The sequence below is a fragment of the Gordonia sp. VNK1 genome (assembly GCF_040049135.1).
Lineage (GTDB): Bacteria > Actinomycetota > Actinomycetes > Mycobacteriales > Mycobacteriaceae > Gordonia > Gordonia oleivorans.
Genome location: NZ_JBDZDJ010000024.1, coordinates 1 through 57,671, shown reverse-complemented (window position 1 = coordinate 57,671; position 57,671 = coordinate 1). Strand labels below are relative to the sequence as shown.

General features: G+C 65.3%; 45 protein-coding genes and 2 pseudogenes (1 of these 47 running past the window's edge). 26 read left to right on the top strand and 21 right to left on the bottom strand.

The genetic code is table 11. The features are described 5' to 3' along the window. Together ABLE94_RS22330 and ABLE94_RS22325 are read right to left on the bottom strand one after the other, a co-directional pair. Positions 1-245, bottom strand: partial view of a helix-turn-helix domain-containing protein gene (locus ABLE94_RS22330; protein ID WP_348809915.1) — the 5' portion only. 442 nt of this gene lie to the left of the window's left edge; the window shows 245 of its 687 coding nt (coding positions 1-245); it begins with the start codon at positions 243-245; its stop codon lies off the left edge, out of view. Then, positions 242-1,750 (bottom strand): APC family permease, encoded by a 1,509-nt coding sequence (locus tag ABLE94_RS22325; protein WP_348809914.1) that lies wholly within the window; start codon positions 1,748-1,750, stop codon positions 242-244. Before ABLE94_RS22325 ends, ABLE94_RS22330 begins: the two co-directional genes overlap by 4 nt. Before the next feature lie 238 nt (positions 1,751-1,988). On the opposite strand from ABLE94_RS22325, the gene ABLE94_RS22320 reads away from it, so the two are divergent. Then, on the top strand, positions 1,989-3,470 hold the full coding sequence (locus ABLE94_RS22320; RefSeq protein ID WP_348809912.1) for an APC family permease: 1,482 nt from the start codon (positions 1,989-1,991) through the stop codon (positions 3,468-3,470). A gap of 51 nt (positions 3,471-3,521) precedes the next feature. Beyond that, the gene (locus ABLE94_RS22315; protein WP_348809911.1) at positions 3,522-5,435 is read left to right on the top strand and encodes a primary-amine oxidase; all 1,914 of its coding nucleotides are present in this window, start codon (positions 3,522-3,524) and stop codon (positions 5,433-5,435) included. 154 nt (positions 5,436-5,589) lie between these two features. Here ABLE94_RS22315 and ABLE94_RS22310 read toward each other — a convergent pair whose 3' ends face one another. Further along, positions 5,590-6,741, bottom strand: a complete 1,152-nt coding sequence (locus ABLE94_RS22310) for an acyl-CoA dehydrogenase family protein (RefSeq protein ID WP_348809910.1) — start codon at positions 6,739-6,741, stop codon at positions 5,590-5,592. A gap of 3 nt (positions 6,742-6,744) precedes the next feature. Next, complete coding sequence (locus tag ABLE94_RS22305; protein ID WP_348809909.1) at positions 6,745-7,938, bottom strand: thiolase family protein; 1,194 nt, start codon at positions 7,936-7,938, stop codon at positions 6,745-6,747. 172 nt (positions 7,939-8,110) lie between these two features. Between ABLE94_RS22305 and ABLE94_RS22300 the strand changes: the two genes are divergently transcribed. Both ABLE94_RS22300 and ABLE94_RS22295 read left to right on the top strand, forming a co-directional pair. Beyond that, positions 8,111-8,719, top strand: a complete 609-nt coding sequence (locus ABLE94_RS22300; RefSeq protein ID WP_348809908.1) for a TetR/AcrR family transcriptional regulator — start codon at positions 8,111-8,113, stop codon at positions 8,717-8,719. A gap of 95 nt (positions 8,720-8,814) precedes the next feature. Beyond that, the gene (locus ABLE94_RS22295) at positions 8,815-9,699 is read left to right on the top strand and encodes an oxygenase MpaB family protein (RefSeq protein WP_348809907.1); all 885 of its coding nucleotides are present in this window, start codon (positions 8,815-8,817) and stop codon (positions 9,697-9,699) included. 270 nt (positions 9,700-9,969) lie between these two features. On the opposite strand, the gene ABLE94_RS22290 is transcribed toward ABLE94_RS22295, so the two are convergent. The 3 genes from ABLE94_RS22290 to ABLE94_RS22280 form a co-directional block, all read right to left on the bottom strand. Further along, positions 9,970-10,602 carry a TetR/AcrR family transcriptional regulator gene (locus ABLE94_RS22290; RefSeq protein WP_348809906.1) on the bottom strand — a complete coding sequence of 211 codons (633 nt, stop codon included), beginning with the start codon at positions 10,600-10,602 and terminating at the stop codon, positions 9,970-9,972. A 104-nt stretch (positions 10,603-10,706) separates the two neighbouring features. Then, positions 10,707-12,323: an MFS transporter gene (locus ABLE94_RS22285; protein WP_348809950.1), complete on the bottom strand. Its 1,617-nt coding sequence runs from the start codon at positions 12,321-12,323 to the stop codon at positions 10,707-10,709. Between the two features lie 275 nt (positions 12,324-12,598). Then, positions 12,599-12,985, bottom strand: a complete 387-nt coding sequence (locus ABLE94_RS22280; protein WP_348809949.1) for a MarR family winged helix-turn-helix transcriptional regulator — start codon at positions 12,983-12,985, stop codon at positions 12,599-12,601. 393 nt (positions 12,986-13,378) lie between these two features. Here ABLE94_RS22280 and ABLE94_RS22275 point away from each other — a divergent pair, with 393 nt between their 5' ends. The 3 genes and pseudogenes from ABLE94_RS22275 to ABLE94_RS22265 all read left to right on the top strand — a co-directional run bounded on the left by ABLE94_RS22275 (position 13,379) and on the right by ABLE94_RS22265 (position 15,835). Beyond that, the gene (locus ABLE94_RS22275; RefSeq protein ID WP_348809905.1) at positions 13,379-14,110 is read left to right on the top strand and encodes a hypothetical protein; all 732 of its coding nucleotides are present in this window, start codon (positions 13,379-13,381) and stop codon (positions 14,108-14,110) included. After that, positions 14,007-15,225: pseudogene (locus ABLE94_RS22270) on the top strand (IS256 family transposase). The gene ABLE94_RS22275 and the pseudogene ABLE94_RS22270 overlap by 104 nt, the downstream one beginning before the upstream one ends. A gap of 34 nt (positions 15,226-15,259) precedes the next feature. After that, positions 15,260-15,835 carry a GGDEF domain-containing protein gene (locus tag ABLE94_RS22265; RefSeq protein ID WP_348809904.1) on the top strand — a complete coding sequence of 192 codons (576 nt, stop codon included), beginning with the start codon at positions 15,260-15,262 and terminating at the stop codon, positions 15,833-15,835. A 257-nt stretch (positions 15,836-16,092) separates the two neighbouring features. Here ABLE94_RS22265 and ABLE94_RS22260 read toward each other — a convergent pair whose 3' ends face one another. From ABLE94_RS22260 to ABLE94_RS22250, 3 genes are read right to left on the bottom strand one after another with little or no spacing between them, the layout of a single operon-like run. Next, on the bottom strand, positions 16,093-16,707 hold the full coding sequence (locus ABLE94_RS22260) for a TetR/AcrR family transcriptional regulator (RefSeq protein ID WP_425476260.1): 615 nt from the start codon (positions 16,705-16,707) through the stop codon (positions 16,093-16,095). Between the two features lie 4 nt (positions 16,708-16,711). Next, positions 16,712-17,932: a hypothetical protein gene (locus ABLE94_RS22255; RefSeq protein WP_348809902.1), complete on the bottom strand. Its 1,221-nt coding sequence runs from the start codon at positions 17,930-17,932 to the stop codon at positions 16,712-16,714. Between the two features lie 51 nt (positions 17,933-17,983). Next, on the bottom strand, positions 17,984-19,561 hold the full coding sequence (locus tag ABLE94_RS22250) for an FAD-dependent oxidoreductase (protein ID WP_348809900.1): 1,578 nt from the start codon (positions 19,559-19,561) through the stop codon (positions 17,984-17,986). Between the two features lie 150 nt (positions 19,562-19,711). Between ABLE94_RS22250 and ABLE94_RS22245 the strand changes: the two genes are divergently transcribed. The 10 genes from ABLE94_RS22245 (at position 19,712) to ABLE94_RS22205 (ending at position 32,015) form a co-directional block, all read left to right on the top strand. Continuing rightward, the gene (locus tag ABLE94_RS22245; RefSeq protein ID WP_348809948.1) at positions 19,712-20,761 is read left to right on the top strand and encodes an ABC transporter permease; all 1,050 of its coding nucleotides are present in this window, start codon (positions 19,712-19,714) and stop codon (positions 20,759-20,761) included. Further along, positions 20,758-21,591 (top strand): ABC transporter ATP-binding protein, encoded by an 834-nt coding sequence (locus ABLE94_RS22240; RefSeq protein WP_348809899.1) that lies wholly within the window; start codon positions 20,758-20,760, stop codon positions 21,589-21,591. The genes ABLE94_RS22245 and ABLE94_RS22240 overlap by 4 nt, the downstream gene beginning before the upstream one ends. Beyond that, positions 21,588-22,451, top strand: a complete 864-nt coding sequence (locus tag ABLE94_RS22235; RefSeq protein ID WP_348809898.1) for an ABC transporter ATP-binding protein — start codon at positions 21,588-21,590, stop codon at positions 22,449-22,451. The genes ABLE94_RS22240 and ABLE94_RS22235 overlap by 4 nt, the downstream gene beginning before the upstream one ends. Continuing rightward, positions 22,451-23,050 (top strand): TetR/AcrR family transcriptional regulator, encoded by a 600-nt coding sequence (locus tag ABLE94_RS22230; RefSeq protein ID WP_348809897.1) that lies wholly within the window; start codon positions 22,451-22,453, stop codon positions 23,048-23,050. The genes ABLE94_RS22235 and ABLE94_RS22230 overlap by 1 nt, the downstream gene beginning before the upstream one ends. Before the next feature lie 160 nt (positions 23,051-23,210). Beyond that, positions 23,211-23,399 (top strand): helix-turn-helix domain-containing protein, encoded by a 189-nt coding sequence (locus tag ABLE94_RS26490; protein WP_425476259.1) that lies wholly within the window; start codon positions 23,211-23,213, stop codon positions 23,397-23,399. Positions 23,400-23,666: 267 nt separating this feature from the next. After that, on the top strand, positions 23,667-26,945 hold the full coding sequence (locus ABLE94_RS22225) for a carboxyl transferase domain-containing protein (protein WP_348809896.1): 3,279 nt from the start codon (positions 23,667-23,669) through the stop codon (positions 26,943-26,945). 55 nt (positions 26,946-27,000) lie between these two features. Beyond that, positions 27,001-28,776, top strand: a complete 1,776-nt coding sequence (locus ABLE94_RS22220) for an AMP-binding protein (protein ID WP_348809895.1) — start codon at positions 27,001-27,003, stop codon at positions 28,774-28,776. Further along, positions 28,773-29,399, top strand: coding sequence for a TetR/AcrR family transcriptional regulator (locus tag ABLE94_RS22215; protein WP_348809893.1), 627 nt, complete (start codon positions 28,773-28,775; stop codon positions 29,397-29,399). The genes ABLE94_RS22220 and ABLE94_RS22215 overlap by 4 nt, the downstream gene beginning before the upstream one ends. A gap of 262 nt (positions 29,400-29,661) precedes the next feature. Continuing rightward, a complete protein-coding gene (locus tag ABLE94_RS22210; RefSeq protein ID WP_348809892.1) occupies positions 29,662-30,339 on the top strand; it encodes a TetR/AcrR family transcriptional regulator C-terminal domain-containing protein in 678 nt (225 codons plus the stop codon). Then, positions 30,336-32,015, top strand: coding sequence for an acyl-CoA dehydrogenase family protein (locus ABLE94_RS22205; protein WP_348809890.1), 1,680 nt, complete (start codon positions 30,336-30,338; stop codon positions 32,013-32,015). Before ABLE94_RS22210 ends, ABLE94_RS22205 begins: the two co-directional genes overlap by 4 nt. Before the next feature lie 42 nt (positions 32,016-32,057). Here the strand turns inward: ABLE94_RS22205 and ABLE94_RS22200 are convergent, their stop codons facing one another. Beyond that, positions 32,058-32,954 carry a LysR family transcriptional regulator gene (locus ABLE94_RS22200; protein WP_348809889.1) on the bottom strand — a complete coding sequence of 299 codons (897 nt, stop codon included), beginning with the start codon at positions 32,952-32,954 and terminating at the stop codon, positions 32,058-32,060. 922 nt (positions 32,955-33,876) lie between these two features. Between ABLE94_RS22200 and ABLE94_RS22195 the strand changes: the two genes are divergently transcribed. Continuing rightward, positions 33,877-36,270, top strand: coding sequence for an acetyl-CoA acetyltransferase (locus ABLE94_RS22195; RefSeq protein ID WP_348809888.1), 2,394 nt, complete (start codon positions 33,877-33,879; stop codon positions 36,268-36,270). Positions 36,271-36,361: 91 nt separating this feature from the next. Here ABLE94_RS22195 and ABLE94_RS22190 read toward each other — a convergent pair whose 3' ends face one another. After that, positions 36,362-37,729 carry an FAD-binding oxidoreductase gene (locus tag ABLE94_RS22190; RefSeq protein WP_348809887.1) on the bottom strand — a complete coding sequence of 456 codons (1,368 nt, stop codon included), beginning with the start codon at positions 37,727-37,729 and terminating at the stop codon, positions 36,362-36,364. 129 nt (positions 37,730-37,858) lie between these two features. On the opposite strand from ABLE94_RS22190, the gene ABLE94_RS22185 reads away from it, so the two are divergent. Further along, a complete protein-coding gene (locus ABLE94_RS22185; protein WP_348809886.1) occupies positions 37,859-38,287 on the top strand; it encodes a nitroreductase family deazaflavin-dependent oxidoreductase in 429 nt (142 codons plus the stop codon). A 69-nt stretch (positions 38,288-38,356) separates the two neighbouring features. Next, positions 38,357-39,265: a serine/threonine-protein kinase gene (locus tag ABLE94_RS22180; protein ID WP_348809885.1), complete on the top strand. Its 909-nt coding sequence runs from the start codon at positions 38,357-38,359 to the stop codon at positions 39,263-39,265. Positions 39,266-39,739: 474 nt separating this feature from the next. Here the strand turns inward: ABLE94_RS22180 and ABLE94_RS22175 are convergent, their stop codons facing one another. Continuing rightward, positions 39,740-40,861: an amidohydrolase family protein gene (locus ABLE94_RS22175; RefSeq protein ID WP_348806983.1), complete on the bottom strand. Its 1,122-nt coding sequence runs from the start codon at positions 40,859-40,861 to the stop codon at positions 39,740-39,742. A 185-nt stretch (positions 40,862-41,046) separates the two neighbouring features. On the opposite strand from ABLE94_RS22175, the gene ABLE94_RS22170 reads away from it, so the two are divergent. Next, entirely contained in the window at positions 41,047-42,198 is a 1,152-nt protein-coding gene (locus ABLE94_RS22170) for an FAD-binding oxidoreductase (protein ID WP_348806982.1), read from the top strand. Positions 42,199-42,264: 66 nt separating this feature from the next. Here ABLE94_RS22170 and ABLE94_RS22165 read toward each other — a convergent pair whose 3' ends face one another. The 7 genes from ABLE94_RS22165 to lon form a co-directional block, all read right to left on the bottom strand. Then, entirely contained in the window at positions 42,265-43,482 is a 1,218-nt protein-coding gene (locus tag ABLE94_RS22165; RefSeq protein ID WP_348806981.1) for a hypothetical protein, read from the bottom strand. A gap of 157 nt (positions 43,483-43,639) precedes the next feature. Then, positions 43,640-44,050 (bottom strand): heat shock protein transcriptional repressor HspR, encoded by a 411-nt coding sequence (locus ABLE94_RS22160; protein WP_348806980.1) that lies wholly within the window; start codon positions 44,048-44,050, stop codon positions 43,640-43,642. 3 nt (positions 44,051-44,053) lie between these two features. Further along, a complete protein-coding gene (gene dnaJ, locus ABLE94_RS22155) occupies positions 44,054-45,268 on the bottom strand; it encodes a molecular chaperone DnaJ (RefSeq protein WP_348809884.1) in 1,215 nt (404 codons plus the stop codon). A 112-nt stretch (positions 45,269-45,380) separates the two neighbouring features. Continuing rightward, a complete protein-coding gene (gene grpE / locus ABLE94_RS22150; RefSeq protein WP_348809883.1) occupies positions 45,381-46,034 on the bottom strand; it encodes a nucleotide exchange factor GrpE in 654 nt (217 codons plus the stop codon). Then, a complete protein-coding gene (gene dnaK, locus ABLE94_RS22145; protein WP_348806977.1) occupies positions 46,031-47,884 on the bottom strand; it encodes a molecular chaperone DnaK in 1,854 nt (617 codons plus the stop codon). Before dnaK ends, grpE begins: the two co-directional genes overlap by 4 nt. Before the next feature lie 457 nt (positions 47,885-48,341). Next, positions 48,342-48,698, bottom strand: a complete 357-nt coding sequence (locus ABLE94_RS22140; RefSeq protein ID WP_348809882.1) for a YciI family protein — start codon at positions 48,696-48,698, stop codon at positions 48,342-48,344. A 231-nt stretch (positions 48,699-48,929) separates the two neighbouring features. Further along, positions 48,930-51,266: an endopeptidase La gene (gene lon, locus ABLE94_RS22135; protein WP_348806975.1), complete on the bottom strand. Its 2,337-nt coding sequence runs from the start codon at positions 51,264-51,266 to the stop codon at positions 48,930-48,932. Positions 51,267-51,442: 176 nt separating this feature from the next. Here lon and ABLE94_RS22130 point away from each other — a divergent pair, with 176 nt between their 5' ends. The 5 genes and pseudogenes from ABLE94_RS22130 to ABLE94_RS22115 all read left to right on the top strand — a co-directional run bounded on the left by ABLE94_RS22130 (position 51,443) and on the right by ABLE94_RS22115 (position 56,904). After that, the gene (locus ABLE94_RS22130; protein ID WP_006369927.1) at positions 51,443-52,168 is read left to right on the top strand and encodes a TnsA-like heteromeric transposase endonuclease subunit; all 726 of its coding nucleotides are present in this window, start codon (positions 51,443-51,445) and stop codon (positions 52,166-52,168) included. Beyond that, positions 52,165-54,174, top strand: a complete 2,010-nt coding sequence (locus ABLE94_RS22125) for a TnsB C-terminal domain-containing protein (protein WP_079931101.1) — start codon at positions 52,165-52,167, stop codon at positions 54,172-54,174. The genes ABLE94_RS22130 and ABLE94_RS22125 overlap by 4 nt, the downstream gene beginning before the upstream one ends. After that, on the top strand, positions 54,171-55,244 hold the full coding sequence (locus ABLE94_RS22120; protein ID WP_006369929.1) for an ATP-binding protein: 1,074 nt from the start codon (positions 54,171-54,173) through the stop codon (positions 55,242-55,244). Before ABLE94_RS22125 ends, ABLE94_RS22120 begins: the two co-directional genes overlap by 4 nt. Then, a pseudogene (locus ABLE94_RS26485) lies at positions 55,210-55,692 on the top strand (TniQ family protein); the annotation flags it as partial. The gene ABLE94_RS22120 and the pseudogene ABLE94_RS26485, both read left to right, overlap by 35 nt. Before the next feature lie 159 nt (positions 55,693-55,851). Beyond that, on the top strand, positions 55,852-56,904 hold the full coding sequence (locus ABLE94_RS22115) for a hypothetical protein (RefSeq protein WP_020169780.1): 1,053 nt from the start codon (positions 55,852-55,854) through the stop codon (positions 56,902-56,904). A gap of 332 nt (positions 56,905-57,236) precedes the next feature. Here ABLE94_RS22115 and ABLE94_RS22110 read toward each other — a convergent pair. Beyond that, the coding region (locus tag ABLE94_RS22110) for a hypothetical protein (RefSeq protein ID WP_210739739.1) at positions 57,237-57,671 on the bottom strand (435 nt) is incomplete at its 5' end.

The following is a 57,671-nucleotide window of genomic DNA, read 5'->3' as shown; positions in this document are numbered from 1 at the left end:
GCGACTCCGACGAGACGCTCGATCTTGGCACCCAGCGCGAACCCGCCGAGATCGGGAGTCCGGACCAGATACTCCTCCTGGGCAAGCAGATTCACCAGCCGGTAGATCGCCGACTTCGACAGTCCCAGATGCCGCGACAGTTCGGCGGCACTGACACCGGGCCCAATCGTGGCCACTTCTTCGAGGATCTGCAGCGCGTTGATCACCGACCGCGACGACGAATCGCCGGCGAAGGCCGGGCTCATCGGGTCGGCCCGACGACGGCGATGTCGTCGGTGTCCAGATGCCCACTCCAGACTTCGGAACGGGTCGGCGTTTCGTGAATACCGACCCGAGCCAACAACTCCGGCCGCACGACACGCAAGACCACGCAGCCCAGCGCCGCGATCACCAGCCAGGCCACCGCCGCCAGGATCCCCGGCCACCACACCCCACCGATGTTGGTGACGATGAAGACCACGAGGATCGCGACGATCCCGACGGAACCGAGCGCGGCGGCGACGACGATCCGCGGCTGCAGTTCACCGGTCCGATAGAGGAATACCGGCGCCGCGACACACACCAGGGCGTACGCCACGAGAAACGCGATCGCCGGCGCCGACGCCATCGACCCACGGACGCTGTTGGCCGACGCCCCCGCAAAGATACTCACGACCACCACCGCGGCGATCAGCGCCACCGACATCACCACCCCCACCACCGGGGTCTTGTATCGCGGATGGGTGCGCCCGAGCGGCGCGGGCACGACACCCTCACGCGACAGCGACAGCAATGTCCTCGTCAACGCCGTCGTGCTGGCGAGCATGCACGCCAGGAACGACGCGCACACCCCGATGTAGACGATCGGCGTGACCCACCCGACCCCCAGTTCCCGGGTGAGAACACCGAGGTCGCCGCTGCCGAGGCCCGCGATGGCCTCCAACACCGACAGGTTGCCCGCCTGTGCCGCGGTGGCGAGAACCACGACGACGACCCCGATGCCGAGCGAGACGCGCATGGCCCGCGGAACGGTGCGCAGCGGTCGCCGCGCCTCCACCGACAGCGTTGCCGCGCTCTCGAATCCGACGAGTCCGCACACGGCGATGGCCACGCCGCTGAACAGGTCGGTCATGCGGTCCGGGCCGGCCACCATCGCCGACAACGACGAATGCGGAGAGGTTCGGACGAGCAGTGCGACCACGACGGCCAACAGCACGACGACGGCGACGGACTCCACCACCAGTCCCACCCGGGCCGAGAAGCGTATTCCGCGGATGAGCAGGACCGCGCACAGCACGGCGAGCGCGGTGGCGGCGACGCAGATCTGCGCGGGTCCGGGATCGTCGACACCGATCAGGCGCAGCCCGTACCAGGACATCTGCGACAGCATGAGCACACCCAAAGCGCCGTACCCGAGCACCATCGCGGCAGCGGTGATCAGCCCGCTCGTCGATCCCAGTCCCTTGGCGACGTAGGTGTAGAGCGCACCCGGAGCGGCCATTCGCGACGCGAACGCGCCCAGGGTGACCGCGACCAGCGCCGACAACACCGCGGCACCGATGACGCTCCAGACCAGCGGTCCGCCGGATTGGCTCACCAGCATCGGTATGGTGGCGGCCGCGGCGCAGGGTGCCATCACCGCCACCGACTGGGCCACGACGTCGCCGAAGCCCAGGGTGCGGCGGTCGAGGCCCGCCAGTTGCGACCGGGCACCCAGCCGCAGGCGCACCCGCGCGCGGCGCCCGGCACCATCGGCTACGGGCTCGGACATAGGGCGCGACGCTAGTGACGCGGTGTTGCCGCCGTGTTTCGGGCCCGTGTTCGCGCGGTGACATGCAACGGGTCGTCGGGCCCGGCCGATTCCCGATGGGATGTCACAACGGTTAACTGCGGAGCAACTCCGTGGCGATGAACGACCGCGATTCTGGATGCACGACGGGCATTGCGGCCCGATGCGTTCATCCCCGGCGCCGATCCAATTGCGCGCCCCTGCCACGAAAGACACACCCATGACATCCATCGACGCCGGCGCGGCATCTGCCGCGACGACCTCCCCGGGGCCAGCCTCGGCTCCGACCACCCGATCCTTGTCCGGTTCCCTCGGTGTGGGGGCGATCGTCTTCATGGTCGTCGCGGCGGCCGCCCCGCTGACCGTCGTCGGCGGCGGCGTGCCGATCGCGTTCCTGCTGGGCAACGGGCCCGGTGTGCCGGCGATGTTCGTCGTCACCGCCGTGGTGCTGCTGCTGTTCGCAGTCGGCCTGTCGACGATGGCCCGCTACATCCCGCGTCCCGGCGCCTTCTTCACCTACGTCGGCTACGGCCTCGGCCGGCCCCTCGGTCTGGGCACCGCCCACCTCGCACTGCTCACCTACACGATGGTGCAGGTCGCGGTGTACGGGCTGATCGGTGTGCTGATCTCCTCGGGCATCGTCGACCTCGGTGGCCCGGACATCCCGTGGTGGGCCTGCGCGCTGGCCGTCGCCGCGTTCACCGGAGTACTCGGCTACCGCCACATCGAGCTCAGCTCCAAGGTGCTGGGACTGCTGCTGATCGCCGAGATCGGCATCGTGCTCATCCTCGACATCGCCATCATGGTTCAGGGTGGCGCACAAGGGTTGTCGCTGGAATCGTTCACCCCGTCGGCGGTCTTTTCCGGCGCTCCCGGCATCGGTTTGATGTTCGCCGTCGCCGGCTTCATCGGCTTCGAGGCGACCGCGATCTTCCGCAACGAGGCCCGCGATCCCGACCGCACCATCCCGCGCGCCACCTACGTCGCCGTACTCCTGATCGGCGTGTTCTACGCCTTCACGTCGTGGGCGCTGGTGATGGCGTGGGGCCCGGACAATGTGGTGGCCGCAGCCGCCGAGGATCCGGCCGGCATGATCATGGCCACCGCGCAGACCTACCTCGGCACCTGGGCGTCGACGACCGTGAACATCCTGCTCATCACCAGCCTGTTCGCCTGCATCCTCAGTTTCCACAACGTGATCTCCCGCTACCAGCATTCGATGGCCAATGCGACGGCGATGCCGTCCCGCCTCGGCACCATCCACCCGACGCACCTGTCACCGCACGTCAGTTCCTTCGTGCAGACGACCACCGCGGTGGCGCTGGTGGCACTGTTCGCCGCCCTCGGACTCGATCCCGAACTGCAGGTCTTCGCCTGGTTCTCCGGTGTCGCGACGCTCGGCATCGTGGTGCTGATGGCACTGACCTGCGTCGCCGTCATCGTCTACTTCCGGCGCAAGAAGATCGCCGCCGGCGTGTGGCGTTCGGTCGTCGCACCCGTCCTCGGTCTCCTCGGCCTGGGGGTCACGCTGATCGCCGTCGTCGCCAACTTCCCGACCCTCATCGGTGGGTCACAGTCGCTGGCCGACTTCTTCTTCGCCCTGGTGGTCGCCGCGGTCCTCATCGGCGTCGTCCAGGCGTTGATCCTGCGCCGTCGCAACGAGACCGCCTATGACTCACTGACCTCCGCCATCGCGGCCTGACCTCGCCACTCACCAGGAATCGGCCTCCCACCACCAATTGAGAGGAACACCATGACCATCGCCCCCGAGACCGTCACCGCCCCGGTACTGGGCAGCCTCACTGCCGACGAGATCACCGCCGCCCGCGACATCCTCAACGGCGCCGGACTCGTCACCACCACGACCCGCTTCGTCTACGTCGGACTCGACGAACCGGACAAGGCCGCCGTGCTGGCGCACCGCTCCGGCAACGGCCCGGCAATTCAGCGCCGTGCCCGGATCATGCTGCTGGACATCGTATCCGGTGCAGCCACCGACAATCTGGTGTCGCTGACCGACGGGAGTCTCGTGGCCAGCACCCCGGTCGATCCCGAGGTGGGCCAACTCCCCATCCTCGACGAGGAATTCGCGATCGTGTCGGAGTTCCTCGCGACCGAACCCCGCTGGGGTGAGGCGCTGCGGGCACGCGGCGTCGACCCGGCCACGACGGTCGCCGTGCCGCTGTCGGCGGGTACGTACGACAACCCGAATGAGAAGGGCCGCCGAATCATTCGTTCCTTCGCTTTCGTCCAGGAGCACGAGAGGGACCTGCCCTGGGCCCATCCCGTCGACGGATTGTGCGCCTACGTCGACATCGTGAACCGCGAGATCATCGACATCGTCGACTACCGGATCTTCGACGTTCCCGCCGAATCGGGGAACTTCGACACCACCGAGATCGCCGGAGAGCCGTTGCAGGGCCTCAAGCCGATCGACATCACCCAGCCCGAGGGGCCGAGTTTCACCGTCACCGGGGAGCACATCGACTGGACCAACTGGTCCCTCGACATCTCCTTCGACGCCCGCGAGGGACTGATCCTGCGCAACCTGCAGTATCAGAATCGCGACGTGGCCTACCGCGCGTCGATCAACGAGATGGTGGTGCCGTACGGCGATCCGTCACCGAACCGCTACTGGCAGAACTACTTCGACACCGGCGAGTACGTCTACGGGCGCTACACGAACTCACTGACCCTGGGCTGTGACTGCCTCGGCGAGATCTACTACTTCGACGCCACCCTCGCCGACGAGCAGGGCTCGCCCCGCACGATCACCAATGCGATCTGCATGCATGAAGAGGATTACGGCACGCTGTGGAAGCACACCGACATCTTCACCGGCATGAGTGAGATGCGGCGTCAGCGCCGCCTGGTGATCAGCTTCTTCACCACCGTCGGCAACTACGACTACGGCTTCTACTGGTACCTCTACCTCGACGGCACCATCGAACTCGAGGCGAAGCTCACCGGCATGGCCTTCACCGCCGCCTACCCGGAGGAGGGGTCGGATTACCAGAGCCACGTCGCGCCCGGTCTGGGTCTGCCCTATCACCAGCACCTGTTCAGCGCACGCCTGGACATGACCGTCGACGGCGTGACCAACGCCGTCGACGAGATCGACGCGGTGAGTGTGCCGATGGGAGAGGGCAATCCGTGGGGTAACGCGTTCACCGCGCAGACCACCCGTATCAGCTCCGAGGCCGACGGAGTGCGGCAGGCCAATGCGGCGGCGGGCCGCACCTGGCACATCGTCAACACCGAGAAGACCGGCCGGATGGGTCACCACCCGGCGTACGCACTTCACGCCCATCAGACCCCGATGCTGCTCGCCGACCCCGCGTCATCGATCGCCAAGCGGGCCGCATTCACCACCAATCAGGTGTGGGTGAGCGCCTACGATGCGTCGGAACGTTATGCGGCAGGCGATTTCGTCAACCAGAGCTCGGGCACGGACGGCCTACCCGCCTATCTCTCGGCCGATCGCCCCCTCGACGGCGAGGACATCGTGGTGTGGCACACCTTCGGGATCACCCACTTCCCGCGTACCGAGGACTGGCCGATCATGCCGGTCGACTACGCCGGATTCACGTTGAAGCCCTACAACTTCACCGACAAGTGCCCGGTGATGAACGTGCCGCCCAGCACGGCCAAGCACTGCTGCGGGTAGTCGGTCGGCGGTGACCGAAGCGAGGGATGGCGGAAGTGGGGGACGAACACTCCTCCCCCACTTTCCGATTCCCCGGCCGGAAACTCTCGGCCGAAGACGAAGAAACCCGCGGAAGCACATTCTTCCGCGGGTTTTCGTCGACGGCGCGGGTCTACTACAGCCCCATGTCGCGGCCGATGAGGTCCTTCATGATCTCGGTGGTGCCACCGAAGATGGTCTGGATACGGGAATCGGTGTAGGCCCGGGCGACCTTGTACTCGTTCATGTACCCGTAGCCGCCGTGCAGCTGCACGCAGCGGTCGATGACCTTCTTGGCGGTTTCGGTGCACCACCACTTGGCTTTGGCGGCGTCGACCGCGGTCAGGTCGTCGTCGAGCACCGCGCGCAGGCAGCGGTCGATGTACTGCTCGGCGATGTCGAGTTCGGTCGACATCTCGGCAAGGTAGAAGCGGTTGGCCTGGAACGAGCCGATCGGCTTGCCGAATGCCTTGCGGTCCTTGGTGTACTGCAGGGTCTCCTCGAAGACCCCTCGGGCACCGGCGGTGGCACCGACGGCGATCGACAACCGCTCCGAGGGCAGGTTCTGCATCAGGTGATAGAAGCCGCGGCCCTCGACACCGAGCAGATTCTCCTTGGGCACACGGACATCGGTGAACTGCAGTTCGGCGGTGTCCTGGGCCTTGAGGCCCATCTTGTCGAGCTTGCGTCCGCGCTCGAAGCCCTCCATGTCGCGTTCGACGACGAGCAGCGAGAAGGCCTTGTGACCGGCGGCCGGATCCGGATTGGTGCGGCACACCACGACAACGAGGTCGGAGTTGATGCCGGCCGAGATGAAGGTCTTCGATCCGTTGAGGACGTAGTGATCGCCTTCGTCGCGTGCCGAGGTCTTGATACCGGCCAGGTCGCTTCCGGCACCGGGTTCGGTCATGGCGACGGCGAGAATCGTTTCGCCGGTGGCCATTCCGGGCATCCACCGGGCCTTCTGCTCGTCGTTGGCCAGGTCCAGAAAGTACGGGACGAGCACGTCATTCTGCAGGCTCAGACCGGGCGCGGCACCACCGAACCGGGAGAATTCTTCCACCACAACGGCATTGAAACGGAAGTCGTCGGTGACTCCACCGCCACCGAACTCCTCGGGGATGTTGAAGCCGAGCAGTCCGGCGTCGCCGGCCTTACGGTAGGCCTCGCGGTCGACCTGCCCCGCGGCCTCCCACTTCTCGACGTTCGGCGCGCATTCGCGGGCCAGGAACTCGCGCGCGCTCTCACGCAACTGCTCATGTTCGGTTTCGAAGATGGTGCGTTTCATGGGTCAGATCCGTTCGATGATGGTGGCGTTGGCCATTCCGGCGCCTTCACACATGGTCTGTAGACCATAACGGCCGCCGGTGGCCTCGAGATGATTGACGAGCGTGGAGAGCAGTCGGGTTCCCGACGATCCCAGCGCGTGGCCGAGTGCGATCGCCCCGCCGCGCGGATTGAGCTTGGCCGGGTCGGCACCGAACTCGTGTGCCCACGCCAGCGGTACGGGTGCGAATGCCTCGTTGACCTCGTAGGCATCGATGTCGTCGATCGACAGGCCGGCCCGGGCAAGCACCTTGTGCGTCGCCGGGATCGGCGCGGTCAACATGAAGACCGGATCGTCGCCGGCCACCGAGAAGGAATGGAACCGGGCCCGCGGCGTCAGACCCAGCGTCGAGGCCATGGCGTCGCTCATGATCAACGCGCCGGACGCGCCGTCGGTGAGCGGCGAGGAGTTGCCGGGCGTGATGTGCCAACCGATCTCGGGAAATCGCTGCGCATACTGCTCGCTGTAGAAGGACGGCTTGAGTCCGGCCAACCCCTCGGTGGTGGTGGTGGCACGCACCGTTTCGTCCACGGTGTGGGTCACGCGGTTGCCGTCGGCGTCGACGACGTCGATCGGCAAAATCTCCCGACCGAAGAAGCCGTCGGCGGCGGCCTGCGCCGCGCGCTGATGTGACTGCGCCGCAAAGGCATCGAGAGCCTCACGTTCGAGCTTCCACTTCGCTGTGATCAGTTCGGCCGAAATACCCTGACCGACAAGACCATCGGGGTATCGGGCGGCGATGCTCGGACCGTAGGGGCTCTGTCCTGCGGTGGAGAATCCCATCGGCACCCGGCTCATCGATTCGACGCCCGCGGCGATCACCATGTCGTAGGCGCCGGCGATGACGCCCTGCGCGGCGAAGTGCGCGGCCTGCTGACTCGAGCCGCACTGACGGTCGACGGTGGTCGCAGGCACCGACTCCGGGAAGCCCGCGGACAGCAATGCGGTGCGCGAGATGTTCAGCGCCTGCTCACCGGCCTGGCCGACGCATCCGCCGATGACGTCGTCGACGCGGGCGGGGTCGAGGTCGTTGCGCTCGACGAGCGCGCGCAGCACGTGCGCGAGCAACTCGACCGGCTTGGTCTCCGACAGGGCGCCACCAGGCTTGCCCTTCCCGGACGCGAGGCGGACGACGTCGACGATGACGGCTTCGGGCATGAGGCGATCCTCCCAGGAGTGACGACTTTGGTGGCCCGATTCCCACACGGAACCACCGACTGATCGTTCGCTAAGTACTAACACATAGGTGTGATCCAGATCAATCACGGCCGCACAACCAGCCGAAACGGGTGATCCGGGTGGCCCCGACGATGAACTAGGATCGGCTTACATGGCCCGCGAGCGCAGATCCACACCGTCGCGGTACGCGCGTGTGCGCTTCCTCGAGGCCGGCCTGACCGTTCTCGCCGAGGACGGGTACGGCGCCCTCAAGCTGGCCGCGGTCTGCGCCCGCGCCGATGCCACCACCGGCAGCTTTTACCACGCCTTCGACAACTGGGCCGAGTTCACCTCGGCCCTCATCACCTTCTGGCGGCAGGAGAAGAGCCAGCGCCCGATCGCCGAGGCCCGCAAGGTGGCCGATCCGCGCGCGCGACTCGCGGTCCTGATGGACATCGGCCTGACACTGCCCCACGACTCCGAGTCGGCCATTCGCGTGTGGGCGGCCCAAGACCCCGAGGTGCGGGCGCTTCAGGAGGAGGTCGACCTCGAGCGCCGCGATTTCATCGCCGAGACCTACCGCGATGTGCTCGGCGACGATGCGAAGGCCGAGGTCTACGCCACCATCTCGATGTACCTGCTGGTCGGCTACGAGAGCGGCACGCTGCGCTCCTACGACGCCCTCGACCAGGGATTTCATCTCTTTGTCGAGAGTGCCATCGGACCACTCGACGACGCGCCGGCCCCGGAGTCGACGATGCCGTCCGCCACGTCCGAGTAGTCGATCACCCCACGACACATCTTTGGTGTGACCCCTTGCACATTAGTGTAAGTCTACTTATAGTCGACGACACCGGCCCGACGTGAGGAGCGCGTGTGTACACCATCGATCGCAATGGAGGACTCGATCCCGACACCGAGTTCGAACTCGTCTACCGCAACCTGACCACCTTCGAGTTCCCGTGGGACATGAATCAGGCGTTGAGCTTCGCTCTGTTCCGCACCTATGCCGTTCCGAGCATCGGCCGACTTCTCGACGACACCGGCGAATTCACCGGCCGAGTCCAGAAACGTTACGACGACACCGGCCTCCTCCTGGAAGTTCCTCTACTCGAAGGATTCTCGAGTCCCAACGGTCGCGCCGCGATCCGTCGGATCAACCAGATGCACCACAACTACGACATCAGCAACGACGACATGCTCTACGTCCTGGCCACCTTCGTCGTCGTCCCCAAACGGTGGATCGACGACTTCGGTTGGCGGCGCATGACTCACGAGGAGGTTCTCGCCTCCGTGCGCTACTACCGCACACTCGGCAAGCACATGGCGATCACCGAAATCCCGGACACCTACGAGCAGTTCGCCCGGCTGATGGACGAATACGAAGCGAAGCATTTCGCCTACGACGCGGGCGCCCGGCGGGTCGCCGACTCGACGATGCGCCTGATGCAGACCTTCTATCCGAAACCACTGGCCCCCGCGATCGACATCTTCAGCCGATCGGTGATGGACGAACCGCTGCTCGCCGCATTCCACTATCGCCGGCCGGGTCGGATCGCACGCGCGGCGTCGGTGGCGGGATTGCGGGCCCGGGCACGTGTGGTGGCCGCCCTGCCGTCGCGCCGCAAGCCCCGACTGGTGCGTGACATGCCACGAATCCGCAGCTACCCCAACGGCTTCGACATCGAGAAGCTCGGCACGTTCGCCCCCGGCTGCCCGGTGCACCACACGGCCGAGAAGCCGGTCGCGTCGGCGGGGTAGGCCCCTCGCCCGATCGGCCGACCCCCGCCCACCGGCCGAACCGACCCCACCCGACGGTCGAGCCGCTGCGAGCCCCAAGGGCGAGCAGCGAGTCGAGCCCCCGTGCGATGCGCTGGAAAGCGTTGCGAGCGTTCCAGCCTCACCTGGCGGAGGCCTCGATACGGCTCGTCGCTAGCGCTCCTCACCTACTCGACCAGCGGGAAAACGCGGCCCCCAGCGGGAGGTAGGGCCCCTCTCAACTACTCGACCAGCGCCGAAGCCTCCGAAAGGTCAAGCAAGATCGGAGTATTCGACGGCCGCCAAGGCGATGTGCACATAGTCGCGGGCCGTCTCGGCCGGGGTCCGGGGACCGTCGGGGCGGTACCAGCCGGCGATTCCCTGACACATCGACAGGATCGCGCGACGCGCCGAGTCGGGCACCCTGGTGGCGAAAACACCGGCGCGGCAACCATCTTCGATCGCCTCACGCAGCTGCTGATCTATGGTGTCGCGATGTTCGCGATACCACCGACTGTTGTCTTCGGTGAGTGAACGGTGCTCCGAGTCGAGGAAGGCCAGATCGCGATAGTTGGCCATGTACAACGCGATCGCCTCCACCATCGCCGACAGCCGCCGGACCGGGTCGGTCCCGGCCTCGACGAGTGCGGCGTCCACGTGGGCGCTCACGGTGGCCATGGCGTGATCGAACAACGCGACGAGGATGGCCTGCTTGTTGTCGTAGTGGTAGTACAGCGCGGGGACGGTCACCCCCACCGCCGCGGCGATCGTCCGGACGCTGGTCGCGTCGTAGCCGTGCTCGACGATCTCGGTGAGCGCGACGTCGAGGATCTTCGGGAGGTTCAGCGGCGGGTAGTGCCGCCAGTCATCGAAGGCGGGCGCCACGGCCGCCACGGCGTCGCTCATCGCACCTCCCCGCGTCATCGACTGCTGGGGAGTTGCACTCGCAACTCCCACCTGCGCGGAATGCATTGTACGCAGGTGGGAGTTGAGCGTGCGGGAGGCGAGGGTCAGCGTGCGGGCGCTCCGACAGGCACGTTCGCGACGCCGATCTCGGCGACCTCGTCAACACCGCCGATCTCGCCGACCTCGTCAACGCCGGCGTCCACGGAGATCTCGTCGATCTGCTCCTCGAGGGCGCTGGTCATCTTCAGGGCGACCTCCTTGATGAACAGCACCGCGACCAGGCTGATCGCCGCCATCACGGCCGACACCAGGAAGATCCGGGCGGTGCCGTCGCCGTAGGCGCCGCGCACGATCTCGGCGATCGGGCCGGGCAGTTCGTTCAGGTTGGACAGTCCGGCTGTCCCGCCGCCGGTTCCCGCGCTGATGCCGAGTGCGCCCAGCCCCTTCGCGATCAGATCGGTGACGTGGTTGGACAGCACCGCACCGAGGACCGACACACCCGCGGCACCTCCGAGTGAGCGGAAGAAGGTGATGGTCGAGGTGGCCGCACCCAGTTCGGTGGGCTTGACGTTGTTCTGCACGGCCAGCACCAGGTTCTGCATGCTCATCCCCATGCCGACGCCGAGCACGAACAGGTAGGCACCGACGAGCACCATGTCGGTGTGCGCTCCGATGGTCGACAGCAGACCGAATCCGACGGTCATCAGCGCGGCACCGGCGACGATGAAGCCCTTCCACCGACCGAAGCGGGTGATCAATGTGCCCGACACGGTTGCCGACAGCATCGATCCGACGATCATCGGCAGCATCAGCAGGCCGGCGATGGTCGGCGAGTAGCCGCGGGCGATCTGGAAGTACTGGCCGAGGAAGACCGCGCTGCCGAACAGCGCGACGCCGACGGCGATGCTGGCGACGGTCGCCAGCGCGATGGTGCGGTCGCGGAACAGGCGCAGCGGGATGATCGGGTCCTTGGCCTTCGACTCGACGAACACGGCCACCGCGAGCAGGATCGCACCGAGCGCGACCAGACCGAACGACATGCCGGAAACCCAGTCGAAGTTCTTGCCGGCCAGGGTGACCCAGATCAGCAGCGTGCTGACGCCGGCGGCGATCAGCGCGGCTCCGGTGTAGTCGATGGTGACGTCGCGCCGGATCACCGGCAGGTTCAGCGTCCGCTGGATCACCAGCAGGGCGATCACCGCGAGCGGGACGCACACGTAGAAGGTCCAGCGCCAGCCGAGCCAGCTGGTGTCGACGATGACTCCGCCGATCAGTGGGCCGGCGACGGTGGCCAGCGACATCACCGCGGCGATCGGACCCTGGTAGCGGCCACGTTCACGCGGGCTGAACATCGACGCGATCACGATCACGACCAGCGCCTGCAGACCACCCAGGCCCAGACCCTGGACCACACGGAAACCGATGAGCATGCCCACCGATTGCGACAGTCCGGCCAGGACCGAGCCGATGACGAAGACCGTCAACGCCGCCTGGACCAGCAGTTTCTTGCTGATCAGGTCGGACAGCTTGCCCCACAGCGGGGTGGTGGCCGTCGACGCCAGCAAGGTGGCGGTGACGACCCAGGTGTACTGATCCTGCGTGCCGTGCAGATCGGTGATGATCGTCGGCAGCGCGTTGGACACGATGGTCGATGACAGGAATGCGACGAACATTCCCAGCAGCAGCCCGACGAGCGCTTCGAGGCGCTGACGGTGCGTCATCGGCGACGACGCCTCGGCGACGTGTGAGTCGCTCTGCGACACAGTCGAACTCATGCGAAAACCTCCCTGGAATTCGGTCAGTACTCCGCCTCGCGGGCGGAGGAAGAAGGTGAATGCGCCGGCGGTGAGGCCGGCGCAGAAGGTGTGGCCGGTGGCGCACTCCCATTAGTTGAGTAGTGCAACTGTATACCCAATAGATGTAACATGCAACTATCTGAGGCTATTCCCGCCTCGGGGACTGGGTGCCACGCGAGCCGACGGACGCTGCGGAGGCGTCAGTCGCTGCTGGACTCGAGGCGTCGAAGCAACTCGGTGAGGGTGCGGATGTCGTTGGGATCCCACTTGGCCAACCGCGCCCGCCAGTCCGCCACCGCCGAGGCGACCACCGCATCACATCGTTGCCGGCCGACCGCGGTCAGCGAGACGACCCGGGCCCGGGCGTCATCCGGATCGGGACGGCGCTCCACCAGGCCCAGCCGCACCACCGCGTCGACCTGCCGGGTGACCGTCGACTTGTCGAGGTCCAGCGTCGCGACCAACTGCGACATCGGCACCGAATCGTGCCGCGCCAGGATCGTGAACAGTGGATATAGCGATGAATCGAGCGCCGGATCGATCGCATGAGCACGCAGCCGGGCCCGGCTGCGACCCTGTCGCCACATGTCCGCCAGTGCATCCTCCAACTGCGTGATCGGATCGGGGACGGTCTCCGCGGACTCGTGTCGTCCCAACCGGTCGATCCCGTCGCTGTTCACGGAGACACACTCTAGACAACGTCATCCGTCGAGGAGACGCGTTACTTGTTGGCTACACTTCACTATTGCCAAGATCATTCGACGACGCTGCTCGGGGGTCGGCAGTGCGATGTGCGCAGGGGAGGGCCGCACATGTGCATCCGTAGAAGTCGGGTATTGCGACAACCAGACGGTCGAGTGCCATCAACTGCACCGGGCACCAGCAACCATGAGCAATCATTTCTGCACGCCCAGCACGCCCTACAGAGCGCCGGAGGTCGCGAGGCCGTCGTCCGGTACGGAGTGGCCACACTCACCGTGATGTTCGGCGTCCTGGGCGCGGTGAGCATTCTGACACCGGACGGCTCGGCCGGTTCGCCGGTGCGGATGGCCGTGATGGCCATCATCGCCACGACGACGGTTCCCTTTGCCGTGATCGTGAGCCAGATGAGCCTCGCCACCGCGTGGTGGAGCAAGCCCGGACGCCTCAGCGGTATGAACAACGGGTTCGCCATTTACGCCGATGGCGGCTTGGCGATGGGGATCGCAACGTTCCAGAACCCGGTCCTCGCTCTTGCCGCCTCATCGTTGTTCGGCGTCATCGGAGGATATGTCGCCAACTTCGTCCGGCTCCGAGTCGTCATTTTCCACATGGTGTTCAGCACCACTGTCATCGTCATCTCGGCTGTCGTCGCCCTTGTGCAGGGCGTGGACACCGCCACAGTGGCCTACTTGGTGTTGGTGGCAATGATGTCGGCCAACGGGTTGGTGCTGTTGTTGCGGAGGAATGATCAAGACCTGTGGATCAGGGAGGGCGTGCCTTCCCGTAAATATGATCCTGGTAGTCACTTGATCAAGTCAGCGTTGCAGCGCTGGCGGAAAGGCACGCCTCGTGCTCACGGTAGTCAACTCCAACGAAGGTTCCAACCCGGCTGGCGAGGACCGCTCCATCCTCGATCAGATCGTCCGAGACGGTGCTCGGCAGATGCTCGCCGCGGCATTGCGCGCCGAGGTCGCCGCCTACATCGACCAGTTCACCGATCAGGTCGATGAGAACGGGCACCGTCTGGTGGTGCGTAACGGCTCCCCACAACGAGCGCGAGGTGATGACCGCTGCGGGTGCGGTTGCGGTGAAGGCACCGCGGGTCAACGACAAGCGCGTCGACCCAGACACCGGTGAGCGGCAGAGGTTCTCGTCGAAGATTCTGCCGGCGTGGGCACGCAAAAGCCCGGAGATCTCCGCGGTCCTGCCGCTGCTGTACCTGCATGGACTGTCCACCGGCGATTTCGGGCCGGCACTCGAGCAGTTCCTCGGTTCCGGCGCTGGGTTGTCGGCGGCCACCATCAGCCGACTCACTGCCCAGTGGCAGAAAGAAGCCGCAGCCTTCGCCGACCGCGACATCACCGCCGACTATGTGTACGTGTGGGTCGACGGCATCCACCTCAAGGTGCGCCTGGAGCAGGAGAAGCTGTGTCTGTTGGTCATGATCGGCGTCCGCGCCGACGGCCGCAAGGAGTTGATCGCGCTCGCTGACGGCTACCGGGAATCGACCGAGTCGTGGGCCGATCTGCTGCGCAGCTGTAAACGCCGTGGCATGCCGTCCCCGACCCTGGCGGTCGGGGACGGCGCGCTCGGGTTCTGGGCCGGGGTCCGCGAGGTGTTCCCCGAGAGCCGGGAACAACGCTGCTGGTTTCATAAGCAAGCCAATGTGCTTGCGGCACTGCCGAAATCGGCACACCCCAACGCTATCAAAGCGATGCAGGAAGTCTACAACGCCGAAGACGAACAGCATGCCCGTCAAGCCATCGCTGCATTCGAGAAGACCTACGGTGCCAAGTATCCGAAAGCCGTGGCCAAGATCGTCGACGACACCGACGTGCTCCTGGAGTTCTATCGGTATCCCGCTGAGCATTGGATTCATCTGCGGACCACCAATCCGATCGAGTCGACGTTCGCGACCGTGCGGCTACGGACCAAAGTCACCAAAGGCCCCGGATCCCGCGCGGCCGGCATCGCGATGGCCTACAAACTGATCGAGGCCGCGCAGTCGAAATGGCGGGCGGTCAACGCACCACATCTGGTGAAACTGGTCCGTGATGGCGCCACCTTCGAGAAAGGCAAACTCGTCGAACCCGACGCCACCTCAGGCACCCAGGAGGCCGCCTGAAAACCGCTCATCCACAGGTCTTGACAATATCTCGTTGTTGCGCAATTACTCGTTGTCGTTCAAACGCGCCTTGCAGATCCAGTTGCACTACACGACCACCGATCCGCTCACCGGAGTCCTCAACCGACGGGGGTTCACCGCGGCGATGCGTGGCGTTGCCGCCCGGCCCGGCTGCCCGTTCGCCGTCGCGATGATCGACATCGATCACTACAAGACGATCAACGACAAATACGGACACGCGGTCGGCGACGCCGTCCTCATCCGGCTGGCCCAACGTATCCGATCGACCGCCGGACTCGATGCCGTTGTCGGACGCCTCGGCGGCGACGAGTTCGTCATCGCCGCCCAACTGCGTCACGATGCGTTGATACGCATGGCCGATGAGCTCAGCGTCCCCTGGGCGGGCCTCGTGAGCGGGCACATCGTCACGATGAGCGTCGGTGCCGTCTGCGTCGATCCCCTCCCACCGATTCCGCGCGGTCAGGCGGGATCAATCCTCGCGGAGTACCTCAATCAGGCCGACACCGCACTGCTCTCGGCGAAACACGCCGGCCGCAACACGTATGTGGTCGTCGCGGCCGACACCGAGCAGGCACCGGACCCCCGGTGACGGCAGCCGTACTCGTACTGCGCGGGATGAGCGAGGCGATCACCAACGCCGCCAACGACACTCCCGCTCCGATCAACAGGCTGACGCGGAACCCAGCCTCCGACGCCATCTCGAAACCGCCGATGGTGATGGTCATCTGGGCCAGGACGACACCGATCACTGCGGCACCGATCGACGTGCCGAGAGAACGCATCACGGTGTTGAAACCATTGGCCGCCGCGGTCTCCGCCTGCGGGGCCGAGCCCATGATCGGCGGATCACCTCGTGGAAGTGAACGTCAATGGACAGACCCAGGTACGCAGGAAGTCCCGCAGTTCGTCGTCGGTGCGCGCCGGGTGCGTCGGGTATTGCAGAAAGCTGAGCCAGATCCGCATCACCAACTCGGCGAGGCCGGCCATCGCCGCCTCGTCGTATCCCGCGCCCTCCCAGTCGACCGATAACCGGCGCAACATCGACGCACCCAGCGCGATGGCGTTGGCCGTCGTGGCCTCCCGGGTGAAGAACTCCGTCTCGCCCGCCCGGACGAGCAGGCCGATCGCGGGTTCGTCGGGCAGCACCCGCAGGCAGTACATAATGGTCTCGGTGATCGCGTCCTGCGGGGTGGTGACGTGGCCGAGGTTGGTGGCCATGCGGTCGAGGAAGTCCTCTGCGCCGGCCGCCGCGACCGCGGCAAGAACGTCATTGACGGTGGGGAAGTACCGATAGACGGTCTGGCGGGTGACCCCGAGCTCACCCGCCACGTCGGCCAGTGTGGTCTTCTGGGCGCCGTACCTGTTCACACATCGGATGGCCGCATCAAGGATTCGTGACCTGGCCTCGTCGGAGTTCTGGGGTAGATCTCCCTGCCATCCTCGTGTCCTCACCCGGTCCATGGTGTCACGTGCTGCCGCCCGATGGTGATGCCGCAACGTCCTCACGGGGTGACTCGGCAGGTGCGCGTCCGCGCAGGAGAGCGGCAGTCAGCGATGCGACAGCAACGACAAAGCAGCAGACGACGTAGAAGAGATTGCCGGTCGGGGTGCCATCCGCGGTGATGCCACCGCGGGCGCCGAAATAGTCGGGTAGTGCGGCAATCCACAGGACTGCCAGGACCCCGAGATAGAGGATAGGAAACCCCCGCAGGAACCGATGTGCCGTCCGTGCCGGGAGCGTCGATCCGGCGTGGTCGGCGCGGTGGCGCCACCAGTGCGTCACCAGGATGTAGCCGCCGATCACCCAGAGTCCTGCGATCTCGATGCCGAGAACGATCGTCTGGCCGGTGAGGTTGGCATGCTCACGCCCGAACACCGCGGTGGGAATGCTGAACAGAGGCATGCAGACCACGGCGAGGGCACCGGCCACGACGGTCCGCCAGGTCAGCGACCATCCGCGTGGAGGCATCCCCGCACGGGTGGGATCGGCGACCAACTTCGCGCAGAAATAGGCAAGGACACCGAAGGAGACCGAGGCGAAGAGCCAGACACTGTTCAGCGGTACCGAGTCCATCAGTGGAATCGCTGCCGGATTGCCCAGCGCGGCGGCATCGGGCCCGTAGTACGGCTGGTCCACGTTCCAGGCCCACCACTTCAGTTGCGGACCGAGCTGGTCGAAGATCTCATAGAACGCCTGATAGACAAGGGCGACGCCGACGGCACCACGCAGCGCGGACCCCCTGGTCCCGTCGAAGACTCCCAGCGCCCGGACGATCTCGTAGGCGACCTGACTCAGCGCCGGATAGAAGGCGACGATGTAGAGAGGGAGTCTGTCGTACATGAACTGGACGGTGAAGACGTTGTGGGAGAACATGAATCCCATCGCGTCTTGCATCCCGAACCACTCCGGGAAGTACAGCGGCGGTTCGATGATAAAGAGGTAGACGAGACCACCGAACCACAACGCGAGGTTGGTGGGGTCCCCGTCGTTGCGGAGCCGCCGCACCGCGTGGACGAGCGCCAGGACGGCACCGACGACAATCGTCAATTCCAGGATGGGCAGTGTCCAGTTGTCGAGAGCGAACGGGTTACGCAGTGTGACAACAGGATTGGCATCCTGACAGTCAAATCCGAGATAACGCGTGATGATGTACGCCGGTGTTCCGGTGTCGCACGATGCCGCCATGATCTCAGCTTCTCTCCGTGATGGGGTGGTCAGTGGCGGGGACTATGGGTGTCACCCGGAGACCGCCGAGCCGACACTCGCCCGCGGGAGCACGTGCGCCCGACCGCCCGGATGCGGTCGGCCGTCGCGGTAGATCGTCGACGGCGGGTTTTCCTGCGCGTCGAAACCGATCGGCAACCGGTTGCGCCTCAACGCACGTTTGATCGCAAACCTGGCGATCCCGAACAGGACTCGAGGATTGGTCACCATCTCAGTGACGGGTTTTTCCAGGTTGAACACGGCGGTGAATGCGTTCTCCACGGCCTCGTCCTCCCGACTCGTCGCCGAGATCAGATTGAAGATGGGCCAGCCGGCGCGGGCTGCGATCCGCCTGCGCCACCGCGGTGCGATCTCCGTGCCCGCGGCGTTCTCATATCCCTGATCCCGTGCAAGGGCGAGCACCCAGATGTCATCCAGCAGGCCCCGTTGCGCGTCGAAATACCGTCTCGGGAAAGTGGCTTCCAGCGTCGCCTTCCCAGCGTCAGCCTCGGTGCGCAACATGTCCGCCAAGAGCACCGCACTCTTCGCCGCGGAAGTCATCCCCTGCGCATAGAAGGGATTGAAACCGCAGATCGCGTCGCCCAGCACAAGCAGGTTTGCCGGCGGATTGGCCAACTCGTCAAAGCGCCGTCGCTTGTTTCCGGTCGACTTGGTGACGAAGACCTTTGACAAGGGCTCACACAATTCCATGATCTGAGCGAACACCGGAGTCCGCAGACGTGTGGCGGTCTCGCGGAATTCGTCGTCCTTACGCGGCATCGGATGCCCCCACGAGCCCATGGTGACGAGTACTCGATCGCCTTCGATCGGGAAGATCTGGCACAGGAAGTCGTGTTCGGGTGGGTGCGAACCAGTGTCACTGGTGGGCATCACCGAAAGCTGATGCCACCACCACGACTCGGGAAGGTCGACCGGCTTGGCAAACCATTGGGTGGTGTAGGTGACCCCAGCGTCGAGGGACTGCACGCGGACCTCGGGCCAGCCCGCCTTCACCAACCAGTCGGACACCAGTGAACCGCGACCGAGAGTGTCGATGACGAGGTCACCTTCGATCAGTGCGCGCTGCGGCCCGTCGTCACCTCCGGTCACCCACGCCCCGGTGACCCGGCCTGTCGATGCGCCTGTGTGGACGACCTCGATGCCCTCGATGTTGACACCCTCGATGACGCGCACGTTGGCGATCTCACTGAGTTTGCCCCGCAGGGTGCGCTCGATCAGCAACCGGGACGCGTACACCATCGTCATGGTGCTTTCCTGACGCGGAATCCACCCTGCAGCTTCGCAGTGGGCCGCGGCCATGGATGGCATCAGATGCATTCCACCGGCATCGATCAGCGCATCTTCATAGCCCGGGAACAGAGTGTCCATCGCCCGGCGACCGGCGTTGAGCAGGAAATGCGGGTGCTTGCTCTGGGGAACCCCGCGGCGATGCTCCGCATCGTCGGGGATGAGGTCGCGTTCGAGCACGACGACCTCGTCGAAATACGGTGCGACCGCGCCGGCCGCGCACATCCCCGCAACACTGCCACCCAGTACCACCGCACGCTCACCTAGCAGACCCATTCCGCGCCTTCCATTGACGTCATACATTAGTTGGATGGTGTATGACCGTAGGCGCCCCACGCCTCGCCGTCAACGGTCATCGAATTCCATGAACGGCTGCCGACACCGACGACAAGGACAGCAGCAAATATTCACCAACTGATGACATTTATCCGCAGAGAGTTTTACCCTCAAGACATGCGAGCAATGATCATCAAGGAGTTCCGCGAACTCCGCCGCGATCCGCGCACCCTCGCGATGCTGGTAGCGCTCCCTTTGCTGCTGCTGATCATCTTCGGTTATGCCGCAAACTTTTTCGTCTCATCCACGCACACAGCAGTCGTCGGCCCGCAGGCACAGCAGGCGGCCGCGGCGTTGCCGTCCTACTTCGACGTCACCGTCATCGAGCCGCAGGACACGCAGCACGATGCCGTGAACCTGTTGAAGGAGAACAAGGTTGACGTTGCCATCGTCACCGGTCAATCCCCCGTCCTCGCGCTGGTCGACGGATCCAATCTGTTCGGAGCCCAATCCACCGTGGCCGTTCTCAACAAGGCCGGCGCCACGGTGACGACCGATGTCCTGTTCAATCCGGACTTGAAGACGTCATGGGTGATGGTGCCCGCACTGATCGGACTGATCCTCACCTTCATCGGCACCATCATCACCAGCATCGGCCTGGTCCGCGAACGTGAGGCAGGAACGCTGGAACAGCTGGCCGTCATGCCGATCAAACCCAGTCAAGTGATCCTCGGCAAGATCGCCCCGTACTTCCTGCTCGCCGCGATCGACATGATCATCGTGACGTTGCTGGGTATGTGGCTGTTCGGAGTTCCGTTCAACGGCAACGTATTCGCCTTCATCCTCGGCGGCGGCATCTTCCTGTTCGTCGTCCTCGGACTAGGCGTGTTCATATCGACGGTGTCACAGACCACCGGGCAGGCCATTCAAACCGCGTTTCTCTTCATGATGCCGCAGATCTTGTTGTCGGGCATGATATTTCCGCTTGATGCCATGGCCGCCGGGGTGCGCTGGATCGGCTACATCCTGCCGTTGACCTACTTCAACATGATTGCGCAGGGCATCATGCTGCGCGGCGCACCGATCACGTCACTCTGGCTACCGTTCGTGGTGCTGACGGCAATGGCAGTCATCGTCTTCACCGGAGCAACCCTGCGATTCCGGCGCGACCTCGCGCCGAACGCACCGCAGGCACCCGCTCGTCCAGCAACAAAGGATGCATCGTGATCGCCTCGGCCACTTCACTTTCTGTGCGCTTCGGCGGCACCACTGCGCTCCATGACGTCACCGTCGGACTGGCAGCCGGAACCGTGGTCTCGGTGGTCGGCGGCGACGGCGCCGGAAAGACCACACTGCTGCGTACCTTCGCCCGGGAGGTCATTCCCGAATCCGGACAGGTGAACTCCCCGGACAAGTCCGCGATGGGATTTCTCCCAGCAGGGCCGGGTAGTTGGGGCGCACTGACGGTTCGCCAGAACCTCGATTTCGTCGGCGGTATCTACGGATTCACCGGCTCCGCGTTGACCGAGCGACGCGAGGAAATGATTCACCGCGCCGGACTCGGCATCGCCGCGGACCGACAGGCCTCGGCCCTGTCCGGCGGGATGCGCCGCAAACTGGCTGCGTCAATGGCGATGATCCACCGCCCGAAGCTGATCATCCTCGACGAACCGAGTACCGGCGTCGACCCGGTGAGCCGCATCGACCTGTGGCGGATGATCTCCGAATGCGCCGCCGATGGCGCCGCGGTGATCATGTCGACCACCTATCTCGACGAGGCCGAACGAGCGGGTGAACTCCTCGTCCTCGATGGCGGACGCGTCCTCGCGCAGGGTTCGTATGACGACGTCCGTGCCGGTTTCACGGGCACCATAACTACCGCTACACAGCCGGTTCGACGCGAGTGGTCGTGGCGCCGAGGCCACGAACGACACGAATACTGGCCCACCGGAACGACTCCCACAGACCACCGACGCAGCACCGTCACACCAGACCTCGAGGACATCGTCATCTCCCTGTCGCTTCAGCAGCAGCTACGTTCGGGAACGACCGCATGAACGAGCGCCCCGTCCTCAGTGCCACAGCGGTGACCAAGAGGTTCGGCGACTTCACCGCCATCGACGATGTCAGCATGGATGTCCGGCCCGGCGAGGTCGTCGGACTGCTCGGCGCCAACGGAGCGGGCAAGACCACCCTGATCCGCATCCTCCTCGGGCTGCTCCGACCGACCGAAGGTACGACATCACTGTTCGACGGTCCGCCAGACAGACGGCGCCGCGCCCAGTTGGGTTATGTCCCACAGAATCTCGGATTGTATCGCGACCTCACCGTGGCGGAGAATCTCGACTTCTCCACCGGGTCCTACGGTGTCGCGACACCACCTATGCCCGACGACCTCCGAGCCCATTCCGGTACTCTCGTCGGCGACCTGCCGTTGGGTGCGCAGCGGCGTATCGCGTTCATCGTCGCACTCGCCCACTCCCCCGCCGCACTGGTTCTCGACGAACCGACGTCAGGCGTCGACGCGCTCTCCCGCGCCCGGCTGTGGGACACCATCCGCGGCGAATCCGATCGCGGCACCGGTATTCTGGTGACCACTCACTATATGGAGGAGGCGCAGGAATGCGACCGATTGCTGCTGATGTCGGCGGGCAGGCTCGTCGCCCACGGAAGCGAGTCCGACATCATCGGTGACACCCGCGCGGTGTCGGTGACCACCGACGACTGGCAGCACGCCTTCGCCGCGCTGAACTCCGCACATGTTCCGGTCATCCTGTCCGGCCGCGCGATTCGCGTTGCCGACACCGATCCGGACGATCTCACCCAGATTCTGCAACGGGCGGGAATCCCGGCCACCATCACCCCGGTGCCGGCGACCATCGAGGAGAAGATGCTGGTCCTCGCACGAAGCCAATGATGGCGGCGAGTTCACGCACACGTGGCCGCCCGCGTCTCGACGACGGGCGTCCCGAGACGCGGGCGGCAATCCTGACGGCCGCGCGGGAACTGTTCGCCGACCGCGGATTCGAGCGGACCACCATGCGGGCCATCGCCTCTCGGGCCGGGGTCGATGCCGCACTGATCCACCACTACTTCGGCAACAAGAACGCATTGACCGTCGAGGCGCTGCGCCCCGCCATCGATCCATCCACTGTCTTCGGCGGGCTCACCGTCGACATGCCCGGTCTCGGCACCGAATTCATCACCCGGATACTGAGCGTTTGGGAAAACGATGTCCCACAGCGGGAGCGCGGGATCGCTCTGCTGCGCGTCGCCGTCACCCACGACGGGGTGGCCGAACGTATGCGGGACTTCTTCGTCGGGCTGGCGACACAGGTACTCGGCGACATGGCTGCCGAAGAAGGTCGCCAGTTGCGAATCGCGTTGATTGCCAGTCATATTCTCGGCATCCTGATGATGCGATTCGTGCTCCGCCTACCGGAGATCGCCGATGCCGACATCGACACCGTGGCCGGCCGGGTGGGTCCGGTGATCGAGCAGTACCTGACCGGATGACGCGTATGACGGCCGGAGCTCGCCGCCCGAACGTCATACCGATGCTGTCCCGGAGGCGAGCTCGGCTCGCCGTAGAGCGACGTCAGTCGTTCACCAATTACTTTGTGGCGAAATCAGTTGCGATGCTCGCGTCGTCGCCGCCCGGCTTCCAGCAACGCATATGCAGACATGGTTCGACGTCGGCGTATCCACCTCTCAGGCCGCCAAAGCCCTTTACTGCCACAACAACACCGTGCTCAACCGTTTGAGACGGTTTGAGCGCCGGACCGGAGGTCACCTCGAATTTCCCGCCGATCTCCTCGACGTGGCACTGGCGATGCGTACATGCCGGGTCGCGGGTGGCGGGTGAGACCCGCTACCCACCCCGTCGGAGCGGTGACCGCCGGCGATACCGAAACGCGTGCAGTGCTGCGGCCGGCACGATGTCCGGTTCCATCGGACCGGCAAGAACGGACTCGGGGTTCACCCCGGTTACCCGACATCGGTCAAGCGGCTTTTCCGGCCGCAGCGCGGTGCGGGCAGCAGATTCTGGGCGCGCGATGCCACGACCGTTGCTTCCCCTCTCGAGAATCTATAGGCTGACACTGACGTCAGCGTCAGCATGGAAGGCATCAACGTGACAAGAATCCTGGTGAGCAATCGCGGCGAGATCGCCGTGCGGATCGTTCGCGCGATCAGTGAACTCGGCGAGACTCCGATCGCGGTGTACGCCGCCGACGATCGCGGGGCCACGCACGCCCGGATGGCAGACGAGGCAATCGAGTTGCCGGGAACCGGGCCGGCCGCCTATCTCGACGTCGACTCGCTGACCGCAATCGCCGCCGACTGTGGTGCTCAGATGCTGCACCCCGGCTACGGATTCCTCAGCGAGAGCAGCGATTTCGCTCGTTCCCTGCGCGCGAGAGGAATCGACTTCATTGGTCCATCGACCGGTGTGCTGGAGACGTTCGGAAATAAGACAGCAGCGCGCCTGCTTGCCGAGCAGGCCGGAATCCCCGTCCCCGCCGGCAGCGCAGGAGCGGTCACCCTCGCCGAAGCCGAAGAGTTCTTCGCCGCGCATGGTCCGGTGATGGTCAAGGCTGTGGCAGGCGGAGGGGGCCGGGGAATGCGAGAGGTTCGGCACTCTGCCGAACTTCGCGACGCCTACGAGCGCTGCACATCAGAAGCCGCCGCAGCCTTCGGGGACGGTTCGGTCTTCGTCGAACAGTTAATCGACACGCCACGACACATCGAGGTCCAGATCGTCGCTGACCGGCACGGCGGGATCACCCACCTGTGGGAGCGCGACTGCAGCATGCAGCGGCGGCACCAGAAGATCGTCGAGGTCGCTCCAAGTCCCGATCTGGCCGATTCGATCCGGTCGAAGATCGTGGGTGCGGCCATCGAGTTGGCGCGAATCGCCGGCTACGAGAATGTTGGCACCGTCGAGTTCCTGGTCTCGGGCGATGACTTCTATTTCATGGAGGCAAATCCACGGCTTCAGGTCGAGCACACCGTGACCGAGGAGATCACCGGTGTGGACCTGGTCGCCACCCAGCTCCGGATAGCACGCGGCGAGCGCCTTGCCGACTTCGGACTGAGAAGCGTCCCGCCGCGCCGGGGATTCGCGGTCCAGGCTCGGATCAACGCGGAAACCCTCGATGCGACGGGAGAGCCGCACCCGGGAATCGGGACCCTCAAGAAATTCGAACTGCCTTCGGGCCCGGGAATCCGGGTGGACACTGCCGGCTGTCCGGGATGGACGGTCAGCCCTCGGTACGATCCGTTGCTGGCGAAGGTCGTTGCCCGCGGCGAGTCATTCACCGCTGCATGTACTCGCGCCGCGACCGCAGTCGCCGAATTCATCATCGATCCTGTACCGACCAATCGGCCACTGCTGCAAGCGATCCTGACCCACCCTGGCTTTGTGGGCGGAAGCTGGGACACGACGTTCGTCAGAGAACACCTTCCCGAACTGTCTGCTCACCGCCTTGGCTCGGCCGGTGGTGGCCACGATCCCAAGGAGACGGGTCAGGCCGTGATCGTTGGGGAATCCGCTGTCGCGGGGAGGCTTTCCGACGTGTTGACGGAGGGGACGGCGGCTATCCTTGCGCCGATGTCGGGGGTCGTGGCGACGATCACGGTCGGCACCGGTGACCTGCTGGCTGCCGGCGACGTCGTCGCGGTGCTCGAGGCGATGAAGATGGAGCATGCAATCCGCGCGGACTCCGACGTCCGAGTCGCGACTCTGCTGGTCTCCCCAGGGGATCTGGTGACCGCGGGAGACCCGGTCGCCGTCGTCGAGCCCGCCACACCCGGAGAACGGATCGTGACCGCCGACTCGCGCGACCAGGCGCCGCAGGGCCCCGGCTGGTCCGACGAGGTCGCCGAGATCGAACGCCGGCTGGGATTCGCCGCGGCAATGGGTGGCCCGGACAAGGTCGAGAGGCATCGCCGGTCGGGCAGACTCACCGCCCGTGAACGCATCGACCGGATCGCCGACGCCGGCACCTTCGGCGAAATCGGCGCATTGGCCGGATTCGCCCATGTCGACGACGCAGGCCAGACCCGCTCGGTGACGCCGACCAACTTTCTGGCCGGCACTGCGCGGATCGACGGTCGCAAGGTGGTGTTGGGTGTGGACGACTTCACGCTGCGCGCCGGCGCCGGGGACGCCGCGATCCACGAGAAGCAGATCTTCCTCGAGTGTTATGCCCGCGAGATGCGGTTGCCGATGGTTCGGCTCCTCGACGGTCAAAGTGGTGGTGGCAGCGTGACCATGGCGCTGAACGCCGGATACACCTATGTGCCGATCAATCCCGGCTGGGACGCGGTGGTTGAGTGCCTCTCGACCGCTCCGGTGGCGGCGGCCTGTCTCGGTCCGACTGTGGGGCTGGGAGCGGCTCGACTGGTGATGTCGCATCTATCGGTGATGGTCGAGGGAATTGCTCAGTTGTTCACCGCAGGACCGCCTGTCGTTCGTGGTGCGACGGGGGAGGACCTCACCAAGGAGCAACTCGGCGGTGTCCAGGTGCATCGGCGTAACGGGTCGGTCGAGCGTATCGTCGCCACCGAGGCCGAAGCCTTCGACGTCATCCGGCGTTTCCTGTCGTATCTGCCGACCAGCGTGTTCGAGGCGCCGCCGGTGCTGGCCAGCACCGACTCGGTCACCCGGCGCGAAGAGCAACTGCTGCATGCCATACCCCGAAATCCACGCCACCCCTACGACATCGACCCGATTCTCTCGGCGGTGTTCGACGCTGGATCAGTGTTTCGCTATGCCGAGTACGGCGGCGGAACCCTCACCGCCCTTGCTCGCCTCGATGGGCACCCGGTGGGCGTGATCGCGGCGGATCCGTTTCAGGGAGCGACGATGTCGGCCGAGGGCGCTTTTGCCATCACCCGTCTCGTGGACCTCTGTGAGACCTTCCATCTGCCGCTGGTGAGCCTGACCGATCAGGCGGGCATGACGATCGGACTTGAGGCGGAACAACGTGCGACCATCCGGCACGGCGCGCGCGCCATCGCCGCGGTGTATCAGGCTCGGGTCCCACAGGCCGAAGTCATTGTCCGCCGGGTCTACGGAGTAGGTGGCGCGGGCATCGTCAATCGCCATCGCGCACAACGTAGTTGGGCGTGGCCGTCGGGCGACTGGGGATCGCTACCGATGCGGGGCGGGGTGGAGGCAGCCTTCCAGGCGCAGCTCGGCGCCGCCGATGATCCGGCGGCCGAAATCTCGCGGCTTCGCGGCGAGCTCGCGATGCTCTCCTCGCCGTTCCGGACTGCCGAGAAGTTCGGTGTCGTCGATCTCATCGATCCTCGCGACACGCGCGCGCGGCTGTGCGACTGGGTCCACGACGCCTATCGGATCGTGCCCACTCTGCTTGGCCGACCGTCTTTCGGCACTCGCCCTTGATCACCTATCCGCCCCTCATTCACGAGGTGGCACATTCACCTGAGGAGTACCAGCCATGACCGTCGGAATCACCAGTATCGACATCGCACCGTCCGTCGATGAGGATCGTCTGCTCAAGCTCCTCGTCGAGGACGGCGAGATCGTCACAGAGCGCCTCGACCACTGGGTGCGCGAGCGCCCGGACGCGCGCTACCTGTACTACGGCGAGGATGCGACCAGCCTGACCTACGCCGAGTTCGGCACGCTCACCGATACGATCGCAGGCAATCTCGCCGCCCACGGAGCGGTAAAGGGCGAGCGCGTGAGTGTGCTCACGACGAACTCATACCTGGCGGCAGTCATGATGTTCGCGATCTGGAAGTGCGGAGCGATCTACTGCCCGGTCAACTTCGCCTACACCGGGAGACTGTTGGCGTATCAGCTCGACGACACCGCACCGCGACTGCTGATCACTGACACCGCGCACCTGTCGGCGATCAACGACGTGGCAGCCGACCTTGCTCATCGTCCGACGCTTGTCGTGCACAGCCGGTCCGCCGGAGAGCACGGCGAAGTCCCCGACGCGGACCCGAGGTTCACGACGATTCCGTGGGCGAGCCTTGTGGCGCAGGGCGCGGCGCGCCCCGATGTCGAGATCTTGTTCGACGACCCGGCCAACATCGTCTATACGTCCGGAACCACCGGACCGGCGAAAGGCGTGGTGCAGCCGTATCGCTGGATGGCGCAGTACACGTTCGGCTTGCGTAGCCTGCTCACCCGCGACGACGTCATATACAGTGATCTGCCGATGTATCACGTGGGAGGTGCCATCGCGAACGTCGCGCGGGCGGCGTGGGTTGGATGCGCTGTCGCCATCTGGGATCGGTTCAGTCCCAACGACTTCTGGGACCGGATCGCGATATCGGGATCAACGAGTGCGATCCTGCTCGATGTGATGATTCCGTGGCTGATGAATGCCGATCCTCGAGCCGACGACCGCGTCAACACCCTCAACAAGGTCTACATGCAACCACTGCCGCAGCATCACGCGGAGGTCGCATCACGCTTCGGGTTCGATCTGGTGATGGCCGGCTTCGGACAGACCGAGTCCGGAGCGACCGTCAACGCCTTCATCGTCGAGACCGCCCCCGGCGAGGGGACTCCTGCAACGCACTATCGCGGTCTGAGTCACGCCGAGATCACCGAGCGTGCTGACCAGCGGGGGATTCGGGTGCTGTCGGGGGCCGAGGTCACCGAGAAGGGCTTCATGGGCAGCCCCGGGCCGTTCTGCGAAGTCTCCATTCGTGGCGAGCATGATCGTGAATGCGCGGTCGGCGAGCCCGGCCAACTGGTGCTGCGGCCGCGGTTGCCGGGACTGACGATGCTCGGCTACCACGGCAAGCCCGAGGCGACGGTGGCGGCGTGGCGCAACCTGTGGCTGCACACCGGTGATGCCGCGGTCTGCGACGCCGACGGCACCTTCGTCTTTGTCGACTGGCTCGGTGATCGGATCCGGGTGCGCGGCGAGAACCTGTCCTCCTATCAGGTTGAAGACCTGGTGAACCAGCATCCTGCGGTGCAATTCTGTGCGGCGTTCGCCATTCCGTCCGACAGCGGCACCGAGGACGACGTGGTGGTGTACGTCGTTCCCGCCGATGGAGTCGCGCTGACCGCCGAAATCATTCACCAGCACGCCGAGTCGGTCATGCCGAAGTACATGCGGCCACGTATCGTACGAGTGGTGAGCGACCTGCCCCGGACCGCAACGAACAAGATCGAGAAGTACCGGCTGCGGCGTCGCATTCTCGATGAGCTGGCCGGCCCGGCCGGATCGGCCACCGCGCCGTCATGACCCAACCGGCAGCGTGGGCGCGGGCCCGCAGTATCCGAATGGGCAAGGAACACGTCACCAAGACCGACCTGCTCACCCACGCCGCCGAGGTCTTCGCTGCCCGTGGTTACGCGCGCACCACCATCGCCGACATCACCGAGGCAGCCGGGGTGTCGCGGCCGTCCTTCTACCTGTACTTCACCTCAAAGGCCGACATCTTCGAGTCTGTCGCGGCTGCGGTCCGCGACGATTTTCTGGCCGCGCACGAAACGACCGATGCAGACGAGGACGATCCGGTGGCGCTGGGTCGGGCGTCGACAGCGGCCTTTCTGCGCGCGTACACGGCGCATCTCGACCTCATGACGGTGATCGAGCACCAGTCGTTGTCCGACCCCGGCATCGCGGGGATCTGGCAGGAGATCCAGGGGCGTCCGCGTTCGCGGATGGTCCGGTATCTGCGGCAGCTGACCGCCGACGGTATCGCGCATCCGGCTGCGGATCCGGAGTCGATCGCCGAGGCCGTTCTGGGGATGTTCGAGCGGTTCGCACGGCGGCGGATCTCTGACACCGCAGAGTTCGATCACGCCGTCGACGTGATGACGTCGATGTATCTGCGTCTGCTCGGGATCGACCCGGAGCGCTGAGCCCGGGCGACGTGCCTCTCGGGTCGGTCCATCCGGGGAATGGTCACGGTGCGTGCCGATGACTGCGCGTCGCCGCGGCGAATTCCTACCGCCGGTTCGCTTGCGCCATCACGTGCTATCTGCGCAAGGACTTACCCGTCTCCTCAACGCCCCCTTTCCCCGCAGCGCGGAGGAGGAGGGGTGGTGTGTCGTCGTCCCGCGGCAACACTTACTACTTGACCACACCCACACCACCCTTTATTGTCTTCCATACAAACTTTGTATGACAGACAAATTCGGAGCGCCCATGCCACCCGAGCCGACGACACCCAACCGCGCCAGCCGCACCAGCGGCAAGGCGACGCGATCAGCGTTGCTGCATGCCGCCGACGCGGCGTTCCGTGAACTCGGCGAGACCGCGTCGGTCGCCCTCATTTCCGAACGCGCGCACACCTTTCCGAATCAAGTGACGTACTACTTCGGTTCCAAGGAACAGCTCTTCGTCGAGGTCGCATGTGCCGCGGTGCTGCGCGCCGGGCGTCACGCCGAGGAGTCGGCGTCGGCCGCTGCGACCGTACGCGAGTATGCCGCAACCCTGGTGACGACCCTGCTGGGACCCGAAGCGCGCAGCGTCGAGATGTTCACCACCGCCATGCTGCTGGTGTCCCGCCGCACCGACCTGCGCGACCACATCACGGGCACCCTGCGCACACTGCATGAACGTGGCGCCGAGGCACTGATGCAGACGCTGGTCCGCACGGGCTGGCAGCTGCGCACTTCCATCGAGGTGGAGGCCCAGGCGTTCTGGTCGGCGATTTTCGGTCTGGCCGTGCAGAAGTCGGCCACCGGCGACGCCTTCGGCCCCACCCTCACCGACGCGGTGACCGTCATCTTCACCAATCTCGGTGTCCCCGAACAGATCCTGGACTCGCCCCTCACCATCGAAAGGCCATCGGCATGACCTCCTCGTCGATCACCCACCCGCAGCCGCATGTCACGCACTCGGTGTTCAATCAGTCCACGCCACGTGTCGACGTCAACGAATACGAGCTCAACACCGTCCTGCAGGAGTCGGTCACGCGCCACGACGCCTCCTGGGCCGCAACTGAACTCGCCGAGGTCGGCGCCCTCGTCGGCAGCGCACAGTTCCAGCATGACGCACACCTGGCCAACACCATCACCCCGGAACTGCGCACCTTCGACCGCTGGGGCCACCGGATCGACGAGGTCGAGTACCACCTGTCGTATCACCGCATCATCTCCGCCGCGATGGCCCACGGTGCACACACCCGGTGCTGGGACGACCCGCAACCCGGGTCACATGTCGCCCGGGCCGCGATCTTCATGCTCTTCGGCCAGATCGAACCGGGCCACGCCTGCCCGGTCTCGATGACCCACGCGGTGATCCCGTCGCTGGAACTGCAGCCCGACGTGGCCGCGCAGTGGGTACCGAAGGCGCTGTCGCGCAGCTACTCTCCGGATCTGTCAGCAGACAAGACCTCGGCGATCTTCGGCATGTCGATGACCGAGAAGCAGGGCGGTTCCGATGTTCGGGCCAACACCACCGTCGCCCGACCGGTCGGTGCCGGCGGACCGGGCGCCGAATACCTGTTGACCGGGCACAAGTGGTTCTGCTCGGCGCCGATGTCGGATGCCTTCCTCGTGCTCGCGCAAGCCGAAGGCCCAGGCGGAGAAGGACTCTCCTGCTTCCTGCTGCCACGCGTGCTGCCCGACGGTACCCGCAACGTCTTCCGCATCCAACGCCTGAAGAACAAGCTGGGCAACAAGTCCAATGCATCGAGTGAGATCGAACTCGACGGCACCGTGGCACTGATGGTCGGCGAACCCGGCCGGGGCGTGCGCACCATCATCGAGATGGTCGCCCAGACCCGACTCGACTGCCTCCTGGGCAGCGCGGCAGGTATGCGGCAATCCGTCGCCGAGGCCCTCTGGCATGCCCGCCACCGCGCCGCGTTCGGCGCCACCCTCGCCGACCAGCCGGCGATGACCGCCGTCCTCGCCGATCTGGCCCTGGAATCCGAGGCCGCCACTGTCACCGCGATGCGGCTGGCCCGGGCCCACGACGAGGACGCCGACGACGCCGAACGCGCCTTCCGCCGCCTGGCCACCGCCGTCGCCAAGTACTGGATCTGCAAACGTGGACCGCACCACGCCTACGAATCGCTCGAATGCCTCGGCGGCAACGGCTACACCGAGGACTTCCCCCTCGCCATGCGCTACCGCGAACAGCCGGTGATGGCCGTGTGGGAGGGCTCAGGAAACGTCATCGCCCTCGACGTCCTGCGAGCGATGACCCGCGAGCCCGAATCGGTCGGCGCCTTCGACGCCGAGGTCAACCTGGCCCGCGGCGAGAACCCGGTACTCGACGCACACCTCGACGCCCTCCGCACCCAACTCGGCGAACTTGCCGCCCTCGATGCCGCCGGCGCCCAACGCCGCGCTCGACGGGTCGTCGAATCGATGGCCCTGGCGTTGGAGGCGTCACTACTGGTGCGGTTCTCCCCGGCACCCGTCGCCGACGCCTTCATCGGCGCACGACTCGGCGACGACCGTGCCTTCGAGTACGGCGCGCTGCCGACCGGGGCGGACCTCACCGCGATCCTGTCGCGGCACTGATCGTCGCAGAGGATCGCCACATGAGCGTGGAGACGGAGCGCCTCAGATCAGCTCGGTCTCCACGCTGACCCCCACCGCGTCGAGGATCAGGTTCCGAATCCTCGGCGCCGTGTTCGGCAGCCACAGCGCCATCACCGGGGTCATCGGCGGATCGTCGAACTCGACGATCCGAATCTGATTGCCGTACAGCCAGCCCGGCTGATTGGTGACGAACGCACACGCCTCCGGGTGAGTGATCACCGCCATGTGCGGCGGCGTCCCCCTCAGCGTGGAGGCGATGATCTTCGGCTCGAACCCGGACCGTCGGCAGTAGGACACGAGCATGTTGACGTAGTCCTCCTCCAATTCCGACACGACGATCTGGCAGGACTCGAGATCCTTCATCGCGCACGTCGCATTGGCGGCGAGCGGGTGATGGGCATTGACCGCCAACCGGAGTTTGTGCCGAGTCGCCGTCGCACCCGCGAGATCGGGCGGCACCTCGCGGCTACGCGCCAGCGCGAGGTCGATGTTGCCGCCGAGGATCTCCTCCCGGATGGCCGACGGTGACAACGGCCGCACCGTGATCGGCAGTGACGGATCGGCCAGCACGGCACCCTCGATGATCTCGAAGACCTCCGACGGCGCCAGCCCGGGAGTGTGCCCGATCGTGTACGGATCGGGATTGCTGGCATCGATCATCCGCACCTCCGACGCCAGGTGCGCACCACCGGCCAACAGCGGCACGGCACCCTCGTAGAGGGCCTTACCCGCCGGCGTCGGCGTCAACGAACGCCGGGACCGCGAGAACAACTGCACCCCGAGTTGTCGTTCGAGGTCCCGGATGGCCGCCGACAAGGCCTGCTGCGAGATGAACAGACGCTCCGCTGCCACTCTCAGCGATGGCGCCTCGACGACCTCGACGAACATCCGGAGACGTCGCAGATCGAGGTCACGCATGATAACCCTTTCCCCAGCCTAACGATGTGAACGAATCATCAGGCACAGATTGTCAAAACTCCTTGATCTTCATACTCGATGATTGACATTAGTTGCTCTAAAGTCGTTCCTGCACGATCAAAAAGGAGACAAGAACAACTGATCGGCGCACGCAGCCATCGCGGCTCGTGACGCAGCACCGAGGGGGTGCTACGTCACATCGGGGGGATCACGGACTACGTTTCCGCGGCACGGAGGGGATGCCGCGGCGACATGGCAGCAACACTGTGGACCGCACACCGCGACGCGGAGGGGATGTCGCGGCGTGCGGTCCACCACCTCGGGGCGGCAGGTCTGCCGACCACCACTCGCGGAGACCGCATGACGCCGTCGAACCACGCTCACCTGCCCACCTCTCGGATCACAACGGCTGTATCGGACATCGGTCCGTCGGCGTCCGCTGCCACCTGCTATGCGGCACACGAGCTCGGCCGGCCATCGTCTCGCGTGTCGGTATTGTCTCCGTCTTCGCTCCGTCCGACATCCCCGTTACACCCGGGGATCGTGACGGAACCCACCTCTTGCGAGAATTCTGCACCATCGGCAGCGGTACGGCAGCGACCGACCGCCATGGCGTCGCGGTCACCGGGAACCACCACCGAATCATTATGAAGTTCCTCGCAATTCACCGATCACCGCAATTCACCCCCCGTTTCCCGAGACGTTTCCATTTCCGTGATCTTGGTTACTCTGAACGTTTCTCGCGCGCGGTTTTCGGACATTTCCGGTAACGCCCCGATGCCGCCTCCGGTACTCCGACGACGGCGAGCTCTGTCGACAGGGACGTATCGAATGCTCGGTGACGCGGGGTGACCGCCGGCGTTCCCGACGCCGCATGACACGATCATGGCGACCTGTCTCAACCCCGTCCGAGAGGACACACATGCGCGACGACGTGCCCGTGAGCGAACTCGACCCGTCCACCCCCGTCATCGTCGGGGTCGGTCAAGCCTCCGAACGTCTCGACGATCCCGACTACTGCGCGCTCGGCGAGGCCGATCTCGCCGCGCGTGCGGTCGTAGCGGCACTCGCCGACTCCGGGCTCGACGCCGATGTCCTCGCGCCGCGGATCGACACCGTCGCCGCGGTGCGGTCGTTCGAGGTGTCCAGTCCGTTGTCGTCGTCGCCGCTGGGACGCCCCGACAACATGCCCCGTGCCGTCGCCACCCGGACCGGGATGAATCCGGCCGGCGCGATCACCGAGGTGGTGGGCGGTCAGAGCCCGCAAAAGCTGGTCACCGAGTTCGCGCAACGCATCGCCGACGGCGACAGCGACGCCGTGGTGGTCTTCGGTGCCGAGGTCATCTCGACGGTGCGTCATGCGCGGTCGGCCGACGCGGCCGACCGGCCGGACTTCACCGAGCAGGTGCCCGGCTCCCACGAAGACCGTGGCTTCGGGCTCGCCGGCCTGACCTCGGTGCAGGAGGCGCGGCACGGGCTGCTCGAACCGATCACCCAGTACGCGCTGCTGGAGAATGCGCGACGACATCGTCTCGGCTCGTCGCGCTCCGGGTACGCCCGGTCGATGGCGGAGTTGTTCGCGCCGATGTCGGTGGTCGCCGCCGACAATCCGCATGCCGCCTCGCCGCAGCGCCGTACCGTCGACGAGGTCGCCACCGTGTCGGCGGGCAATCGGGTACTGGCCGATCCCTACACCCGCCTGCTCGTCGCCCGTGATCAGGTCAATCAGGCCGCGGCCACCGTCATCATGTCGGTGCGCGCCGCCCGTGACCTCGGCATCGAGGAGTCCCGCTGGGTGTTCCTGCACGGTCATGCCGATCTGCGTGAACGCCCGCTGATGCGGCGGCCGGACCTGTCGACGAGTCCGGCATCCATCGCGGCAGTGCGCTCGGCATTGGACATGGCCTCCGTCGGCCTGAGCGACGTCGACGTCCTCGACATCTACAGCTGTTTCCCGATCGCCGTGTTCAACGTGTGCGACGCATTCGGGCTGGCCGCCGACGATCCGCGCGGCCTCACCGTCACCGGCGGCCTGCCCTACTTCGGCGGTGCCGGCAACAACTACTCGATGCACGCGATCGCCGCGATCGTCGAGCGGGTCCGCCGCACACCGGGCAGCACCGGTCTCGTCGCGGCCAACGGCGGCCTGATGAGCAAGTACTCGGTCGGCGTGTACTCGGCCACCCCGGCGCCCTGGCAGCGCGGCGACGACGCCGGCCGCCAACGTGAACTCGACTCGGTACCAACGGTTCACGAACGACGGCTCGCCGACGGTCCGGCTGTCGTCGAGAGTTACACCCTGACCGAACCCGACAAGCAAGGACGCCGCCGGGGCATCGTCGTCGGACGCCTCGACGACGGTAACCGCTTCGTCGCGAATACCGCCGAGGGTGATGACGACCTGATCGACCTGCTCGCGACCGCCGACGAGCCCATCAGCACTCGCGTCTTCGCCCGTTCGTTCGCCCGCGGTAACCGGGTATCGATCTCGGCTGAACGGATGGCGGAATTGTTCCCGCATCGGGAACCGGCGCTCCGGGATCGGTACGAGCACATCGACGTTCGTCGCGATGGTCGCATCCTGGAGGTCACGATCAATCGTCCGGAATCGCGGAATGCGCTGAACCCCAAGGCCAACGAAGAACTGGATGAGATCTTCGACGCGTACTTCGCCGATCCCGAGCTGTGGGTGGCGATCCTGACCGGTGCCGGCGACAAGGCGTTCTCGTCCGGGAACGACCTGGCGCACATGGCCGGTGACGCCCTGCTCGCCGTCCCGAAGAACGGCTTCGGCGGGCTGACGTCACGGCGCGACCGCCCCAAACCGGTGATCGCCGCGGTCAACGGTGTGGCGCTCGGCGGCGGCCTGGAGATCGCGCTGGCCTGCCACATCATCGTCGCCGACGAGAAGGCGATCTTCGGACTACCCGAGGTCAAGGTCGGATTGGCCGCGGCCGCAGGCGGATTGGTCCGACTTCCGCGAGCGATCGGGCTGGCACTGGCACGCGACATGATCCTGACCGGCCGTCGCATCGACACCGCCGAGGCCTACCGCATCGGACTGGTCAGCCGCATCGCCGACCACACCCGCGCCCTCGACGTCGCCCGCGAGGTGGCGCAGGAGATCCTCGCCGCCTCACCCACGTCGGTGCGGGCCTCGCTCCAGGCGATGGCCGACGCCGAGCGGATCGACGACCCCGACGACGCGATCGACGAGACCTCGAACGTGCTCGACGCGCTGTTGATCAGCCAGGACACGATCGAAGGGATCAGTGCCTTCGTCGGTAAGCGGCCGCCGCGGTGGACGGGCCGCTGAGACTCGAATAGTCGATTAGCCCAACCTTTTTCGCCGATTGGGCGACCCCACTGCTGCCGGTCGAGCCGCTGGGCCCCCAAGCCGGCGCGAACTACAGCAGCACGCCGGGATTGAGCAGACCGTCCGGATCGAGCGTCTGCTTGATCGCGGCCGTCAGGGCCATCACGTCCGGGCCCACCTGGTTGGGCAGCCAGGCCTTCTTGAGCCGACCGACCCCGTGCTCACCGGTGATTGTGCCGCCCAACGAGATCGCGAGATCCATCACCTCACCGAAGGCCTGCTGCGCGCGCTGCGCCTCATCGGCGTCCTCGGGATCGAAAACGATCAACGGGTGCGTGTTGCCGTCACCGGCATGTGCGATGACCGAGATCATCACGTCGTTCTGGTCGGCGATGGACGCGACGCCGTCGATGAGGGCGGGTAGCGCGGGCAGTGGCACCCCGACATCCTCGAGGAGCAGCGAGCCCAGCTTTTCCACCGCCGGGATCGCGGCGCGTCGTGCGGCGGTGAACGCCTCCCCTTCGGTGGCGTCGGAGGTGTCGAAAACGTCCGCGGCACCATGGGTTTCGAAGGCCTCGCGGATGATCCCCACCTCGGCGACGCCGGCGGGTCCGGGTGCGTCGGATTGGGCGACGAGCAGCGCGCCGGCCTCACGATCGAGCCCCATGCGCAGCATGTCCTCGACGGCGTTGATCGAGACCTTGTCCATGAACTCCAGCATCGCCGGTCGGATCTTCGAGGTGATCGCGAGAACCGCCTCGCTGGCGTCGTGAACCGAGGAGAACGTGCCGACGACGGTGCACGCCGACGCCTGCGGCGGCAGCAGACGCAGCGTCACCTCGGTGATGATGCCGAGCAACCCTTCGCTCCCGACGAACAGCTTCGTCAGTGACAGTCCCGCAGAATCCTTGAGTTGCTTGCCGCCGAGGCGCAATGCCCGCCCGTCGGCGAGGACTACCTCCATGCCGAGCACGTAATCGGTTGTCACGCCGTACTTCACGCAACACAAGCCGCCCGCATTGGTGGCGACGTTGCCGCCGATGGAGCAGATCTCGAACGACGACGGGTCCGGCGGGTACCAGAGATCGTGTGCCGCCGCAGCCGCCTTGACCTCGGAGTTGAACAGGCCCGGTTGCACCACCGCGGTACGGGTCGCGGTGTCGATGGTCAACTCGCGCATCTTCTCGGTGGAGATCATCACCGCGCCGTCGACCGCCGTCGACCCACCCGAGAGGCTCGTGCCCGCGCCACGGGTGATGATCGGTATCGCGTGTGCGGCGCACCACCGCACCGTCGTCTGGACGTGCTCGGTGGTCGTCGGGCGGATGAGCGCCAGGGGTGTTCCGGCGCCGGGATCTGCAGCACGGTCCTGGCGGTACCCGGCGAGGATGTCCGGATCGGAGACCACCATCTGCTCGGGCAATTCGGCACGCAACTCGCTCAGATCCACTGTGGTCATGGATCAAGGGTAGGCGTCCGGAATCGTCGCGTTCGTCGCGTGGTGAGATTCGAGGTGTTCTCCCGGTTGCTCGCGGACCATTTCCCCGAGTTCACGACACGATCCCGACGATCGCGCACACTGGAGCAGGTGAGCGACTTCAACCAGACCATCATCGATGAATTCCGCGCCAACGACGGCACCGTCACCACCGCAGGCTTCGGTCGCCATCTCGTCCTCGTCCACTCGATCGGTGCGAAGTCCGGCGCCGAACGCGTCAACCCGCTGATGTCCCTACCCGACGGCGCGGGCGGTCGATTCATCATCGGCAGCGCGGCCGGCTCACCGAAGGATCCCGCCTGGGTCCACAACCTGCGCAAGCACCCGAACATCACCATCGAGGTGGCCGGCGAGAAGTCCGGGATCGAGACCTTCCCGGCGACCGCGACCGAACTCAACCCCGTCGAGCGTGAACAGGCGTGGCAGGGGTTCGTGTCCGCGTCGAATCAGTTTCTGAAGTACACCGAGACCGCGGAGGGCCGCGTCTTCCCCATCTTCCGGCTGACACCCAAGACGTAGCCCGCGCACCGTCCGCGTCCCCGACTCGTCGGATTTCTCAAACGCACGGTCCTGACTACTCTTGTGCGCATGTTCACCTCGGGTGAGGTGGTGGCCGGGTTCACCATCGATGCGGTCGTCGGCCACGGCAGCAGCGCCGACGTCTACCGCGTGCACCGAGATGACGAGGCGACTCCGTTGGCGTTGAAGGTGCTGCGCACCGACCTTCACGGCCTGGAACACGCCCGCGAACGCTTCGAGCACGAGTTCGCGATCGCATCGCTACTCCATCACCCCAACATCGTGGCGATGGACTCCAGTGGCGAAGTCGCCCTCGGCGATCATGGACATCCCCGGCACACCGCGCTGTGGTTGGCGATGCAGTATGTGGCCGGGCCGTCGGCGATCTACCTGATCCCGCGCTACGACCAGCAACCCCAGGTGTCGGCGGTGCTGCGGGTGGCCCACCAGATCGGTGCCGCGCTGGACTACGCCCATTCGAAGGACGTGCTGCACCGCGACGTCAAACCCGCGAACATCCTGCTCACCACCACCGACGACACCACCGATGCCCTCCTCACCGACTTCGGCATCGCACGCTTCCTCGACGACACCCGCCCCCTCGCCCGCAACGGCCGGGTGCAGGGTTCGGTCGCCTACGCCGCGCCGGAATTACTTCAGGCACAACAACTCTCACCGGCGACCGACGTCTACGCCTTCGCGTGTTCACTGATCGAGCTGTTCACCGGGTTGCCGCCGTACCCGCGCACGACCCCCTTCGCGATCACCTACGCCCACATCCGCGACGAACCACCGAAACTCACCAGTCGGCGTGAATGGCTGCCATCGTCGTTGAACTCGGTGTTCGCCAAGGCCCTCGCCAAGAACCCCGCGGACCGCTATCAGACGTGTGGGGAGTTCGTTGAGATCATCTCGCGGTCGTTGCGTGACGTCCCCGTTCCGGTCGGACCGACGCGTCGTCGCGGTTGGTTGCGTTGAGGCGCAACGTCTTTGACTCGTTCCAGCGCGGCCTTCGGAGGTCTCGACACCTCCTCGGCTAGCGCCTCGTCGGGCTCGACGGGCGGGAAGGCGGTCGGCGAAGCGGGAGAAGTGTCGCGGTTGGTTACGTTGAGGCGCTATGTCTTTGATGGTTTCCAGCGTTGCTTTCGGAGGTCTCGACACCTCCTCGGCTAGCGCCTCGTCGGGCTCGACCGGCGGGATGGTGGTCGGCGAAGCGGGAGAAGTGTCGCGGTTGGTTGCTTTGAGGCGCAATGCCTTTGATGGTTTCCAGCGTTGCTTTCGGAGGTCTCGACACCTCCTCGGCTAGCGCCTCGTCGGGCTCGACCGGCGGGATAGTGGGCGCGAAGCGGGAAACAAGCGCTGCCAACGGAGTTGAGAGTGCTGTCAACGGGGAGGTGAGCGCTGTCAACGAGATTGAGAGCACTGTCAGCGGGAATGGGTCGGGAGTGAGGATCAGTCGTCGCCGATCCGGTATACGCGCCGCGCGGTGTTGCGGAAGACGTTGCGTACCACGGTGTCTCCCCAGGGTTCGAGGACGTCGAGCAGGCCGCCGATCAGCATGTCGACGGATGCGTTGGGTTTGTCGATCGGGAAGTTGGACCCGAACATCACCCGACTGGCACCGAAGTGGGCGACGATGTGCTGCATCAGCGGTCCCACCATCTCGACCAGTGTCTGCCGAGTGCCGATGTTACCCATGGACTGTCGACCGTAGCCGAGCACCGGAAGCGCCAGTCCCGACAGTTTGATCACCACGTTGCGCTCCGATGCCAGCGTCGTCATCCGTTCACGCCAGAGGCGCAGAATGTCCGCGCGGGCGGCCGCGGTGGTCCCGGTGCGAGTCCCGACAGGTCCGAAAGCACCGACCGGACAACCGAAATGGTCGACGATGATGGTGGTGTCCGGGAATTCGCGGGCCAGGGTGACCACGTCGTAGAGCTGATGCGAGTACACGAACACCTCCACGGCGAGGCGACGTTGCGCTACCTCCTCGATCCCGGTGAGGAAGGCCGCCGATGCCAGCACGCCGTCGACGGCACCACCGGAACGCACCTTCGGATCGGGATGGCGGGTGGCGGTGGTCTGGATGCCGCGGATGCGATCACAGACCTCGATCTGTGCGTCGAGGCGCTCACCGAAACCCTCCGAACGCGGATCGGCCCGCGCCATGACCGCTCCGAGCGTGGGCGCGACCCCCACACCGAACGGCAAACCCATCAGATAGCGGGCCTCGTCGACGGCATTGCGCGTCGCCTCGGGTTCAACGGACTCCGGCAGACGCCAATACGATTCGGAGATGACGACCGACTCGATCGGCACCCCGATCGCACCGGCCACCGGAGCGATGTCGGCACCGTAGTGCCGCGGCTCGTAGGCCCGCGCGACCGATCGTGGGGTCAGCAGGTACTCCCGTTCCGATTGCGGGACGGCGACGGAGAACACGCGGTCACCCATGCCGGGCACAAAACGGTATCCGCGTACCAATCGGTTGCCCGACCATGGCGCCTGGCGCGGATTCCACTGTTGAACGTGCGCGTCGACGATCCCGGGGATCAGGTCGTCGATGGTGGCCATGCCCCCGACATTGCCATAGTCACGGGTTGATCACATCCGTTCGGCCGGGCATGCCACCGTTCGCGGTACACGCGGCAGTAGTGGGTTCGCGGTCACGTCCGCGACCACGAGGCACAATGGGTGGGCGCCGCACGCGGACAACCGTCGGACCGCTGGGCGCAACAACGACGTTTGGGAGGTGGACCGTGGCGAATCATTCGCGCCATGTGCTGCACCACCTCCGTGAGCTGATCAACCGCGATCCGGACCGCTTCACGTCGAACCTGTACACACGCCTGTTCGCCGTCGACCCGGATCTGCGGGAACTCTTCGGCGTGATGATGTCACTGCAGCGGCAGGCGTTCTATCACGTCATCGACCACGTCCTCGAGGTGATCCCCGCGCCGACGGGACAGCAGGAACTCGTCGAATTCCTCGCCCAACTCGGTCGCGACCACCGCAAGTACGGGGTCCTGCCCGACCATTACCAGGCGATCTACCAGGCGTTGATGGGCGAGTTCGCCTCGCTGCTTCGTGACCAGTGGGATGAGGACGCACAACGCACGGTCGGTCAGGCCATGATGCTGGTGACCGGAGTGATGCGCGGTGCCGCGCAGACCGCGGCGGGCCCGGCGACGTGGACGGCGCAGGTCGTCGAGAAGTTCCGCATCACCCGCGGACTGGCCGTCGTACGACTGGTGTCGAAGGCGCCGCTGACGTTCAACACCGGGCAATACCTGGAGACGCAGATCCCGCAGTGGCCCAAGACCTGGCGCAGTCTGTCACCGGCGATTCCGCCCAATCCGCACGGCGAACTCGAATTCCACGTCCGGGCGGTACCCGGCGGCAGCGTCAGCACCTCCATCGTCCAGGAAACGCAGGTCGGCGACGTGTGGACGTTCGGGCAGGCGCACGGCACCCTGCACATCGACCGTGACCGTGAGGTGCTCATGGTGGCCGGCGGAACCGGCCTCGCACCGCTGCGCGCGTTGCTGATCGACATGTCGACCCGCGGCGACACCCCGCCGACACACGTCTTCTACGGCGCCCGCCATCCCGGCGAACTCTACGACCTGCCGGTCCTGCGGCGGATCGCCTCGACCAATCCGTGGCTGACGGTCACGGCGGTCTCGGAGGAGACGACCAATCCCTGGTGGCTGGACCACCCGGTCAACCCGGCCGCACTCGGCATCGACCACCGCGTCGGCACGCTCGTCGACGTGGTCGCCGCGGCCGGCCCGTGGGAGGACCGCCAGACCTTGATCACCGGGTCACCGGCGATGGTGGAGAACACCCGCCGCGGCCTGATCATCGCCGGCGTGCGGGCCAGCCTCATCCAGCACGACCCGATGTTCTGATCACAGCCTTCCGACGTCCACTCTTTCCGACGCCCACTCCGCATTGAGGAGCGGCTCACCCGCCGATCAGGGCGGCCCCTCGATGACGGTCGTGGTCACGTAGACGGTCTCGTTCTCGGTGACCGTCGCGGTCGCCGACTCGGTCACCGTCTGCGTCGCCGTCTGCGTCTCGGTCTGCGTCTGCGTTTGCGTCTGCGTGACGGTCTGCGCCGTGGTGCGCGTGACCGTCGGCGGCGTCGTCGTCTCGGTGACGGTTTGTTCGTCGACGACGGTCTGCGTCACCGGATCCCCCGCGCGGGTCACGGTGATCTCGCCGGTGGTGCCGGTGACCGTCGTCGTCGACGTCACCGCCGCCGGGGTCTCGGAGCCGACGCCGGTGAACAGGGCCACCAACACGGCCAGGCACAATAGTGCCGCAACTCCTGCCGCGCCGCCGATCGCCCACCAACGCAGGCCGTGCGACCCGATGGCGGTGGTCGGCGCCGCGTCGTCGGTGGCGTAGGCGGGTGCCGTGTGCCCGACCGCAGCACCACCAACGGCCGCACCTCCGACCGCGGCACCTCCGACAGCGGCGCCGACGGGGATGGCCCGGGTGTCGGCGAGCACCACCGCGGTGGCGCCCTGGGCGACGGCGAACACCGGTGCACCGACCGGGGCGGCGGGTCGGCCGGTCGCCGCGGCCACGGCCGAGACCACCTCGGGCAACTGTGCACCCGACCCGACGCACAGGAACCTCGCCGGGCTGGGATCGGCGGTCAGGGGACGCAGCAGTGCCGCGGCGGCGGTGGCACCGGCGGCATCGCTCAACGAATGCGCATCGGCAGGCGACACCTGCGCGGTCCGGATCGTGCGTGCCGCGGTGGCGTCGACCAGCGCGAGAGTGTCCCCGGTGGCGAGTGCACCGGACTGATCGAGGGTGACGACACCGACGACGCCACCGCCCTCCCGGCCGGCCACCTGCGCCAACGCGGCAGGCAGGTCGACGAAGACGACCGCGGCGGCCCATGCCGGCGCTCCCGGACCGTGTAACGCGAAGTCGAGGTGGGCGCGGACGTCGGGGCGTGCGCAGGTGGTGACGATGTGGTCGATCTCGAAGGGCGCGGAATCGACGAGCTCGGTGAGGGCGGTCAATGCCGATTCCGGGGAATCGTCGGCGAGGTCGACGAAGTTGCTGGCGACGATCTCACCGGCCGCGTCGAGCACAACCGAGGCGATCTCCTCACCCAACACCGACACCCCGAGCACTGCTGGCCCGGTGATGTTGAGATCCGGGGACTGGCTCACCGTCGCCTCCTTCATCCAACCGGCATTCGACGCCACACACTAACGTGCGACCCCGGTGGGCAACAGATCAGGCCGCTGTGAGAAGTCGGCCGATCCGGTGCACCGGGGTCGCACGTTATTCGGTTGTGAGGGTGGTGATCGTTACGCTCTGGTCGTCCTAGTCGTCGCCACGACGCCGACGGGGTTGCCACACGACCAGCGCATTGGTGCGCGGGACGGGGACGAGCTCACCGCCGCGACGGGCGCGGTGCGCCTCGACCTCGCGTTGCAGTTCGTGCAGTCGTAGCTGCAGTGCGTCGACCTGATTGGTCAGGTCGATGATCCGCTTGATGCCGGCGAGGTTGACGCCTTCCTCCTGGGAGAGGCGCTGGATCTCGCGGAGCACCTCGACGTCGCGTGTCGAGTAGCGACGCCCACCGCCACTGGTGCGTTCGGGCGTCACCAGTCCGAGCCGGTCGTAGGTGCGCAGGGTCTGCGCGTGCATACCGGCCAGCTCGGCGGCGACCGAGATCATGAAGGTCGCGCTGGTTTCCCGTGGATCAGGTCCGGGTCGGTTCTGTTCGGCCATGACTCATCGCCCCCAGCCCGCCCGTGGATCGAATCCGCTGGCCTTCTCGGCCTCGGCGTAGGCGTGCATCGCCTCGACCGCGGCGTCGTCGAGCTTGCGGGGCACCTCGACCTTGACGGTCACCAGCAGGTCACCGGAACCACCGGCGCGCTTGGGGACTCCGCGTCCGCGCACACGCAGGGTGCGGCCGTCACTGGTGTTCGGCGGGATCTTGACGCCCACCGAGCCCTCGAGGGTCGGCACCGACACGGTGGCCCCGAGCACCAGCTCGGAAATGCTCACCGGCAGCTGCACACGCAGGTCGTGGCCGCTGCGGGTGAAGACCCTGTCGGGCGTCACGTGGACGACGACGTACAGGTCACCCGACGGCGCACCGCGTCGCCCGGCCTCACCCTGTCCGGCGAGCCGGATGCGTTGGCCGTCCTCGACGCCCGACGGGATGCGGACGTTGATGGTGCGCGAACGCACCTTGACGCCGCTGCCGTCGCAGTCGGCGCACGGATCGTCGATCCGGGAGCCGGTGCCCTGGCAGTCCTGACAGGGTTCGCTGAATCCGAACGCGCCCTGATTGCGGCTGACGAAGCCGGAACCATTGCAGTTCGGGCAGACCCGCGGGCTGGTGCCCGGCTTGGCGCCACTGCCGTGGCAGGTGGTGCACGGCGCCGGGCTGGTCACCCGGAGTGGGACGGTCGTACCCAATGCCGCGTCCGCGAACGACAACGTCGTCTCGGTCTCGAGGTCGTTGCCCCGACGCGGCCGGGTCGCCGTCGACGTGCGGGTGCCGCCGCCGCCACCGGAGCCGCCGCGGTTGAACAATCCCTCGAAGAGATCGCCGAATCCGCCGGCACCCTCTCCGCCACCACCGCCGAACAGGTCACCGATGTTGAAGTCGGCGCCGGTCTCGGTGGAGTACCGGGTTCCGCCGCCGCCGGGGAATCCACCGGGAAAACCGTTGCCGCCGCCGCGGAATCGGCCGCCGGCGAACATGGCGCGCGTCTCGTCGTATTCCTTGCGCTTGTCGGCGTCGGCGAGCACGCTGTGGGCTTCGGACACCCGCTTGAAGCGCTCTTCGGCTTGCGCGTCCCCGGGATTGGCGTCGGGGTGCAGCTCGCGGGCGAGCTTGCGGTAAGCCTTCTTGATCTCTTCAGACGAAGCATCAGAAGCAACGCCGAGGTCCTTGTAGAAGTCGCGTTCAAGCCATTCTCGTTGTGGAGCCACCAGACGTCACCTCCTTCGTTATGAACATGTCTGGTTGAAGTATGTGTGCGCCCCCGGTGACGCGCGGTTCGCCAGTGGCGTTCCGCGCATCACCGGGGGAGCGTGTAGGTGCTTATTGTGCACCAGTGGGCGCGTCCTGGGCGCCCGATGCGCCGGCCGACGCCGGGTCGGTGACCGTGACCATCGCGGTCCGGATCACCTTGTCACCCAGGCGGTACCCGCTGCGGTACACCGCACCGAGGACCGGCTCGGCACCACTGCCGTCGTTCTGGACGGCTTCGTGCAGTTCCGGATCGAACACGTCGCCGGGTTCGCCGAACTTGACGAGTCCTTCCGAACTCAGGCTGCCGGCCAACTTGTCGGCCACCGCACGCAGCGGACCCGACTCGAGGTCGCCGTGCTCGCGGGCCCGGTCGAGATCGTCGAGGACCGGCAGCAGCTTCTCGATCAACACCTGTTTGCCGTAGGCGACTCGCCCCTGCTTCTCCTCCTCGGTCCGCCGCTTGTAGTTGGCGAACTGTGCGCGTTCACGCTGGAGGGCGGCAGTGAGTTCGGCGACCTCGTCGGTCGCCGGGGCCTTCGCCTCTTCCAAGGCCGGCTCCTCGCCGGAAGCAGGTGCGCTTCCGATGTCGGGGGTCGGTTCACCCTCGGGGCGCACCTCACCGGTTTCCGGGTCGATGCGCCGACGATCGGTGACCGTGATCGGCTCGTCGCCGGGGGTCTGGCCCCCGGCGGCCGAACCGGCCTCGGGCCCACTCTGGGTCACTTGGTGTCCCCGGAGTTCGGCTCGTCGACAACCTCGGCGTCGACGACGTCATTGTCACCGGCGGTCGCGGAGCCACCGTCGGCGCCTGCGGCCTGGCCCTCGGCCGCGGATGCGGCGTAGATGGCCTGACCCATTTCCTGGGACTCCGCCGAGAGCTTCTCGATCGCGCTCTTGATGGCCGCGATGTCGTTGCCCTTGAGGGCCTCGTTGGCCTCGCCGATGGCGGCGTTGACCTTGTCCTTGACCTCGGCCGGCACCTTGTCCTCGTTGTCCTTGAGGAACTTCTCGGTGTGGTTGACCAGCGACTCGGCCTGGTTACGGGTCTCGGCCTCCTCGCGACGCTTGCGGTCCTCGTCGGCGTGGGCCTCGGCGTCCTTGATCATCCGGTCGATCTCGTCCTTGCTCAGGCCGGAACCCTCCTGGATGCGGATGGAGTTCTCCTTGCCGGTGCCCTTGTCCTTCGCGGTGACGTGCACGATGCCGTTGGCGTCGATGTCGAAGGTCACCTCGATCTGCGGAACACCTTGCGGCGCAGGCGCAATGCCGCCGAGCTCGAAGCTGCCGAGCAGCTTGTTGTGCGAGGCGATCTCACGCTCACCCTGGTACACCTGGATCTGCACCGACGGCTGGTTGTCCTCGGCCGTGGTGTAGGTCTCGCTGCGCTTGGTCGGGATGGTGGTGTTGCGCTCGATCAGCTTGTGCATCACGCCGCCCTTGGTCTCGATGCCGAGGGACAGCGGGGTGACGTCAAGCAGCAGAACGTCTTTCACCTCACCGCGGAGCACACCGGCCTGCAGTGCGGCACCCACGGCGACGACCTCGTCGGGGTTGACACCCTTGTTGGGCTCACGTCCACCGGTCAGTTCCTTCACCAGGTCGGTGACGGCCGGCATACGGGTCGAACCACCAACGAGCACAACGTGATCGATGTCGCCGACGGAGATCCCGGCGTCCTTGATGACCGCCTGGAACGGAGCGCGGGTGCGCTCGAGCAGATCCGAGGTGATCTTCTGGAACTCGCTACGGGAGAGCTGCTCGTCGAGGAACAGCGGGTTCTTGTCGGCGTCGACGGTGATGTAGGGCAGGTTGATCGAGGTCGACTGCGAGGCCGACAGTTCGATCTTGGCCTTCTCGGCAGCCTCACGCAGACGCTGCATGGCCATCTTGTCCTTGGTCAGGTCGATGCCCGAGGAGCTCTTGAACTTCTCGACCAGCCAGTCGACGATGCGCTGATCCCAGTCGTCACCACCGAGGTTGTTGTCACCGGAGGTGGCCCGGACCTCGACGACACCGTCGCCGATCTCCAGCAGCGAGACGTCGAAGGTACCGCCACCGAGGTCGAAGACCAGGATGGTCTGTTCCTTCTCACCCTTGTCCAGGCCGTAGGCCAGGGCAGCGGCGGTCGGCTCGTTGACGATGCGCAGGACGTTGAGGCCGGCGATCTGGCCGGCTTCCTTGGTGGCCTGACGCTGTGCGTCGTTGAAGTATGCGGGCACGGTGATGACCGCGTCGGTGACATCCTCACCGAGGTAGGCCTCCGCGTCGCGCTTCAGCTTCATCAGCGTACGAGCGCTGATCTCCTGCGGGGTGTACTTCTTGTCGTCGATGGCGACGCTCCAGTCACCCTCGCCCATGTGGCGCTTGACGGAGCGGATGGTGCGGTCGACGTTGGTGACCGCCTGGTTCTTGGCCGGCTGCCCGACGAGCACCTCGCCGTTACGCGCGAACGCGACGACCGACGGGGTGGTACGCGAGCCTTCGGCGTTGGCGATGACGGCGGGTTCGCCGCCTTCGAGTACCGACACCACGGAGTTGGTGGTGCCGAGGTCGATTCCAACAGCACGAGACATCTTTGCGATTCCTCCTAGTTCATGGGTGTGCACCCAAGGTCTTGAGTCCCGCGGTCGAGTTCGGTGAACTCGGCGCGCAGGGGTCTGGCAAACCTGACCGCCAGACCCAGACTTCAGTGCGTCCGACTCATGTCCTACTGGTTGAGTCGGTCTCAGTCAAGTCGAGTTGAGCCTGTATGGCTCAGGTTCTCGATGGGTTCAACGGGGTGTGGTGCGAGTATGTTCCCGGAATCGACAAAAAAGTTGAGCGAGTTTCGCTCAACTTTCTATGTGGAGGGGTTTCTGCTGGTTCGGGCAGGTTTCTGTGGTTGTTCGCGCGGGTCCGGTTGGCGCGGGACCGGTTGGCTCGCGCGGGTGGGTTCGGCTCGCGCAGGTCGTCGACGACTCGGACGAGCCGACATCACCCGCGGGAACGTCGAGGACCCGCGCGAACGACGCGGTCGGGCGTTTCGGGCGGCTACTTCGACGCCGGGGGCAGCGCGTCGCCCGGAAAGCCCTGGACGGGATGCACGTCGAAGGTGAAGACGCCCGCCTGCACCGCCGGATCGTCGTTCATGAGCTGGGTGACCGTCTCGACGGAGCGGTCGAAGACGCCGACACCGCAGAAGTCGGTGTCGTCCTGGGCAGGCAGCACGACCACCAGGTCACCGGCCTTGCGCAACGCGATCAGTCGACGACCGTGCTCCCGGATGATGCGCGGTGCCTCGTCGCTCCCGTACGCCGGCCCGGCTTTGAGGACGGCCACGACGTAGGGCTGGGCGTACTCGAGGACCGTCTGCATCTCGGCGTCGGTGATGTCGGGCAGGGTGGTCATCGCGGATTCCTCCTCAGGGCGTCGGTCCTCGCGTGACCGAGCGTCATCGAACGGCTACGAATCCACTGTAGGCCGGGATCCGGGCGTCGCGTCGGGACTGTGGCGATCCAGCGCAATGTTCATCCGTCGCCGGTGAAGTCGTTCCCCGAGAGGTTCAATGCCTTGCCGAACAGCACGAAACCGGGGGAAGAACATTCTTCCCCCGGTTTCGCCCGTATCGTCCGGGATCGATCAGGCCGCCGCGGTCACCTCATCGGCAACCGGCTCCAACGCGGCCGCGACGATGTCGGCGACGTCGGCGATCGGCGTGACCGTCACTGCCTCGAGGATCTCGGCGGGGACGTCGTCGAGATCGGCCTCGTTACGTGGCGAGATGAACACCTGGGTCAACCCGTTGCGTTGTGCCGCAAGCAGTTTCTGCTTGAGCCCACCGATCGGCAGGACCCGTCCGTTCAACGTCACCTCGCCGGTCATGCCGACCTCGGCGCGCACCTTGCGGCCAGTCGCCATCGAGGCGAGGGCCGTCACCATCGTGATGCCGGCGCTCGGGCCGTCCTTGGGGACCGCACCCGCGGGCACGTGCACGTGGATGGTGCCCTCGAGGTTGCGTGGATCGATGCCGAGTTCACGTGCGTGGGCACGGACGTAGGACAGTGCGATCTGCGCGGACTCCTTCATGACGTCGCCGAGTTGGCCGGTCAGTTGCAGCCCGCCCTTGCCCTCGCCGGCGTCGGTGCGGTTGGCCTCGATGAACAGCACGTCGCCGCCCATTCCGGTGACCGCCAGACCGGTTGCGACGCCGGGAACCGCGGTGCGCTCCTCGGATTCGGGAGTGAACCGTGGCCGACCCAGATCGTCCTTCAGGTCTGCCTTGTCGACGGTGACAGGTGTTGTCGCCGTGCCGTTTTCGATCTTTGTGGCCTCCTTGCGCATCAGCTTGGCGAGCAGTCGCTCGAACTGACGCACACCCGGTTCGCGGGTGTAGTTGGCCGCGATCTCGCGCAGCGCGTTGTCGGTCACCGAGATCTCGTCATCGGTCAGCGCCGCACGCTCACGCTGCCGCGGGAGCAGGTAATCGCGGGCGATGGCCACCTTGTCGTCCTCGGTGTAGCCGTCGATGGTCACCAGTTCCATCCGGTCCAGCAGCGGTCCCGGGATGTTCTCGACGACGTTGGCCGTCGCCAGGAACACCACGTCGGAAAGGTCCAGATCCAGATCGAGGTAGTGATCGCGGAACGTGTGGTTCTGCGCGGGGTCGAGGACCTCGAGCAGCGCCGCCGCCGGGTCACCCCGATAGTCGGAACCCACCTTGTCGATCTCGTCCAGCAGCACAACGGGATTCATCGATCCCGCCTCGCCGATGGCACGCACGATACGACCGGGCAGGGCACCCACGTAGGTGCGCCGGTGACCGCGGATCTCGGCCTCGTCGCGCACGCCGCCGAGGGCGACACGCACGAACTTGCGGCCGAGGGCGCGGGCCACGGACTCCCCCAGCGACGTCTTGCCGACGCCGGGCGGACCGGCCAGCACCATCACGGCTCCGGAGCCACGTCCGCCGACGACCTGCAGGCCGCGTTCGGCGCGCCGGGCCCGCACGGCCAGGTATTCGACGATGCGGTCCTTGACGTCCTCGAGGCCGTGGTGATCGGCGTCGAGGATCTCGCGAGCACCCTTGATGTCGGTGGAGTCGGTGGTGGTGACGTTCCATGGAAGATCCAGGACGGTGTCCAACCACGTTCTGATCCAACCGCTTTCGGGTGATTGATCGCTGGACCGCTCGAGCTTGCCGACCTCACGCAACGCCGCCTCGCGGACGTTGTCGGGCAGGTCGGCGGATTCGACGCGGCCGCGGTAGTCGTCGGCACCGTCGGGCTCGTCCTCGCCGAGTTCCTTGCGGATGGCGTTAAGTTGCTGACGCAGCAGGAATTCCTTCTGCTGCTTCTCCATTCCGTTGCGGACGTCGTCGGCGATCTTGTCGGAGACCTCGGTCTCGGCGATGTGTTCGCTGGTCCAGTCGATGAGCAGCCCGAGTCGTTCTGCGACGTCAGGGGTTTCGAGCAGTTGCCGCTTCTGGGTGTCGTCGAGCCACGACGAGTAGCCGGAGGTGTCGGCGAGATCGGACGGGTCGGTCATCTTGTTGACCGCGTCGATGATCTGCCAGGCCTCGCGGCGTTGCAGCATGGCCAGGACGAGCTTCTTGTACTCGGCGGCAAGGGCTTTGGTCTCGGCGGTGGCCTCACCGTCGTCGACCTCGGTCACCTCGACCCACAGCGCATTGCCGTGACCGGGTGCGCCGCTGCCGATGTGTGCACGCTTCTCGCCCTTCACCACGGCAGCCGTTTGGCCGCCGGGGATCCGCCCCACCTGCACGATCGAGGCGATCACGCCGTGGGTCGGGTACCGATCGTCCAGGCGCGGAGCGATCAGCAGTTTGCCGGACTCACTGGCCCGGGCCGCGTCGATCGTCGCCTGAGCCGCGTCGTCGAGCGGGATCGGCACCACCATGCCGGGCAGGACGACCAGGTCAGGGACGAACAGAACGGGCACTGAGTATGTCTGTGACATGTAACCTCCAAAGTTCAGTCTGACCGACTCAACCTCGGTGGCGGGATCTTTGTTCCCGGCGATATTTCGCCAGGGGTGAACAGGATGTAGCTTCTCACCGAACGTGTCATTTTCTCATCGGCTTGTCATAGGCGTGTCATCGTTCTCATCGGGCTGTCATGCGGCACGATAGCAAAATGCCTGATCAGATCGGTGCGACCGAGATTCGCTTCGTTACCGAAGCCGGTGACGAGACCATCAGTCAGGTCAGGGATCACTCGATCAGCTCGATGGCCCGAGCCCAGCCAGTGCGCCTGCCACCGTCCCACGCCGGCCAACGCCACTATCCAGGTCTTTTTTGGACCCGTACAACAGCCGACCACGTGGTTTACGAAAGCCTTCTCGAACGCGACCGCATCTTGCTTGCCGACTTCGATCCCGAAGTCGTTTGGATCACGGCGCAACCTTTCTGGATCACCGGCGACGACAGAGGTACCGGCCGACGCCACTGTCCCGATCTCCTACTGACGCGGGCTGATGGGTCATATTTGGTCGTGGACGTCAAGAATCCACGAATCGCGCAGAAAGACGAGGTCAAGGCCGTGTTCACGTGGACCAAGGTGGTGTCCAAGCGCCTCTCCGCCGATTATGAGGTTTGGACCGGCGAGGACTCGGCGTTGATCAACAACATCAGATTCGCTTCTCAGGCTCGCCGCGAGTCGCGCGCGGCCCTGTTCCAGACGGTGCTCGAACGATTTCCAGAGGAGCTCTCAATCGCGCACGCTGAAGCCACACTCGCAGCCGAGCGGATTGCACGGCCTCGACACATCGTCCTCGAGCTTCTGTGGACGGGCACCTTCACGGCCGATCTCACCCGGCCATTCGGCGACAACACCTTGATCCATCGAGCCGAGGCCGTATGAGCAACACTTATCGACTTGCTGTTGGCGATCGGGTGTGGATCGACGGATCCGTGGTCCGCATAGTCGAGATCAGCGACAGTCGGTCGATAGTCGAATCGGATCGCGGCACACGAGCGGTGAGCACTCCACACCTCGTGAGGTCTTCTCAGCCGCTCGACGCACCTCGCAGGCCCTGCGAGACGTCCGGACAACTGCTTTCGAATCTTACGAAGAAACAGCAAGAGACTTACAACGCACGGCTCGCCGTCGTCGAAGCAGTACTGGAGATGCATCACAACAGCGGCGACTCTATCGGTCGCAGCTCCGAAACGGTCGCTCTCGCACACAACATGTCTGACCGCACCGTCAAACGCTGGGTGAAGGCGTATCAAGAGTCAGGACCAGCCGGCCTCGTCGAAGCAAGGAAGCAGCGCTCGCCGATCGACCCACTCTGGCGGGAGGCGTGCCTCGACGTACTCAATCGGTACACACGCGAATCCACACCCAGCAGAAACATAGTAATCGACCAGGCCAACAATCTGCTGACCGAGCGGTGTGGCGCCGATCTGGCGCCCACCCCATCCAATGCGACCGCCTACCGCTGGCTGGACGAGCTCTCCAAGGGTCGCTATTCATTTGGCAGCGGAAAGGCACGGCGAATCGCCGCCGACCGGCCGGAGGCCCCGTATGGCCGTTTGCGCGCCACGCGCCCCGGAGAGTACTTCGTACTCGACACAACGCGCCTCGACGTGTTCGCGATGGAGCCGATCACGCTGCGTTGGGTGCCGGTCGAACTCACTGTGGCGCAAGACCTCTATACACGCTGCATTGTCGGTCTGCGCCTGACCCCGATTTCAACCAAGGCAATCGACGTGGCCAATGTGTTACACCAGTCGGTCACGCCCCAAGAACCGGTCGACGACGGAGCGTGGCCGTTTCACGGCGTGCCTAGTTCGATCGCAATCGAACGCGACGACCCGACCGCAGACGATGCCACTCCGAGCATCCCAGGCTGCCTACCCGAGTCAATCGTTGTTGACCATGGCAAGATCTACCTCTCGCACCATGTCAGATCCGCCTGTGCGCGACTCGGAATCTCGATTCAGCCTGCGATCGTAAAGAAGGCGTCAGACAAGCCAACTGTCGAACGCTTCTTCAAGACCATTCGGCTCGGCCTGCTTCAGCAACTGCCGGGCTACAAGGGACCCGACGTCTATCACCGCGGTGAAGACATTGAGAGTCAAGCGTTCTACTACGTCGCCGAGCTTGAGTCGATAATTCGCGAGTGGACAGCTCGGGTGTACCACCGGTCGAAACACGAAGGCTTGTGTCTCCCTGAGACGCCCGGCCTCGAGCTATCACCGCTCGAAATGTACGAGATCGGCCTGGCTCGCGCCGGTGGACTCACCATCCCGTCCTCACCGGACCTTGCGTACGAGTTTCTCAATGTGGAGTGGCGCACGATCCAGCACTATGGCATAGAAGTGGATGGGCGCCGATACGATGGCGCGGCGCTCAACCCTTACCGGAATAGCAAGTCCAACTTCGGTGGTCCGAAGGCTAGAAAATGGCCAATCCACATAGACAGCGGCGATGTTCGACGCGTGTACTTCCGCGACCCCTCATCTGGCAAATGGTCGCCTCTGGTCTGGGAGCACGCAGGTGGACTCGACCAGCCCTTCTCCTCGGACGCCGCCGACTACACCAAGCTTCTGGCCGTCCGCGAAAACCGGCATGTCGACCCACAGGACGCCGTCCGCAACCTCCTCGATGAGTGGTCCAAAGGCAACACCAAATCCAAGCGCGACCGCGCCCTCGCACGACGCCTGGCCAGCACCCGTTCCACGGCAAGCGATACTGGCGATGGCCAACCTGACGACGAGATTGCATCACTGCCAGGAGTTATCGACCTTCTCGCGAGGAGAGCAGAACGTCGCCCTCCAGGTTGGGATTTGGACGATGACCTCGATGTGTTTGAGAAGTACCAAGGTGCAGACGATTCGAGCTATGAGGTATTCGACGAATGAGTAACCCATGGGCACTATGGCTTCGAAACAATCAACCGCATCGCTACAACCTGGCGTCAAAAGTGGGCTGGCACGACTTCGTGCATTCGCCGCCGCGCGCGAGCCTGGAACTCCTCACGAAGGGACAGATCGCAGCGCTCAGCGACGACGAGCGCGAAGACTACAACGAAGCTCGCTTTGTATGGAATGCCAACCTCCCGACTGTCAAGACAGCTCAACTCACGCACGCCTTCGCTGTCATCGATCAAGTCATGGCGTCCAACCGTCGCGATGGCGACCGCCTCCGCGGATCGGTCGTGATCGACGCCCCGCCAGGTCTCGGTAAGACCACCATCGCCATCCGCTACGCAAGGCAGTTCCATCGAACTGCAATTCGCCGCCTCAGCAGCGAGACCGCCGCAGGCGATCAGCGTATTCCGGTCGCCTTCATCCCGCTCGATGCTGGAATCACCCTCAAGGGCCTGAACAGAAAGATCCTCGCCTTCTATGGCCATCTGGGGGTAGCTGGTGCGAATACTTCTGGTTTGGGTGCGCTCGCGGTCGACTGCGTACGGAGCTGCGAGACTCAGATAATTGTCATCGATGACCTTCACTTCATCGACTTTCGAGACCGTCACGGTCGCGAAGTAAGCAATCATCTGAAGGGCTTGGCCAACGAAATGGCGGTCACGTTCATTTACGTCGGTGTACGCCTCACAGAGAAGAAGTTCTTCGACGAGGGCCTGGGAGGCGATGACGGTGCCGTGTACGCACAGACTGCCCGCCGTGCCACACGTGCACGCGTCGCGCCGTTCAACACCGACTCCGATGCCAGCAACGTCGCCTGGATCTCGCTTCTCAACGCCCTCGAATTGCACCTAATGCTCGCCGCGCAAACGCCTGGGACACTATCCGATTTCGGCAAGGAACTCTTCCGCCGAACGCAAGGGCACATCGGTTCACTGACGAACCTGCTCGATCGGGCCGCCTATCTGGCTATTAAGACGGGCACCGAGCAAATTACTGCGAGCATCCTGGAGGAGGTCGTCGTTGACAATGCCGCTCAGCGGCTCACCACTCCCAAGAGGTGAGAGAACCGACGCGGAGCAACTACCCTCCGCAATTGCGATACCAGACGGGTACAACCCGCGGCGGCTTCCCATACTCGTCGCCCCCAGGGACGATGAGACCGCACCGAGTTGGCTGCGCCGTTTCGGCCACCGCTACGGACTCACCGCACGCGCGCTACTCCGAGAACTCGGGATTCCAACGAGTGCCTGGTCCCCCACACGAGTCTCTGCGCATATCGCTGAGCACAGTGATTTGATTGTGGATACGGTGGGGCTACCGGACGAACGAGCCCGATACCTCCGGGCAGGACTCATATCCGAGGCTGTTTCCGCATTTCGCACGCACTGGGAACGGTACGGTAAGTCTTCGGAATCGATGCCCCTCGACCCTTCCTACTGTCCCGAATGCCTTGCTCAGCAAGGATACTGGAACTCGACATGGTCACTGCCGCTACACCGCGTCTGTGTCGAACATGCGATCTTGATGCCTACCAACTGCCCTCGGTGCGCCGAGACGCCGTGGGCGGGCACGAGTTGGCCCAATAGCACCGACCCCAACTGGGCCTGTCCGCAGCGCGACAATCGCCCCCGAACACCAAGAACTCGACACGCATACTGCGGCCACGACTTGCGCGACGTCGAGTTCCGTAGGGTTGCCCCCGAGATCGTTGAAGCTCAGGTTTGGATTCTCGAACTCGCACGCGGTGCATCAGAGCCTTCGACGAACAGCTTTGGCGGTCAGCGGTTCAGTACACGCGAATACTTCGACGCGGCTCTGACGCTGGGCAAGCCCATTATGAGCTGTCAAGCAGCAAGCGACCCTGACGCCGCGTGCCTCGAGCAACTCCTCAAGGTAAAGTCCATCCTCTGCGAGGAGGACGTTCATGCGGCTCATTCGCTCGCCGTAGAGCAGAGCGTCCTTACTCCAGGAACCTGGCTTCTCAGGGACGGCCGAGATTTGCCCCGTAGTCGGACGAATGCGGTTATCGGCCACCTCGCCATCACCCCGCTCGCCGAAAAGCTATCGCCGACGGCACAACTGACGTTTCGAGTTGCTAGTGGGTGTGCCCGTTATCCGACGGCCCACGAGATCCCGGGCAACCACATTCCTCTCTCGTCGATACCTCAAGTTCACTGGACGGGATTCCGCGACTACACGACTGCGAAGGATCGCGCCGTCCTTTCCATGCTCCTTGCACGGTCTGGGACCGCGAGACCTTGGGGCCATATCGCTTTCGCGCTAGGACTGCCTCACGAATTCTCGCGCTACCCACCACTACTCATCCGCCAGATCAAGCGCAGCGGCGATTGGACCGACACCCTGGATCAGATCGAGAACCAGACCCGGGAACTGCTCACCGGCCCGCCTCCTATCGATTACCACCGCCGGCGGCTTCAACTTGCCAATCCAGATCTCACGATCTCCATTGCGAGAATTCTTAGCACGAGCCGCACGTTCAGAGCAGTGACTCCACACGCGCTAGCCGTCGCGATTTGGGAGGTCTACACCGGCGGGGCCGCCGAGTTCGCGACAGAATCGCTCTACTCTGAGGATTCCAACGACGGCGATCTCAGCTCGGCGCGCAACCTGGTACGCGAGCAGTGGTCCACAATCCGATCAAACAGCCTGTTGCCTGACCTGGGATTCGGCGAGGAGCCACTTGAATGGCGCCCACCTTGAAGGAGCTACGTGCAGACAGGACACTCCGGCAACAGATCTGACTCGCGCTCGTCAGTGGCTTCGAGAATGCCCTCACTCTACCGCGGAACGCTTGAGGCGGATCAGCACATGTGCCGCGCAGATGTCTACGAGGCGAATGAGTCATACCGACGCCACGGGCTCAAAGGAGTCGGGCAACTCAACTCACTGATGGAAATCCTCCTGCAGCACACCTTCAACGCCGCAAGTCCACGCTATACACCGTGGGAAATTGATCGAGAACCACCAGGGCGTGCAATCTCCCTGCCGCCGACGGCATGGCCGCCGAGTTCGGAACCGACCCTTGCGACACGCTACCCGGATGGTCCGACGAACTGGTAGTCGAACGCCTCGGTCTTGATCGGGCATCGCCCGCAGGGTCGCGCGAGGTGTGGGCATTCGTCGGCGTCGCTTGCAACAATGCCCATGTGAAGTTCCGTCGCCGCAACCTCGAAGCTCTTGGAAACCTCGTCGTGGGCAACCTCGGACGCGACGATGCCCAGAACGTCGACGAAGTTCGGTACTTCCCGTATCGCTCCAGCATGTACATCACTGAGTTCTTTCAAGAGTTGGAGACGGAGTACCAGCACGACGGCTCCACCCGCCACCGGTGGGTTGCCGACGTGTGACGTGTAAGGGCTCGGGACATGCTTGACGTCGTGTCGTCGGGACATCGTTGACGTCTCACGCTTGTCGGTGGTCGCAGTCAGAGTGTGGGGGGTGTCCTTCTCTGCTGAGACTGAATCCGA

Excerpts from the sequence above, each read along its gene's own strand:
- ABLE94_RS22325 (WP_348809914.1), bottom strand. The coding sequence starts at position 1,750 with ATGTCCGAGCCCGTAGCCGATGGTGCCGGGCGCCGCGCGCGGGTGCGC.
- ABLE94_RS22320 (WP_348809912.1), top strand. The coding sequence starts at position 1,989 with ATGACATCCATCGACGCCGGCGCGGCATCTGCCGCGACGACCTCCCCG.
- ABLE94_RS22315 (WP_348809911.1), top strand. The coding sequence starts at position 3,522 with ATGACCATCGCCCCCGAGACCGTCACCGCCCCGGTACTGGGCAGCCTC.
- ABLE94_RS22310 (WP_348809910.1), bottom strand. The coding sequence starts at position 6,741 with ATGAAACGCACCATCTTCGAAACCGAACATGAGCAGTTGCGTGAGAGC.
- ABLE94_RS22305 (WP_348809909.1), bottom strand. The coding sequence starts at position 7,938 with ATGCCCGAAGCCGTCATCGTCGACGTCGTCCGCCTCGCGTCCGGGAAG.
- ABLE94_RS22300 (WP_348809908.1), top strand. The coding sequence starts at position 8,111 with ATGGCCCGCGAGCGCAGATCCACACCGTCGCGGTACGCGCGTGTGCGC.
- ABLE94_RS22290 (WP_348809906.1), bottom strand. The coding sequence starts at position 10,602 with ATGAGCGACGCCGTGGCGGCCGTGGCGCCCGCCTTCGATGACTGGCGG.
- ABLE94_RS22285 (WP_348809950.1), bottom strand. The coding sequence starts at position 12,323 with ATGACGCACCGTCAGCGCCTCGAAGCGCTCGTCGGGCTGCTGCTGGGA.
- ABLE94_RS22280 (WP_348809949.1), bottom strand. The coding sequence starts at position 12,985 with ATGTGGCGACAGGGTCGCAGCCGGGCCCGGCTGCGTGCTCATGCGATC.
- ABLE94_RS22275 (WP_348809905.1), top strand. The coding sequence starts at position 13,379 with ATGTTCGGCGTCCTGGGCGCGGTGAGCATTCTGACACCGGACGGCTCG.
- ABLE94_RS22260 (WP_425476260.1), bottom strand. The coding sequence starts at position 16,707 with ATGGACCGGGTGAGGACACGAGGATGGCAGGGAGATCTACCCCAGAAC.
- ABLE94_RS22255 (WP_348809902.1), bottom strand. The coding sequence starts at position 17,932 with ATGGCGGCATCGTGCGACACCGGAACACCGGCGTACATCATCACGCGT.
- ABLE94_RS22250 (WP_348809900.1), bottom strand. The coding sequence starts at position 19,561 with ATGTATGACGTCAATGGAAGGCGCGGAATGGGTCTGCTAGGTGAGCGT.
- ABLE94_RS22245 (WP_348809948.1), top strand. The coding sequence starts at position 19,712 with ATGCGAGCAATGATCATCAAGGAGTTCCGCGAACTCCGCCGCGATCCG.
- ABLE94_RS22235 (WP_348809898.1), top strand. The coding sequence starts at position 21,588 with ATGAACGAGCGCCCCGTCCTCAGTGCCACAGCGGTGACCAAGAGGTTC.
- ABLE94_RS22230 (WP_348809897.1), top strand. The coding sequence starts at position 22,451 with ATGGCGGCGAGTTCACGCACACGTGGCCGCCCGCGTCTCGACGACGGG.
- ABLE94_RS26490 (WP_425476259.1), top strand. The coding sequence starts at position 23,211 with ATGCAGACATGGTTCGACGTCGGCGTATCCACCTCTCAGGCCGCCAAA.
- ABLE94_RS22220 (WP_348809895.1), top strand. The coding sequence starts at position 27,001 with ATGACCGTCGGAATCACCAGTATCGACATCGCACCGTCCGTCGATGAG.
- ABLE94_RS22215 (WP_348809893.1), top strand. The coding sequence starts at position 28,773 with ATGACCCAACCGGCAGCGTGGGCGCGGGCCCGCAGTATCCGAATGGGC.
- ABLE94_RS22210 (WP_348809892.1), top strand. The coding sequence starts at position 29,662 with ATGACAGACAAATTCGGAGCGCCCATGCCACCCGAGCCGACGACACCC.
- ABLE94_RS22205 (WP_348809890.1), top strand. The coding sequence starts at position 30,336 with ATGACCTCCTCGTCGATCACCCACCCGCAGCCGCATGTCACGCACTCG.
- ABLE94_RS22200 (WP_348809889.1), bottom strand. The coding sequence starts at position 32,954 with ATGCGTGACCTCGATCTGCGACGTCTCCGGATGTTCGTCGAGGTCGTC.
- ABLE94_RS22195 (WP_348809888.1), top strand. The coding sequence starts at position 33,877 with ATGCGCGACGACGTGCCCGTGAGCGAACTCGACCCGTCCACCCCCGTC.
- ABLE94_RS22190 (WP_348809887.1), bottom strand. The coding sequence starts at position 37,729 with ATGACCACAGTGGATCTGAGCGAGTTGCGTGCCGAATTGCCCGAGCAG.
- ABLE94_RS22180 (WP_348809885.1), top strand. The coding sequence starts at position 38,357 with ATGTTCACCTCGGGTGAGGTGGTGGCCGGGTTCACCATCGATGCGGTC.
- ABLE94_RS22175 (WP_348806983.1), bottom strand. The coding sequence starts at position 40,861 with ATGGCCACCATCGACGACCTGATCCCCGGGATCGTCGACGCGCACGTT.
- ABLE94_RS22160 (WP_348806980.1), bottom strand. The coding sequence starts at position 44,050 with ATGGCCGAACAGAACCGACCCGGACCTGATCCACGGGAAACCAGCGCG.
- dnaK (WP_348806977.1), bottom strand. The coding sequence starts at position 47,884 with ATGTCTCGTGCTGTTGGAATCGACCTCGGCACCACCAACTCCGTGGTG.
- ABLE94_RS22140 (WP_348809882.1), bottom strand. The coding sequence starts at position 48,698 with ATGACCACCCTGCCCGACATCACCGACGCCGAGATGCAGACGGTCCTC.
- lon (WP_348806975.1), bottom strand. The coding sequence starts at position 51,266 with ATGTCACAGACATACTCAGTGCCCGTTCTGTTCGTCCCTGACCTGGTC.
- ABLE94_RS22130 (WP_006369927.1), top strand. The coding sequence starts at position 51,443 with ATGCCTGATCAGATCGGTGCGACCGAGATTCGCTTCGTTACCGAAGCC.
- ABLE94_RS22125 (WP_079931101.1), top strand. The coding sequence starts at position 52,165 with ATGAGCAACACTTATCGACTTGCTGTTGGCGATCGGGTGTGGATCGAC.
- ABLE94_RS22120 (WP_006369929.1), top strand. The coding sequence starts at position 54,171 with ATGAGTAACCCATGGGCACTATGGCTTCGAAACAATCAACCGCATCGC.